The following is a 52440-nucleotide window of genomic DNA, read 5'->3' as shown; positions in this document are numbered from 1 at the left end:
ACTCGGCCAGACCGTCGTCATGGTCACCCACGACCCCGTCGCCGCCTCCTACGCCGACCGCGTCGTCTTCCTCGCCGACGGCCGCATCGTCGACGAACTGCTCAACCCCACCGCCGACACCGTCCTGGACCGCATGCGCCGCTTCGACGCCAAGGGCCGCACCAGCTGAGCCCGTTCGAAAGCCAGCCCGCAGCTTCCCGAACTACCCCCCAGGACTGACACTCCCCCATGTTCCGCACCGCACTGCGCAACGTCCTGGCCCACAAGGGCCGACTGCTGATGACGACGCTCGCCGTCATGCTCGGCACCGCCTTCGTGGCCGGCACGCTCGTCTTCTCCGACACCTTCGGCAACGCCCTCAGGACCCAGAACTCCAAGAGCTACACCGACATCGCCGTCACGGTCAGCGACAACGGGGCGGTCGGCCCCGGCTACGACCACGGCGCCCGGGCCGACGACGGCCCGCACCTCACCGAGGAGACCCGGACGAAGGTCGCCGCGCTGCCCGGCGCCGCCGAGGCGCGCGGCGTGGTCAGCGGCTTCGCCGGCATCGCCGACCGCAAGGGCGCGCTGATCGGCAACGGCTTCTCCACCACCGGCACCAACTACGTGCCGGGCGCGGACGGCACCGACCCGCGCTACCCGCTGGTCGAGGGCCGCGGCCCGAAGAACGCCGGCGAGATCGCGCTGGACACCCGGACCGCCGACAAGGGCGGCTTCAAGGTCGGCGACACCGTGCGGGTGGCCGTCAACGGTCCGGTGATGGAGCTCCGGCTCACCGGCACCCTGCACACCAACGACCCGCGCGTGCAGGCCGGCGGCTCGCTGGCCGCCTTCGACACCGCCACCGCCCAGCGGCTCTACCTGAGCCCGGGCCGGTTCGCCGAGCTGGACGTCAAGGCGAAGCCGGGGACCGACGACGCCGCACTGCTCGCCGCCGTCCGGCAGGCCGTCCCGCAGGGCGACAGCATCGAGGCCAGGACCGGCCGCGAGCTCGCCGCCGAGCAGGAGCGGATGATCGAGCAGGGCACCAAGTTCCTCACCACCTTCCTGCTGGGCTTCGCGGGCATCGCGCTGTTCGTCGGGATCTTCATCATCGCCAACACCTTCTCGATGCTGGTCGCCCAGCGCACCAGGGAGCTGGCCCTGCTGCGGGCGGTCGGCGCCACCCGCCGCCAGATCACCCGCTCGGTGCTGGTCGAGGCGCTGCTGGTCGGCCTGACGGCGTCGGTCGCCGGCCTGCTGGCCGGCATCGGGATCGCCATCGGGCTGAAGGCGGTGCTCAACGGCCCGATGGAGGCCAACCTGCCGGACGGCCCGCTGATCGTCGCCCCGGCCACCGTCGTCACCGCGATCGCGGTCGGCGTGCTGGTGACGGTGCTGGCCGCCTGGCTGCCCGCCCGCCGGGCCTCCCGGATCGCCCCGGTCGCGGCGATGAGCTCGGCCGAGCAGCCCGCCACCCAGAAGAGCCTGCTGGTCCGCAACACCATCGGCCTGCTGTGCTCGCTGGCCGGCGCGGGCGCGCTGGCGGCCGGCGTGGGCGGCAAGCAGGTCAAGCTGGTCGGCCTGGGCGCGGGCGCGCTGCTGATCGGCGTGTTCGTCCTCACCCCGCTGCTGTCGCGGCCGCTGATCGCCCTGATCGCCCCGCTGCTGCGCACCCTGTACGGGACGCCCGGCAAGCTGGCGAAGGAGAACGCGGTGCGCAACCCGCGCCGCACCGCCGCCACGGCCTCGGCGCTGACCATCGGCGTCACCCTGATCACCTCGCTGACGGTGATCGGAGCCTCGGTGAACCAGGCCCTGGACAAGGAGAACGCGAGCGACCTGAGGGCCGACTACACGGTCGCGATGAGCAACGGTTCGATGCTCTCCGCCGAGCTCGCCCCCGCGATCGCCAAGGCCCCGGGCGTCACCGCGACCAGCGTGGTGCGCGGCGTCCCGGTCAAGACGGCCGGCGCTGGCCAGGACAACGAGTGGCTGACCTCGGTCGACGGCGCGACCATCGACCGGGTGTACAAGCTCACCGTCAAGGAGGGCGCGGCCGACGCGCTCCAGCAGGGCAAGCTGCTGGTCGGCCCGTACGCCGTCGAGCACGACGGCTACCGGCTCGGCCAGACGCTGGCCGTCACCTACCCGGACGGCACCAGGGGCTCACTCACCGTCGGCGGCATCCTCGCCGAGAACAGCGCGCTGGGCAACGTCCTCGTCCCGGACGCCCTGGCCGGCCCGCACGCCACGCCCGGCAGCGGGGTGGACAAGGTCCTCGTCAAGGGCAGCGGCGGCGCGACCGCGGAGCTCAAGCAGGCCCTGCGCGACGCGACCGGCGGCAACCCGCTGATCTCCGTCAAGGGCGACGCGGACGTCAAGGCGGAGAGCCGCTCGATGGTCACCGGGCTCCTGAACATGATGTACGGGCTGCTCGGCATGTCCGTGGTCATCGCGGTGCTCGGCGTGGTGAACACCATGGCCATGTCGGTGTTCGAGCGCCGCCGGGAGATCGGCATGCTGCGGGCGATCGGCCTGGACCGGCTCGGCATCCGCCGGATGGTCCGGCTGGAGTCGCTGCTGATCGCGCTGTTCGGCGGTCTGGTCGGGGTCGGCCTCGGCATCCTGGTCGCCTGGGCGGGCCTGCGGACGCTCCGCGACTCCTTCAAGGGCCTCACCACCGTGGTGCCGCCGGTGCAGACCCTCGGCTTCCTGCTCGCGGCGGCCGCGATCGGCCTGCTGGCCGCGCTCTGGCCGGCCCGCCGGGCCTCCAGGCTCGACATCCTGGAGAGCATCAAGAGCGAGTAGCACCCGCGACGCCGCGAGGGAGCCCCGTACGGTCCCGACCGTACGGGGCTCCCGCGTCCCCGGAACCGTCCGGGGCAGCCGCCCCGAACACCACGACTAGGGCTGGAAGACCACTTCCGGATGGTCCGGCGAGGGGCCGTCCAGCAGCGGGCTGTGGATCCCCTTCAGCGTCTGGTCGAAGAACGCCGTCACGTACTCGCGGGTGATCACCACGCCGCGGGCCGGGGAGAGCGGCGGCGTCGGGAACCCGGCCTGCTCCTCGAGCAGGTCCACGTCGGTGAAGCTGGGGTGGTCGGCGCCGGTGACCGTCAGCCACCTCTTGTAGCCGCCGAGGGCGGCCCAGGCCTTCCCCCACGAGGTGTCGTGACTGCCGGGCGAGCTGTTCTCGGCCGCGCCCAGCATGAGGAACGGCCGGTTGATCCGGCCGGGCGCCGGGGCCGGGTGGAAGGTGCCGTCCATGTTCACTCCGGCCCGTACGCGCGGGTCGGCGATCATCGTGGTGGCGGCCGACGCTCCGCCGATGGAGTGTCCGGCCATGCCGATCTCGTGCTTGTCGATGAGGTGGGCCAGGGGCCACGCGGTGGTGCCGTGCGTCAACCGGTCGATCACGAAGGACACGTCCAGCGCGCGGCTGGCGGTGACCCTGTCCATGTCGAACTTCGGGTCGTCGCAGATCGCGCACGACGGCGTCCGGCCGTTGTCCAGCGTTTCGCCGCTGTCCTCGTAGGTCGGGCCGACGAGCGCGACGACGTAGCCGTGACTGGCCAGCTCGGTCGCGAGCGAGGTGAGCACCACGCGCGGGTCCCCGAACCCGGGTGAGAGGACCACCAGCGGATGCTTGCCGCGCTGCGGCCGCGCGCCGTCGAAGGCGTGCGTGGTGACGCCGGCAAGGTTCTGCGGAGTGATGCCGGTGCTCGCCGGTACCTTCGCTCGCTCGATGTGTCCGGCTGCCTCGGCGAGGGTCATGTACGGGGCCGGGGTCCCGGTCCCGGGGACGGCCGGGTAGAACATCGTGACGGTCAGTCGGCGGGGGCCGGACGACGGCACCCACGGGTCGGGGCGGTTCGCGTCGGTGAGGTGGATGACGTCCTCGCCGGCGGCGTAGGGGCCGGTCGGCGCGGGGAGCGTGCCCTGGAAGGACCGCGTGGGCGCGGTGGCCGCGGCCGAGGCCGACTGCGTGGTCGGCGGTGTGGTCGTGGCGGCGAACCCGGCGCCGGTTCCGGTGACGAGGGCGGCGAGCGTCAGGGCCGCGACAGCGCTGATACGGCGATTGCGTTTCATGGGACAGACGCTAGATTCCGCGGCGCCGGATCGAGTCGGCCCGCGGAGGTAAACGTTCCGACGCCGTTCGTACTCCCGGCGAGGTACCGGCGTCACCCACCGGGATGACGTCGACCGGACACGACCGCGCCCCGCCCGGCGGGTGCCGGGCGGGGCGCGGTGGTGAAGTGCCGTGTCAGGCGGCGGACTTGACTGCCGGAGTCTTGGCCGGCTTCGCCTTGCCGCCGCCGAGGACGTTGAAGAAGACGGCCAGCGTCGGCACCAGGTAGAGCAGCCAGACCACCAGCTGCAGCACGGTCGGGTCCGGCTGGAAGTTGAACACGCCCTTCAGCAGGGTGCCGTACCAGCTGTCCTTGGGGATGGTGCTGGAGATGTCGAAGGCGAGCTCGTGCAGGCCCGGCAGCCAGCCGGCCTCCTGCAGGTCGTGCACGCCGTAGGCGAGCACGCCGGCGGCCACGACGACCAGCATCGCGCCGGTCCAGGTGAAGAACTTCGCCAGGTTGATCTTCAGCGCGCCGCGGTAGAACAGCCAGCCGAGCACCACCGAGGTGAGCAGGCCGAGCGCGGCGCCGACCAGCGGGTTCCAGCCGTCCTCCGTCGCCTGCACGGCCGTCCAGATGAACAGCGCCGTCTCCAGGCCCTCGCGGCCGACCGCCAGGAAGGCGGTGACCACCAGCGCCGTCGTGCCCATCGCGATCGCCGCGTCCAGCTTGCCGTGCAGCTCGGTCTTCAGGTGCCGCGCGGTGCGGCGCATCCAGAACACCATCCAGGTCACCAGGCCGACCGAGATGATCGACAGCGAGCCGCCGAGCGCCTCCTGGGCCTCGAAGGTGAGCTGCGAGGAGCCGAACTGCAGCACGGCCCCGAAGGCCATGCTCAGCACCACGGCCGTCAGCACGCCGGTCCACACCGGCGGCAGCTTGTCCCGGCGGCCGGTCTTGACCAGGTAGGCGATCAGGATGCAGACGACCAGGCTGGCTTCGAGGCCTTCGCGCAGGCCGATCAGGTAGTTGCCGAACACGCGGGCTCCTGGAGGGGGTTGAGGTACGTGGGGGACGGGGGGTCAGCCGAACAGGGCCTGGCCCCACCACTCCCCCGGCTTGCGCACGCCCGCCGGGCAGGCGAAGTGGGCGGAGCCGACGTGCTGGATGTACTCGTTGAGCTTGTCGCTGCCCGCGAGCCGCTGCTGCAGCGGCACGAAGGCCTTGCGGCTGTCGCGCTGGTAGGCGAGGAAGAACAGGCCGGCGTCGAGGCGGCCGAGGCCGTCCGTGCCGTCGGTGAAGGAGAAGCCGCGGCGCAGGATCATCAGGCCGCCGTTGGCGTCCGGGTGCGCGAGGGCGACGTGCGAGTCGGCGGGCATCGCCTTCAGGTCGGGCGCGTCGTGCTCCTTGGCCTTGCCGTACGGGGCACCCTCGCCCTTGGTGCGGCCGAAGACGTCCTCCTGCTCCTTGAGCGAGGTGCGGTCCCAGGTCTCGATGTGCATCCGGATGCGCCGGGCGACGAGGTAGGAGCCGCCGGTCATCCAGTCGGCGCCGTCGCCGGGGGCGGCCCAGACGTGCTCGGCCAGCTTGTCGGTGTCGGTGCCCGCGATGTTGTGGGTGCCGTCCTTGAAGCCGAGCAGGTTGCGCGGGGTCTGCGCGTCCGGGGTGGTGGAGGAGGTCTTGCCGAAGCCGAGCTGCGACCAGCGGATGCTGACGGTGCCCATGCCGATCCGGGCCAGGTTGCGGATCGCGTGCACGGCGACCTGCGGGTCGTCGGCGCAGGCCTGGACGCAGATGTCGCCGCCGCTGCGCAGCGGGTCGAGCTTGTCGCCCTTGAAGCCCGGCAGGTCGATCAGCGCCTCGGGCCGCTTGGCCTTGAGGCCGAAGCGGTCGACGCCGTCCTTCTCGAACAGGGTGGGCCCGAAGCCGATGGTGAGGGTGAGCCGGGAGGCGGGCAGGCCGAGCGCCTCGCCGGTGTCGTCCGGCGGCGCCTCGGGCAGGCCGGTGGCGGCGCCGGTGCCGACCTCGCGGCCGCCGGTCATCGCGGCGGCGGCCTTCGTCCACTCCTTGAGCATCTTGACCAGGGAGTCCCGGGTGGCGCGCTCGGAGACGTCGAAGGCGGCGAAGTGCAGGCGGTCCTGGACGGGCGTGGCGATGCCGGCCTGGTGCTCGCCGTAGAACGGCACCTCGGCGGCGGGCTGCGCGGCCGCGGCGGGGGCCGGGTCGTCGTCCTGCCGGGTGGCGGCGGCCACCGAGCCGACCGCGGCGGCGCCGAGCGCGACGCCCGCGCCGGCCCAGCCGATCACCGCGCGACGGCTGACGGCGCTGCGGGGTGCGGTCGTGGCGGTGGCGGTGGCGGTGGCGTCGGTGCCGGCCGGCGTCTCGTTCTGCTGCTGGTTCTCGGCGTCCATCGGCGGCCGGGCCCTTCTCGTTCTCGCTGAACTGCTGTGCTGGACTGCTGTGCTGAACTGCTCGGTGCTGGTTCACCGGGGCCGAGCGGCCCCGGTGCGGGTGAACCGCTGCCGCTGGTCGGCTACTTCACGACCACGGCGGCGGCCAGCTTCGACAGCGGCTCGCCCAGCGAGTTGACCGCGTCGGAGAAGGCCTTGCGCTCGGCCTCGGTGACCTTGTCGTAGGACGTGAAGGTGCCGTCCGCCTGCTTGTACTTGGCGAGCAGGGCGTTGATGGCGGTGAACTCGGAGTCCAGGGTCTTGGACAGCTCCGGGTCCTTCTCGGCGGCGACCGGCTTCAGCAGCTCGTAGGCCTTCTGCGCGCCCTCGACGTTGGCCTGGAAGTCGGCCAGGTCGGTGTGGCTGTAGCGGTCCTCCTCGCCGGTGATCTTGTTGGTGGCGACCTCGTCCAGCAGTTCCTTGGCGCCGTTGGCCATGCTGGTGGCGGTGATCTCGGCGGAGGGGATCTTCTTCTGCCAGTCCTTCAGGTCGGCGACCAGCTGGTCGGCGAGGGTCTTCTCCTCGTCGCCGATCTTCGCGTCGGCCCAGAGCGCCTTCTCCAGCCGGTGCCAGCCGGTCCACTTCTGGCCCTGCTCGACCTTGTCCTCGCGGGTGTCGGTCTTCGGGTCGACGTCGCCGAAGCTCTCGGCGACCGGCTCGGTGCGCTCCCAGCCGGTGCGCGAGGGCGCGTACAGCGACTTGGCCTTCTCCAGGTCGCCGGCCTTGATCGCGCCCGCGAAGGCCTCGACGGCCGGGATGGTGGCGTCCGCCTGCTCCTGCGCGTACTTCCGGTAGGCGTCGACGGCGCCGGCCAGCCGCGGGTCGGCCGGGGCGGCGCTGCCGCTCGCGCCGGTGACGGTGATCTTCTGGCGGATGCCGTCGCCGACCATGCCGGGCTTGCAGGCGATCTCGTACGAGCCGGCCTTGATCTCGGCGTTGATGCTGGCCTTGGTGCCGGGGCCGATGTTCTCGCGCTCGGTGACGATCTTGTCGCCCTCGCCGTAGACGTAGACCTCGGTCGTCTTGGAGCCCTTGTTGCTGATGTCCAGCACGACGTGCCCGGCCGGGAAGGTCGTCTTCGAGACCTCGCAGGCGCTGTCGGTGGCGTTCACCTTGACCGCGTCCGCGTCGCCGGCCTTGTCGTCCTTCTTGGCGGCGCAGCCGGCCAGGGCGGCGGTGGCCACGGCGAGGGTGAGCAGCGCGGCTGCGGTGGAACGGCGGCGGGCGGACATACGGGCTCCAACGGAAAAGGGCATGGGGGTGCCAAGGCGGGGTAAAGCACCGGCCGGAACCGGAGCCTCCTCATTAGCTAAGGCATACCTTACGTAGGAATGCTTTACCTTCCACACCCACCCCCCTGACCGTTACCGTTCCGGTGCCCGGCGGGCGGCGGCCCGGGCCGTCCAGCGGCCCTCGTGGCGGGTGATCCGGATCGGGTGGCCGAAGGTCTCGCTGATCAGCTCCGTGGTCATCACCCGCTCCACCGGCCCGGCGGCCACGCGCTCCCCGCCGCGCAGCAGCAGGGCGTGGGTGGTGCTCTCCGGCAGCTCCTCCAGGTGGTGGGTGACCAGCACGCTGGCCAGCTCCGGGTGCTGGTGGCGCAGCAGGTCGAGGCTGTCCAGCAGCAGTTCGCGGGCGGTCAGGTCGAGGCCGGTGGCGGGCTCGTCGAGCAGCAGCAGGCGGGGGCTGGGCATCAGCGCGCGGGCGATCAGGGCCCGGCCGCGCTCGCCCTGGGAGAGGGTGGTCCACGGGGCATCGGCGAGCGCGGTCATGCCGAGGGTGGCGATCAGCAGCTCGGCCCGGTCGACCGTCTCGGGGGCGGGCTTGCGGTACAGGTCGGGCTCGATGGTGCCGGCGTGGCCGGTGAGCACCACCTCGCGCACGCTCAGCGGGGAGCGCAGCGGGTGGCGGGGGTCGACGTGGCCGAGGTGGGCGCGCAGCTCGCGGACGTCGACCCGGCCGAGCCGGCGGCCGAGCACGTCGACCTCGCCGCGGGTGGGGTGGGAGACGGCGCCGAGCAGGGCGAGCAGGGTGGACTTCCCGGCGCCGTTCGGGCCGAGCAGCGCCCAGTGCTCGCCGGGGCGGATGGTCAGGTCGATGCCGCGCAGCAGGTACCGGCCGTCGCGCACGACGTCCACGCCGCGGGTGCGCAGCAGCGGGGCGTCGGGGTCGGGGTCGGGGCCGGGCGGGCGCGTGGGCGGGTGTTCGATCGTCACGGCGACAGCCTAGGGGGGCGGTTGACGTCCGGTCATTTTGATTTGAACAGGACACAACTTGGCAAAGATATGACCTTCCCTCTAGCTGACCATGACCGGCCGCCGTCAATCTCGGTCCAGCTCTTTTCCCTGCCCCTACCCCCACAGGAGCCGGAGTGTTCCCCAACACCTCCTCCCGTCGTGCCCTCGCAGCGGGCGCGATAGCCGTCGTCGCGGCCCTGACCGCCGTGACCGTCCCCGCCACCACCGCCTCGGCCGCCCCCGGCATGCGCGAGGCCGCGATCGCCCAGGCCCGCGCCAACGTCGCCCGGAACTCCGGGGTGTTCGGCTTCGGCGCCGGCCAGGACCTCGTCCTCAAGGACGTCGTGCTCGACCAGGACGGCAGCTCGCACGTCCGCTTCGACCGCACCTACCAGGGCCTGCCGGTCGTCGGCGGCGACCTGGTCGTCCACCAGGACGCCCGCGGCAGACTGAAGGACTCCTCCCGCGCCGCCGCCCACGACGCCGCCGTCAAGTCCACCGTCCCCAAGGTGCCCGCGCAGTCCGGCGCCGCCAACGCGCTCTCCGCCGCACCCGGCGTCAAGGACGCCACCAGCACCCCCGAACTGGTCGTCTGGGCCGCCGACGGCACCCCGCGCCTGGCCTGGCGCACCACCGTCGAGGGCACCGGCGAACACGGCCAGCCGGCCGGGCGGATCGTCGTCACCGACGCCGCCACCGGCGAGCAGATCGAGGCCTACGACGCCGAGCACGAGGCCTCCGGCACCGGCAACTCCGAGTACACCGGCACCGTGACCATCGACACCACCGCCCAGTCGGGCGGCGGCTACACCCTCACGGACCCGGTCCGCGGCCACGTCACCAAGGACGCCAAGAACCTCAGCTCCAGCTCGATCAGCGCCGGCTCCGGCGTCGCCTTCACCAGCGCCACCAACGTCTGGGGCGACGGGAAGAAGTTCTCCACCGACCGCTCCACCGCGGCCGTCGACGCCCACGCCAACACCGCCTGGACGTACGACTACTACAAGAACGTGCACGGCCGCAGCGGCATCAAGAACGACGGCCGGGGCGCCACCGTGTTCGTCCACGTGGGCACCAACTGGGACAACGCCCAGTGGTCCGACAGCTGCTTCTGCATGATGACCGGCGACGGCAACGGCACCACCGACCCGGAGCAGGTCGACCTCGACACCATGGGCCACGAGATGACCCACGGCGTCACCAGCGCCACCGCCAACCTGCGCTACAGCGGCGAGTCCGGCGGCCTCAACGAGTCCACCAGCGACATCTTCGGCACCATGGTGGAGTGGTACGCCAACAACAGCCTCGACACCGGCGACTACCTGTTCAGCGACCAGTCCACCCCGCCGTGGCTGCGCCGCTTCGACAAGCCCTCGCTGGACGGCAAGTCGGCGGACTGCTGGAGCAGTTCGGTCGGCAAGCTCAACGTGCACTACTCCTCGGGCGTCGGCAACCACTGGTTCTACCTGGCCAGCGAGGGCAGCGGCAGCAAGACCGTCAACGGCGTCCCGTACAACAGCCCGACCTGCAACGGCTCCACGGTCACCGGCATCGGCAACCAGAAGGTCGCCAAGATCTGGTACCGCGCGCTGACCGTCTACATGACCTCCACGACGAACTACAAGGGCGCCCGCGCCGCCTCCCTCAACGCCGCCCGCGACCTGTACGGCGCCGGCAGCACCGAGTACAACGCGATCGCGGCGGCCTGGAGCGGGGTCAACGTCAACTAGCCTCCTGTGGCTAGGAGTTGAACCCGACGTGGACGTGGTCGTGGTGGGTGTCGTCGGTGAAGAACTGGTTGCCGGCCCCCGCGATCGCCACCGGCCCGCCCACGTTGTACGAGCCAGCGGCGGCCGCGTCCCGCATGAAGGACTCGACCAGCTGCCGGGGCGTCGCCGGATCCACCACGGCCCGGCCGTCGATCCGCCACACGTCGAAGGCCCGGCCCAGCGGATGGTCGCTGGGCCGGGTCGTCCCGAACACGTCCACGGGGTGGCCGGTCCGCACCACGCTCACCGACAGCGTGTACGGGCCGGCCAGCCGCAGCATCGCCTCCAGCACGCTGTCGTGGACGTTGCCGCTGCGCAGGTCGGCCGCCGCCTCGGGCGGCAGCTCGATCCGCGGCTCGGCCAGCACCCGGGCCACCGCCGGGGCGGGCGGGGCGACGGCCGGGCCGGGATCGCCCGGGCGCAGGTCGGTGACCGTCCAGCGCGGCTCGGCCCGGCTCAGCCGGACGTCCACCGTGGTGCCGCCCTCGGCCACCGAACCGTCCGCCTGCCGGCGCCACTGGCGGCACACCACCAGCACGCTGGCCGAGTCGGCGAGCAGCCCGCCGTACTGGGCGTCGATCACCTCCAGGCTCGCCTCCGGCGCGGCCGGGGCCAACGGGCCCGCCCGGTCCGCCAGGGCGGGCGGCAGGCCCAGCGCCGCCACCCGGGCCCGCGCCGCCCCGGCACCCTGCCCGCCGGTCGGCCACCCGCCGAGGGCGGCCACCAGCTCGACGGCGCGGCGCTTCACGTCCGGCTGCAGCTCGCCCGGGCCGGGCTGCCACAGCGGCGGGTTCGGCAGCGGCGGGTTCGGCAGCGGCGGGTTCGGCGGCGCGGACGGGCTCCCGGCGGGGCTGCCGGACGGGCTCCCGGCGGGACTGCTGGACGGACTCCCGGACGGGCTCCCGGACGGCGCCGGGGTCACGGCGCCCGGCGAACCGGTGGACGCCGGGCCGGCCGAGGCCGTCGCACCGCCCGCCCGCCGGGCGGCCCCGCTCCCGCACCCCGCCACGCCCAGCAGCACCGCCGCCGCCCCGACCCGCAACACCTCGCGCCGGCCCGCAGCGCCGTCTCGGCTCACCATGCGGTCAGTATCCGACCGGCCGGCCGCGACGGCTGCCGCGCCGAGCCCGGATGGCGGATCGGCCCGGAGGGCGCCGAGCCCCCCCTCACGCCACCCCGAAGCCGTCCGCCACCAGCCGCGTCGCCCAGCGCTGGAGCGCGGGCAGCACGGGCGGGTGGGTGAGGCCGACGGTGGCGGCCAGGCGCTCGGCGGAGGCCGTGTCGTACTGCTCCTCCGACAGGAACGCGAAGCTCTTCGGCGCGCTCCCGGTCAGCACTCGCGGGAGCCTGCGCACCAGGGCGGGCGGGACGGTGGCCCGGGGCGGGCGCACATCGAGGTGGGCGGCGAGCATCCCGATCAGGTCGGGGAGGAACGGGGTACTGGGGTCGAGCACGGTGTGCACCTGGACCGGCTCCCGGTCGAACTCGGGGACGGCGGCGAGGAACCGGGCCAGGTGGTCGACCGTCACGACCGGCACGAAGGTCCGCTTGCTGCTGGGCAGCAGCGCCAGCCGCCCGGTGTGCAGGTGCCGGACCATCTCGGCGAGGCCGATGTGCTGCCCGGCCTCGCCGGTGCGCGAGTGCCCGATGACGCTGGCCGGGTTGACGGTGGTGAGCGGCACCCCGAGCCCGGGGGCGGTGACCCGGACGGCGGCGTCGGCGAGCCGCTTGGAGGCCAGGTACCCGTCGAGGCCGCGGTACAGCGCCTCGACGGCCGGCTGGTCGAGCGGGTAGCGCGGCTGCGGGTCGTTGCCGGTGCGGTACCCGGACACGTGGACCATCCGCCGCAGCATCGGCCGGCCCGCCGCCCACTGCAGGACGTTCAGCGCGCCGTACAGGTTGACGGGCTCGGCCTCGGCGCGGGTGAGGCCGAAGCGGTAGCGGGCGGCGAGGTTGTACACGTCCCTGACCTCCCCGAGCCGGGCGTCGTCCGCGGGCGAGAGGCCGAGGACGGGCCGGGTGAGGTCGGCGGGGACGGTGGTGAGTTCGGCGCTGTCGGCGCCGTGGTCGCGCAGCCATCTGCGCAGCCAGGCGGCGGCTCCGACGCCGCGGACGGCGGCGGCCACCGGCACGCCCTGGGTGAGGAGTTCGAGGGCCAGCCAGCGTCCGAGGAAGCCGGTGGAGCCGAGGATCAGCACTCGGGGCGGCAGGGTGGGTGACATGACGGACACTCCGTAATCTGGATACCGGTCTGCGACAACTCTGGTCTGGCGCGCGGAGGTTACCGGCTGCTGACGGGCATGCGGAAGAGCCGCCCCCGCCCCGGGCCTCGGGGACCGGGAGCGGGGGCGGCCAGGGCGCGCCGATCAGCCGCAGGGCGGCCGGGCCCGGGTATCCGCCCCCTTGGATCCCATGCGGGAAACCATAGACCGGTCGACATATTCCTGTCGCCGGATCAACAACACCGCCCAGCGGAGGAGTTCGGCGCCGTCAGACCTTGAGCGCGGGCGGGAACCCGGTCCAGCACAGCTCCTCGGGCAGATGGCGCAGGTCGTTGTAGAGCAGCACGGACGGCGGCCGGCCGGGCGCGTAGCGCAGCACGGTGAGCGCGGTGTTGCCCGGGTTGAGGCCGAGCCAGCGCCACGCCGGGGCGTCCATGGCCTGCCGGACCAGCCAGCCGATCAGGAAGGCGTGGGTGACGACCAGTTCGTGCCGTTCCGCGCCGCCCGCCACCGGCCCGGTGAACCGCTCGACGGCCTGCCGGGCGAGCTCCCGGCCCTGGTCGCGTTCCTCCGCCGAGGTGCTGGACAGGAAGTCGAGCAGGAACTCCGCGCTGTCGTCCGGAAGTTCGCCCCGCTCGGGTACGTGCGGGACGTAGTCGCCGGCCTCGGCGCAGGCCGCCGCCCGGACGCCGCCGAGCTGTTCGGCGACGAGCCGGGCGGTTTCCGCGGCGCGCGGCAGCGGCCCGTGGTGGACGGCGGTGATCGGCCGCTCGGCGAGGCGGCGTCCGAGCAGGACGGCCTGCCGGCGCCCGATGTCGGTGAGTTCGCCGTCCGGGGTCGCCTCGCCGTGCCGGGCCAGGTAGAGGTAGCGGGTGGCGGTGTCGCTCATGCGGGTCCTTGCTGCAGGTGGGGCGGTGGGGGTCGTTCCCGGAGCGACGCGGCCGGACCGCCGCCCGGTTCCGTCCCCCTGCCGCTACCCGGCCCGTTCGAGGAGCAGCAGCGACCAGTGCACGTCCGTCCGCCCGTGCAGGTCGGCCCGTTCGGCGCGGTGGCGCAGCCGCAGGCCGCGGGCGGCGGCGAGGTCGACGGCCTCCTCGGCGCCGGCGTCGTACATCCGGCGGTCGGCGGGGACGGGCCCGTGGCGCAGCGTGAGGGAGAGCCGGCCGCCGGGGGCGAGCAGGGCGGCGAGCGCGTCCATCGCGGCCGGGCGTTCCTCGGGGGCGAGGTGCATCCAGACGGCGGTGAGCAGGACGAGGTCGTAGCGTGCGGTCTCGGCGCGGAGCAGCGGCAGCTCGGGCAGCGCGTCCGGGACCCAGCGGATGCCGGCGCCGGCGTGCAACCGTTCGCCGATGGCGCGGAGTTCGGGGGTCGGTTCGGCGGCGGTCACCCGGTGCCCGAGGCGGGCGAGCGCGGCGGCGTCGCGCCCGGTGCCGGCGCCGACGTCGAGGACGGCGGCGGGCGGCGCCGGGTAGTGCGGCCGCAGCTCGCGGTGGACGTCGGCGAAGTCGACGGCCTCGTACTGTTCGGCGAGCCGCGCGGCCGCCGGGCCGTAACCGGTCGTGCCCGCAGGCCGGTTCATGATCGTGCTCCCCCGCTGTTGCCCTGGACGGCCCGTTCGGCGTCGCCGACGAGTACGGCGTCGCCCGCCGCGGCCGCGTCGGCGAAGAAGTCCCGCAGGTCGCGCAGGTCGGCGACGATGCGGGCGGCCCACGCCTCGGACCACGGCGTGGGGAAGCCCTGGGTGGCGACGGTGCGGGCGAGCACGGCGGCCTGCTGACGGACGAGTTCACCGAGCGCGGAGCCGCGCAGGAACGCGGCCGCGGCCGCGACCTGTTCGGGCCGCAGGACCAGCGGCACGCCCGCCGCGGCGCCGTCCGGGCCGTCCGGGCCGGGCGGACCGGGCGGGCCGGGCGGGCCGCCGTAGACGGGCAGCCGGGCGGCCGGGTCCGGGTGCAACCCGTTCTCGGTGAGCGCGAGCTCCATCAGCAGGGCGGTGCGGCGCACGCCGAGGGCGAGCCCGGCGGCGGCCAGCCGGTCGTACCGGACGTCGCGGTGCCGGGGCACCAGCTCGCCGAGCTCCTGCGGCGAGCAGCCGTCCACCGCCCGCCCGGGCAGGCGGCGCCAGAAGTGATCCACACTCACCCGGACAGCGTAACGAACGGCGGGTCAGGCCTCGCCGGGGTGCCAGGTGGGCCACTCCCAGGGGTGGTCGGCCCAGTGGACCCGGACCGGGTCGTGCGGGTCGAGGTCGGGGAAGAGCTGGTGGCAGCGGGGCTCGAACTCCTCGGGGCCCAGCGGCTCCCAGCCCTGCCCTTCGAAGTGGACCAGCCGGTAGCGGCTGTCGGTGCCGAATTCGGCCACCTCAACCAGGTGCGCGGACGTGCTGTCGTTTCCCATGCCCCCCAGCATGTGGTCCGGCGGCAACCCGCGCCCGTCCAGACCCCTCTTCCGGGTCATGTCCCCGCGTCCGCGCGCTCGTTGAGCACGGAAAGGTACGGCGGGGGCTCGGCGGCTGGAGGACGAGGACATGACGAGGACCAGGACGTGACCGGGCGGCCCTCCGAGGCGCAGCCGTGGCAGTGGCCGCCGAACGCCTGGCAGCCGCCCCCGGTGCCCGCCCCGCCCCCGCCGGGCGCGCCGCCCGCCGCCCCGGCGCCCTCGCCCGGGCCGCGTCGCTCGCCCCGGGCCCGGACGGCCTGGGTGCTGGCGGCGGTCGGCACGGGCGCGGTGCTGGCGGCCGTCCTGGCGACCTGCGGCGGGCCGGGCGCGGGCGACGACCCCCGGCTGGTGGCCCTGCCCTCCGGCCCGGCCACCCCTTCGGCCGGGCCGCCGCCCGGCCCGCCCGCGCCCTCCCCGCTGCCGGCGCCCACCCCGGAGGCCGGCCTGGGCACGACCGTCGAGCCCGAACCCTCGGCCGCCGACGCACAGCACCCCACGAGCGCCCCCCGCCCGAAGCCGAGCCACCCCGTGCGCGCCACCGCCTCCCCCCACGCCGCCGCGCCCCCGGGCACCGCCCCGACACCGCCGTCCCTGGGCCCGGGCAACGTCTGCGACCAGGCCGAACGCACCGCCCGCTGGGCCCCCGGCTCCGAACAGGCCCGCCTGTGCCGCAGCGTCTACGGCTGACGCACGCACGACCCGGCGGCCCCGTTGTGGCCGGGGGCGGGGCCGTGGCTATCCGTGCAGGTTGGCGAGCATGCTCAGGGCGTAGTCCAGCTGGGTGCCCTCGGCGACGTGGTCCTTGTTGGTGGTGATGTCGACGGCGCCGTTGGCGTAGATCTTGACGACGATCATGGTCTCCTCTGCGGTGAGGACCCGGCTCTTGGGCCCCACCACGGTCGGGCCGCGGGTGCCGAGCACGTCGAGTTCGAGGGTCGGGGGTGCGGCCGCACCGGGCGGCACCGGGAAGGGGACGGTGACCAACTGGTTGTCGGGTGCCGCGAAGGCGAGCGTGAGGGGGCCCGCCAGTACCGGATGGTTGTACGCCATCCGCAGCGTCACGACGTCGGTCGGGCCCTGGGCCGCCTGGACCTGGTTCTGTGCGTCGAGGAACAGGGCCAGCAGGCTGAACTCGACCAGCCAGGAGTCGGGTTTGATCCACAGGTTCCAGTCCGCCTTCGCGAAGTCGAGGGTGCCCTTCTGGGGGATCAGCGGCCAGCCGGCCTGGGTGAAGCGGACCGACGCGTCGTAGCCGACCGTCACGGTCTCGATGTGCTGGGCCGTCACGGGAACCGGTGTCTGCCCGCCCTCCTTGGTGAAGGTGAGCGACGCCGGTGGGGCGCCCTGGCTGGGCAGCAGGTCGACGGTGACGCTGTCGACGAGCTGGTTCGGGGTGACGATCACCTGGCTCACCACGGTGACCTGCGGGTCGACGGTGGTGACGTCGCCGGGGCCGGCGCCGGCCAGCAGTGTCCCCAGGGCGCAGGCGAGCGTGCTGTCCTGGGCGACGACGGTGTCGCCGAGCTTGGCGGCGTACTTGGCCTTGAGGGTGCACGCCCCGACGATCCGGCTGCCGCTGCTGCTGTTGAGGAGCGAGGACCAGCCCAGCGCGCCGGTCTCGGAGAGCGGCACGGAGAACACGACCGTCCCGGCGTCGCGAGCCGTCGCGACGGTGACCGGGCCGGCCAGGTCGGTCGCCGGGATGTCCAGCAGGCCGTCCAGCGCCTGCAGGCTCAGCGGCGCGTACTGCCAGCTGCCCGCGCCGGCGTAGCCGCCGCCGATCAGTGCCGTGGCCCAGCCCGCGCGGAGCGCCGGGAGTCGGGTGGGGTCGTCGTCCGCGTACGCGCTCACGGTGACCACGGCATTGCCGCCGGTGATCTTGGTGGTGGTTCCCCCGGCGGCCGGGACGTCGGCCCGGTCGACCACCAGCGAGACCGTGCGCAGTCGGGGGGCGGCGAGGCTGAAGTAGGCCTGGCTGTGCGCCTGGTCCGGCCACAGGACGAAGTCGCCGACGGCGACGGGCGCGCCGAGCGTCGGTACCGGCACGGGCAGCACCTGGGCCGGGCCGTGCCAGACCGGGCGCAGCACGACCGGGCTCCGGTGCGGCGGTGACACGGGGAAGTGCCGCAGCTGGGGCGGGCGGTCGTCCAGGGTGCTGAAGTCCTGGGCGTCGTTCTGGATGTCGTCCGCGAGCAGGACGGTTCTCGCCACCCGGACGTCCTCCACGGCGGGGGCGCCGCCGGCCGGGGGCTGGGCGACGGCGGAGCCCGGCCGGATCCCGTCCAGTCCCCGGACCACGGCGACGAGGTCGGATCCGCGCACGGCGAAGATGAGGTGACGATCCGTCAGGTCGAGGTCGGCGATCCTGCGGCGCAGTGCCGGGTCCGGCACGGCGATCCGCCGCCGCCGGGGGCCGCGGCAGAGCGTGAGCGCGCTGACGCCGTCGGCGCCGCGGGCGACGTCGACGACCTCGGTGGCGGCCGTGGTGATCACCGGAGCGGGCGGCAGCGAGGCGCGCCAGACCGAGCGCGGTTCCAGCTCCACGACGCCGGTGCGCACCTTCCGGGAGAACCGGTGCCCGGTCGCGACGGCCCCGGAGGCCGTGCCGATCAGGTCGATCACCCTGGCGCCCCGGCCGACCTGCTGCGTGCGGACGACCGTGCCGAGCGATCGGACCAGGACCTCCTTGGGTGCCTCCTGGACCGGGCCGCGCTGGTCGAGCCGACTGGTGGTGGAGACGAGATCGATGCCTCGGTCGGTCTCCAGGCCCCGGACCTGCCCGGTCGCGCCCGCGACGCGCGGCGGCTCGAAGTGGAGCCGTCCGAGCCGCCCCGAACTCCCGCCGTGCACCGCGACCAGCGGCCCCGCCCCGGTGTCCGTGCGGGTCGCCCCGGGAGCGAACCGGCTGCGGGCGTAGACGTCGACGACCGGAGGGGGGCTGCCCGCCGGGAAGGTGACCGAGAGCGTCCAGGGACCGGCCCTGCCCGGCAGGACGGGTGTCCGCACCTCGACCAGGCCGTCGCTCACCGTCACCGAGACGCCCGCGGGCAGCGCGCCGGGGGTGAGCTGCACCGGCGCCGCGCCCGACCCCTCGGCCAGCCGCAGCACGAGGGCATGGGCCTGCGGCGACTGCACCCGCAGCAGCAGGGCCTCGTCGGCCGGCAGCACGTCGAACTCGCAGTCCGTCGCGGGCGGGAGCACCCTGGTCCGGACCTCCAGGCGCTGGAACCCGGCGGCCTCGGCGAGCGCGTCGCGCACGGACTGGGCGAGCCCGTTGGCGTCGAGGCTCAGCCGGTAGTGCACGCCGGTGCGGCGGTGCACCCGCTGGGCCAGGAAGCCGAGGACGGACCGGGTGGAGCTGAGCACCCACAGCTCACCCCGGAAGGCGAGCCGGCGCAGCGTCGCCACGTCGGCGAGGGACACCCGGGTCGCGTCGCCGACGACCAGCACGGCCGCGCGGCGGCGGGTGCCGTCGTGGGTGGCCCAGCTCGCGTCGATCCGGGCGAGGGCGGCACCGAGGTCGTCGACGGGCCGGGCGGCCGCGTCGGGGGTGCTGACGGCCGCCGCGCCCCTGGCGATCCCCAGCCCCGCGGCCGCGCCGGCGAGGACGGCGGGCGGCACGGGCGGCAGGGCCCGGGTGGTCTCGGTGGCCGCGCCGGGCTCGTTCCACCAGCTGTCGGTGGTCGGCGAATCCGTGCCGCTGCCGTCCGATCCGGCACCGCTGCCGTTCGATCCGGCGCTACTGCCGTCCGAGCCGGGCGTCGTCGTGGCGGCGGTTGTGGGCCGGGCGGTCTGGGTCGAGACCGGCGGGGAGCCGACCGCGGCGCTGTCCGAACTGCCGGGCGCCCAGTTGCTCGTGGTGTCGATGGAGGCCGATCCGGCGGCCGGGTCGATGACCAGGAAGACGTCGGCGGGGGTGGCCCCCTGGTCGAGGAAGCCGCCGCGGATCACCAGCGCGAAGTCCTGCTGGGGCGTGTCGGCCGTGTTGGTCAGGCAGTTCATCGCCAGGTCGAGGGCGGTGACGCTCACCTCGACGGTGTCGTCCAGGTCCTCCGGGCGGAGGAACACGCACTGGGTGTTGTCCCAGCCCTCGTGCTGCTCGCCCTGGTCGGGGACGGACCACCCGGAGCCGAACTGGTTCGCGCGGTAGAGCAGGCCCTTGCTCCTCGCCCGCAGCGCGAGCTTGTTGACCACCGCCGGGGCGGTGGCGGTGCCGGTGCCGGGCGCGCCCGGTGGGTCGGTCCAGGCCAGGGTGACCCGCAGCGGGCGGGTCGGATCGGTCGGGCGGATCGTCCAGGTCCGGCTGTCACCACGGGAGGTGAGCAGGATCGTCTGGTCGACGTAGCAGCGGTGGACGGTGTCGGAGACGACGTTGTCGAGGTCGAGCCGGCCCCAGCCCTGGGTGGTGTTGGGTACCGTGCCTCCGGAGTCGATCGGCTCGGCGCCGTTGACGACGAGCGCGCGGAGCATGGCGGGCGAGGGGCTCGCCCCGCCGTCGTGGGCGCGCCACCACTGGGTGAGCAGCGCGCAGGCACCCGCCGTCTTGGGGCTGGCTCCCGAGGAGCCGCCGCCCCAGGTGATCCTGTCGTCGACGTACTCCTTCTCCCCCGGGTGGGAGTCGTAGTTGGCCGAGGCCGTCCACTCGCCCGGTGCCACCACGTGCGGGCGGATCCGGCCGTCGCCGCAGTTGCCGATGCTGGAGGCGTGCGCACCGCTGTAGACCTCGCGGACGTTGTCGGCGTCGGTGCCGCCGAAGTCCGGGCGGTAGTTCTCGGAGTTGCCGGTGACGATGAGGTTCTTGGCGCCGTGGGGTCTGGTGATGCCCGCCGTGCCGTCGTTGCCGACCGAGAAGCAGATGGTGAGCGGGACGGCCTCGGCCGCGCCCGTGGCGTTGCGCACCAGGCCGTCGTAGGTGGCCTCCAGCGAGAGGTAGTCCATCGGGTCGTGGGTGCCGGCGCCCCAGGAGTTGTTCTGGATCGAGCCGGCCACCCCCGCCGGGCTGGATGAGGACACCGTCTCGGAGCAGAGCGTGCCGGCGTTCTTCGTCATGTCCTGCGCGAGCAGCCCGGCGCACGGGGCCACGCCCAGGCCGTAGACGAAGCCGTCCTTGTCCTTGGAGTCCAGGTACGAGCCGGCCGCGTGCCCGGCCACGAAGGTGGCGTGCCAGGCCTTCTGCCCGGCGGCGAGGTCGGTGATCCGGCCGGTGAAGGCCGGGTGCGAGACGTCCACGCCGCCGTCGACGATGCCGATGGTGACGCCCGTGCCGTTCACCGCGTGGTCGTCCAGCCAGGTCGTGTACGAGCCCTCGGGGTGGTTCGCGGCGTCCAGGCCGGCGACCAGGACGAGGTCGGCGACCTCGTCCTCGGGCACCTTCGCGGCGCGTGGCTCCACCGCCACGATCCGCCGGTCCGCCAGCAGCGCCTCCTGACCGGCGGTGGTGACCTTCGCCGGTACCCGGACCCACGCCCCGGCGGCCTCCGCCGGGCCCTCGACGGTGACCCCGGGGACGGCCGCGAGCTGCTCGGCGAAGGAACCCGCCTCGACCAGGGCCGCCGAGGCGACCACCTCGACGTCGACCGGCGCGTTCGCGTCCTCGCTGGTGGGGACGCGCGCCTTCAGGTCGGCGCCGACCGGTATCACCGAGCGGACGAACGGCAGCGCGCGGACGGCCCGCAGGGCCGCCCCGGTGCCGGTGCACAGGTAGCTGGCGGCCGGGACGAACTGCTGCGGGTGGACGCCGGCCCGCTCGATCGCGGCGAGCATGTCGCCGTCGGCCGGACCGCGCAGTTCGACGTACGCCGTGGCCGGCGCGTTGCCGGGGACGGCGTCGAGCCCGGACCGGGCCGCCGCCAGCTGATGGGGCGTGCCGATGGCCAGACCGGTCGTCACCGGGATCTCGCCGTCCTGTCCACCGCCCCCACCCCCGCCGTCGCCGCCACCGTCGCCCCCGCCCCGGGCGTCCTCGACCGTCGCGGCGTCCGTCTCGACCAGGAGCTCGCCGTTGGCGTAGTGGAACAGCACGTGGGTGCTGGCGTCCCGCAGCACCGGCGACGTCTGCGGGACGATCACGGTCCGGCTCATCACGTTCTCCCTGCGCTCTCGAACCTGCGGCTCGCGGCGTGCGGTCCTCGGAGGTCTGCCGCTCAGGCGGGCAGCTCGACGGTCACCCTGGCGACGGCGCCCGCCGGGTCGAGCGCCACGTCGACCGCCTCGCGCTCGGTGAAGCGGGCGGCCTGCCGGTCCGAGTGCAGGGCCAGCCGGTGCCGCCCGTCCGGGGAGTCGATCAGCAGCCAGGCGCCGGTGTCGTCGTACTCGACGCCCACCAACGTGCCCTTGAGGTGGCCGGCGCCGTTGCCGGCGGCGGCCTTCGTGGTCTCGCCCTGCTTCCCGTCGCCGGTGCCTCCGGTGACGACGACGTTGTCCTTCTTGCGCAGCAGGTCCTGGGCGGTGGCGTCGTCCTCGGCGAGCACCGCCGCGTCGGAGATCAGCTGCACCCCGGTGTCGCTGACCAGCACGAACACCGCCGACTCGTTGATCCCCAGCGGCTGTTCGGCCGCGTGCACCAGCTTGCCGCCGATGATCCCGAAGGCGCTGAAGGTCGCCGTGCCGGGCTGGCCACCGGGGCTGATCGGATAGCTGAAGGTGACCGGTGTGTCCATGGTGAGCTTGGTGGACGCCTTGATCGGCTGGGTGAGGCCGGGCGAGGTGTAGGTGACGTTGACCACCAGGTAGTCGTTGCCCATGGTCGGGTTGATCAGCTGGATGCCCTTGGCGGCGGCGTTCTTGACGTACAGGTAGATCGTGGTCGAGCCGACCCACTGCGAGGGCTTGATGAGGATGTTGCCGAACCCCTGCTTGACCGTCCCGCTGGCCGCGTCGTCCACGATCGGCCAGCTGCCCGGCGCATAGTTGATCTTCGCGTCGTAGTGGACCGTGACGTTGTCCGGGGCCGCGCTGGTGACGACGTAGCTCTTGCTGCCGCCGTCCGCCAGGAAGACCGGCGACTGCGGGGCCTGGCCCTCCGAGTAGTCCAACGCCACCGCGGTGCTCGCCACCTGCGGGTTGCCGACCACCGTGATGGTGCTCGGGAACTGGAGCTCGGTGTTCACCGTGGTGACGTAACTGTCGTCCAGCGCGGCGAAGATGCTCAGGTCGACGTCCGCCCGTTCGGTCAGCCAGGTGAACCCGCCGAACTCCAGCTTGGTTGTGATGTCCGCGGCCTGCTCCGCCCGCTGCCACTTGAGGGCCAGGTTCGCCCCGCCGAAGATGCCGCCGGAACTGCCCGCCACCGCCGGCTTCACGTCCGGCTTGGGCTGGAAGAGCATGCCGAGCAGCGCCTTGAGCCCCTGGTCGATGATGGTGTTGGTGACGCTCTCCTTGATCTTCTCCATCCCGCCCGGCAGGTCGTCCAGACCGTAGAACTTCATCTCGATGCTGCTGTCCGCCCGCAGCGATTCGAGCTGCGCCTGGATGTCGACGCTCCCGCCGTACAGCCAGCCGTCGTAACTCGCCTTCAGCTCACCGGAGAAGTGCTGGAAGACCCGGTCCCCGTGCATCAGGATCTCGACCGAGCACTGCGGCATGTAGCGCAGGTACTCGTAGCTGAGCATGACCTGCGCGACCGGCGAGCGCCCGTTCCTGATCGCATCGGCCCACTCCTGGGCGCCGTACGCCGTCAGGTCGGCCAGGTAGGTGACCGTGCCGCCGGGTGTGCCGGCGTCGTTGGCCTTGGCGGTGAGGTCGGAGACCGTCCCCGAGACGGCGGGGATCGCCAGTGCGGTCTGCCCCTTGCGGGTGTTCAGCGGCACGAAGATCGGGTTCTGGGGCGCGTCCTGGGCTCCGGCGAGGGTCTGCCGCCACTGGTCCTTGAGGGCCGCGAGCTGGCTGTCGTCGGCCTGGATCGCGCTCGTCGCCGTGAACGAGGCCGCCCCGCCGATGATCTGGTAGGTGTTGTCCTTCTGGGCGCGGAACTCCGTGCAGGCCGCTTCGTAGCGCCCGGTCGTGGCACTCCGGGCGAGCATCGGCTGCTTCGGACTGAACAGGATCACGTCCGCGGCCTGGCCGCCCCACAACTTGAAGTTCCCCGAGTCCCATGCCACCCCGGACATGGCCACTCCGTAGCGTTCCTCCAACACACCGGACATCGCTCGTCTCCTCGCCGGTCGGGTCAGCGGGAGCCGGTCGACCGGATCGGTCGCGGTCTCCCGGTCGGTCACCCGTCACGCTTGCCGCCGGACGCGGACTCCGCCTCACCCCCGAGGGGTGATTCCGGGCGGGGTGATTCCGGGCGGCGTGTTCCCGGGCGGGGTGGGGCCGGTGGGCCGTCCGTCCACGGTGAGCAGGCCCGCCGCCCGCGCCGCCCGGACCGCGTCGCGCCGGTTGCCGACGCCGAGCTTGCCGTACAGGCCCCGGGCCTGCGTCTTGATGGTGTTCACCGAGACGCTCAGCGCGGCGGCGACCTGGGAGAGCGTCTGCACCGTGTCCAACTGCTCCAGCAGTGCGTACTCGCGCGGGGTCAGCGGTGCCCGCACCGCCTGCTGCGAGAACAGCGCCAGCGTGCGCAGCGCGAACCCGCGGTACGGGCCGAGCCCCGGCCCGTACCGGCTGAGCAGCTCGCGGGCCGGTTCGCCGGTGGCCTGGAACGGCCGGTGCAGCTCCTGCGGCGCGGCCGGCACGACGGCCTGGCGCAGCGCCGCCAGCGCAGGGGCGTGGTGCCCGTGCTCCATCGCGATCTGCGCCTCCAGCAGGGCCGCGCCCACCGCGTTCGTGGCCACCAGCGGAACCGCCGAGCCGTCCAGCAAGGGCCGCAGCGACCGCCGGGCGGCGGCGACGCGCCCCTGCGCCAGGTGCAGGTAGGCGGTGAGCAGACCGGTGTCCGGCGCGTCGGCGAGCCGGCGCCGGGCCAGCTGGGTGAGGTGGTGGGTGCCCTCCTGGTCCCCGACCGCCCAGGCCGTCCGGGCCGCTTCGGCCAGCACCACCGCGAGCACGGCCGGCGGCACCTGGCGGCCGTCCGAGCGGTGCAGCGCGGCGTGCAGCTCGTCGAGCGCCGCATGCCGCTGACCCCGGTCGTAGCGGACCATCGCGAGGACGGCGAGCGCCCAGAGCTCGACGCCGGGGTCGGACCGGCCCTCGGCCATCGCGAAGGCGTGCCCGGCCAGGTCCGCCGCCGCGTCGGGTCGGCAGCGCTGCACCTTCACCCAGGCCAGGGCCGCGTACGCCGTGGCGCAGGGCAGCCGCGGCGCGGCCCGGTGCCGGACGCTGTACCGCAGCGCCTCCTCGGCCCGGTCGGCCATCGCGACCAGGTCGCCGCCGGTGGCGGCCATCGAGGCGAGCTCGCTCAGGCACTCCACCGCGAGCCGGTCCCGGCGTCCTGATCCGGCCAGCGCGAGGGCGGCCTCCAGATCCGCCGTGCCCGGCCCGCGGCGGCCGGTCCAGCAGCGGGCGGCGCCCCGGCTGAACCGGACGGCGGCCTCCAGGTCGCGGTCGTCCAGGTGGTCGGGCAGCAGCGGTTCGGCAGCGCGCAGCGCGCGGTCGAGGCCGCCCGCCAGGCGCGCCTGGTCGAGCTCGACGACCGCGCGGAGCACCTCCTCCCGGCTCGCCTGGTCCTCCGGCTTCCGGTCCAGCGCGAGCAGCCGGTCGGCGGTCTCCAGGTCGGCCCGGTGGACGCAGGCGTACGCCATCGCCAGGAGCGCACCGGGCGGGTGGCGCAGCCGGTCCACCGGGACGCCGTCCAGCACCCGGCGCAGTACGGCGTCCTGCCCGGCGATCACCATCGAGACGCCGTGCCGGTCCAGCAGTCCGGCCGCCCCGTCGAGGTCGCCCGCGGCGACGGCGTGCTCCAGCGCCTCGGGCAGCAGCCCCTGCTCGGTGTGCCAGGCGGCAGCCCGCCGGTGCAGTTCGGGAAGCCGGGCCGAGCGGCGGCGGGCCAGCTCGGTGCGCAGGTAGTCGGTGAGCATCGAGTGGTAGCGCAGCCAGCGGTCGTCGGCGCCGAGCCCGGTGACCAGGATGTTGGAGCGTCGGAGTCCGGCCAGCACCTCCGCCGCGTCGGTGCGGCCGGTCAGGCGGTCGGCGAGGTCCGCCGTCAGGTACTGGCAGACGCTGGTGTCCATCAGGAACTCCTGCAGCGCCGCGGGCAGCCGGGTCATGATCTCGGCGAACAGGTAGTCGGCCACCGGGCGGTTGTCGCCCCGGAAGCCCGCCACGAACCCGCTGGGGTCCGGGTGACCGCGCAGCGACAGGGCCGCCAGCCGGAGCGCCGCCGCCCACCCCTCGGTGCGCTCCAGCAGGCGCGCCAGGTCGTCCTCGGCGAGGGTGACGCCGTGCTGGGCGAGCAGCGCGCGGGCCTCCTCGTGGGTGATCCGCAGCGCGTCCGCGTCGAGCTCGCCGAGCCGTCCCTCGACCCGCAGCCGGGGCAGCGCCAGGTCGGGGTGCGGGTCGTGGCGGGAGCTGAGCACCACGTGCAGCTGGTCCGGTTGGTAGCGCATCAGCTCGCGCAGGCCCCACCGCGTCCCCGGGTCGACCACCTCGTGCACGTCGTCGAGCACCAGCCAGACCGGGCGCGGCAGTTCGGCGAGGGTGTTGGCCACCGTGGCGACGAACCCGGGCCGGATGTCCCGCCCGGCCTCGGCCGGACGCGGCAGCGTGCAGTGCTCGCCGACCGCCGACAGCTGGGCCAGCGCGCCCAGGATCGCCGTCCAGAGCCGGAAGCCGTCGTTGTCGTCCGCGTCCAGGCTCACCCAGGCGACGTCACCCTGCCGGTGGGACGTCCCGTTCGTCGCCCAGTCCGCCAGCAGCGAGGTCTTCCCGAACCCGGCCGGGGCGCAGACCAGCGCGACCGGCCGGGTGACCGCCGCGTCCAGCGAACGCAGCAGTGGCTCCCGTCTGATCAGCGGCACGTGGGACGTCGGGATGGTCGTCTTGAGGTCGGCGATACCGGCCTGCGTGTACGAACGTCGCGTTACCACCCGCTCACTGTAAGTGATGCGGCGGACGGTCGGATCGCGAGGTCCGCGCGGGCCCGGGAGCGAGGGCGGGGAGCGGCGGACGAGCGCTCGTAGGTGATCTCCTCGCCGGCCGAGGTCCGGACCCGGGCCCAGGTGCGGTCCGGCCGGAAGTCCGGTTCCAGGATCGCGAGCCGGCCGGGCGCGTGGCAGAACGTGCCCGGGCCGGGGCCGTGCTCCGGCCGTTCGACGAGGATGTGGTCGCCCGGGTCGATCACCACCTCCCAGGCGAGCGGTTCGAACCGCACGGTGAGCGGGGTCGGGCCGTCCGCGGCCACCTGGAACCTGAACACGGCTCGGAGCGTACGGGACGGGCCGCGGAGCAGCCCGCGGCCCGTCGCGCTCTCACGGTGGCTCAGGCCGCCCCGAGGAGGGCCTTGTCGAGGCGGGGGGCCAGCACCTTCGCCAGGGTGTCGGTGATGTGCCCGGTATCGCGGTACAGCACGACGCCTTCCAGGACGGCCGGGCAGGTCGGCCCGGTGCCGGGGCAGAGCAGCGGCCCGAGGTCCAGGGTGCGGACGCCGTAGCGCGCCGCGAGGCCGCCGTCGAGCATCGGGTCGGGTTCGAAGGCGGTGTCGCGCGCGAAGAAGCAGGCGTCGTCCCGCCCGTCCGAGGCGGCGAGGCAGGTGGGGATGTCCTTGCCGGGCATCGGGGTGTCGCCGAGGTAGGCGAGCGGGGCGCCGAGCGCGGTGAGCCGGTCCAGGGTGCGGGTCCAGCCCCGGGTGCGCTCCTCCTGGCTGCCGTAGCGGTTGAGGCCGGCCATCAGCACCAGGCGCGGCCTGGGTTCGTCGGCGAGCCGGGCGAGGGTGTTCTCCCGCCAGCGGTCGCACTCCTCGAAGGTGCGGCCGAGGACGTTGTTGCGGACGGTGAGGGTGGCGAGCGGGCAGCCGGGTTTGACCAGGACTTCCAGCGCCCAGTGCCGTTGTTCGGCCATCTTCTTGGCCGCCGAGATCCACTGCCCGGCGTGCGAGTCGCCGAGCAGGACGAGGCGGTCGGGGCTGCGGTCGTCGCCGAAGAGGCAGCGGGGGCTGCGGTCGGCGTTGAGGGCGATCTCGCAGCCCTGGCCGGGCGGGAAGTCCTCGCGGGCGCGGGCGAGCGAGGGGGTGAGGGCGGCGAGCCGGGCGCCGGGGGCGAGCAGGGCGGGCCCGTCGACGGCTCCGGCGGGCGCGGCAGCGTCGGCGGTGGCGGTGCCGAGGGCGCGGACGGTGCCGCCGCCGAGGGTGAGCGCGGCGATCAGCGGGATGACGAGGGCGCTGGCGCCGACCGCGAGGCCGCGTCGGGGCGCCGGGCTGCTGCCGTACCGCAGGGGCTGTTCGACGAGCCGCAGGGTGAGCCAGGCGGGCAGCGCGCTGAGGGCCGTGAGGGCGAGCAGGACGGGCCAGGGCAGGGCGCCGTAGCGGGCCTGGGCGATGGTGAGCACGGGCCAGTGCCAGAGGTACCAGGCGTAGGAGAGGCGTCCGGCGGCGCGCAGCGGCCGGGTGGCGAGGAGCCGCCCGGCGTCGGCGGCGCCGAGCGGGCGCGGGGTGGCGCCGGCGAGGAGCAGGGCGGCGGTGCCGAGGACGGGCAGCAGCGCGGCGGCGCCGGGGAAGGGGGTGGTGCGGTCGTAGAGGAAGACCGGGCCGGTCAGGGCGGCGAGGCCGAGCCAGCCGAGCGGCCGCAGGGCGGGGGTGGCGTCGCGGGCGGCGAGTGCCCGCCCGGCCAGGGCCGCGCAGGCGCCGGCGGCGAACTCCCAGAGCCGGCTGGCGGTGGAGAAGTAGGCGAGCGGTGCGGAGGTGGCCGTCCAGCGCAGGCAGAGCAGCAGCGAGGCGGCGCCGACGCCGAGGGTGGCGAGGGTGATCGCGGCGGTGCGGCGGCGTCCGTGCAGGTACCGGGCGAGGCCGAGCAGCAGGACGCCCCAGAGCAGGTAGAACTGGTTCTCCACGCCGAGGGACCAGAAGTGCTGGAGCGGGCTGGGGTCGCGTTCGGCGGCCAGGTAGTCGGTCTGCTGGCCGGCGAAGCGCCAGTTGGCGACCTGGCCGGCGGCGGCGATGAGGTCGCGGGCGAGGTCGGTGCCGCGCAGCGGGTCGAGCAGGGCGCCGCCGGCGGCGGCGGTGGCGACGAGGACGGTGGCGGCGGCGGGCAGGATGCGGCGGGCGCGGCGGGCGGCGAAGTCCCACAGGCCGAGCGGGCGGCCGATGAGCAGGCCGGTGATGAGGAAGCCGGAGATGACGAAGAAGATGTCGACGCCGACGTAGCCGCCGGTCGGGCCGGGGACGGCCGCGTGGAAGGCGAGGACGGCCAGGACGGCGATGCCGCGCAGGCCTTCGATGTCGGGCCGGAAGGCGGTGCGCCGGGGTGGCGCCGTCTCGACGGCGGCGGTGGTGGCGGTGGCGGTTCCGGCGAGGGCGGCGACGGCGTTCGGCCGCGACGCCCGGACGACGCCGGGCAGTTCGGCAGCGGTGGCGGCGGAGTGGCTGGAGGAAGGTGGTACGGCCGTTGACACGGCGGTGCTCCTTGCAGGGCTGGCAGGGCGGGCGGTGGCGGTGGTCCGGGCCGCCGGCCGATGGGGCGGCCGGGCGGCGGAGTCCGCGCCGGTGGGGCGACGCGCAAGGAAACGGCTGGGCGGTGCTTCTGGCGGTTCCGTCAGAACAGCAGCGGGTCGGCCCACCCGGAGGCGAGCAGCCCGCAGAGCAGCAGCGCGGCGGTGACGGCGACGGCTTCGGCCCGTCCGAACCCGAGGTCGGAGCGGCCGCGGGCGGGCGGCGCGATCTCGCCGACGGCGGCGCCCTTGTCGCCGTCGGCGGGGCGCAGCAGCGGCCACAGGGCCCGGATCAGCGGCACCATGGTGTACGCGCCGAGGCCGAGCAGCGCGGTGAGCGCCCAGTAGGGCTGCCAGCCGTACCGCAGGGCGGCCCGGGCGAGCCCGGCGGCGCCGGCCACGACCACGAACCCGAGCCAGCCGACGCCGATCCGGGCGACGGTGCGGGCGAGTGAACTGCCGCCGGAGACGGCGCCGGTGGGCACCCAGTCGGCGGAGCGGCGGCGCAGCGCGTGCGCGATGGCGACGATGTGGCAGAGCCCGCCGAGGAGTTGGACGCGGGTGACCTCGAAGCGCCAGCGGGTGCGGGACATCGCGGGCAGCAGGACGAGGGCGACCCAGATCGGCGGCAGGAAGGGCAGGACCTGCCAGGGCTGGATCTGTTCGGGCCGGAAGTACAGCATGATCAGGGCGGGCAGCGGCACGGCGAGGACGTTGACCGCGCTGGTGACGTAGCCGAGGATGCCGTTCCAGAAGCAGAGCCGGGCGGAGCGGGGCAGCGGGCCGCGCCGGAAGTCGGGGTCACCGACGAGCGCGAGCGAGCCGAGGCACCAGCGGTACTGCTGGCTGATGAAGGCGGGCAGGCCGGTGGGCGACATGCCCTTGGCGACGAGCGCGGGCACGTACCGGGTGGTCCATCCGGCGCGGGCGAGGGAGAGGCCGGTGTACAGGTCCTCGCTGTGGTCGATCTCGGCGAAGCCGCCGACGCGCTGGAGGGCCGCGCGGCGGTAGAGGGCGTTGGTGCCGCAGCAGACGGTGCCGTCCTGCGCGTCCCGGGAGGGCTGGATCCAGCGGTAGAAGATCTCCTGGGTGGCTCCGGCGGCGCGTTCGAGCCAGGACATGTCGGCGTCGGTGTCGAAGCACTGGGGGCTCTGCACGATGCCGACCTCGGGGTTGTCGAGGTAGGGCACCAGGTGGTGCAGGAAGTCGGGGCGGGGGCAGAAGTCGGCGTCGAGGACGGCGATGATCTCGCCGTCGCCCTCGGCGAGGCCGTGGTTGAGGTTGCCGGCCTTCTTGAAGCGGCCGCGGTCGGGGCGGGCGCGGTACTGGAAGCCGTAGGAGCGGGCGAGTTCGCGCACCTCGGGGCGGTCGGCGTCGTCGAGGACGAGGACGGTGAGCTCGCCGGGCCAGCGGACGGCGGCGGTGTGCCGGTAGGCGTTGTCGAGGACGGCGAGGGGTTCGCCGGCGGTGGGCAGCAGCAGGTCGACGCTAGGGTGGCGCTCGGGGTTCCAGGCGCGCAGCAGCAGGTCGTGGGAGTCGCGGGTGTAGCGGCGGGCGCGCTGCCCGTCCGCGACGGAGAGCAGCCAGGTGGCGGCGTTGAGCAGGGTGAGGGCCAGGAACGGCCAGAGCAGCGGGGCGCTGAGGGCGAACAGGCCGAGGGTGGCGGTGGCGCCGGCGTAGGAGAGGGTGGCGCAGAGCAGCACCCAGCGGCGCTGCGGGCCGAAGTACCAGTACAGCTCCTCGTCGTCGGGTGGGCGGGGCAGGCGGTGGTCGGGGCGGGCGGCGGCCGGGCGGCGCGGGCCGGCGTCGGGTGCGGGCATGGCGGTGCCATGGAGTACGGGCATGCGGAAATGGCCCCCCTGGGCATGGGACGGTACGTGGCCGTTCGCCCTCAGCCTCTCACATTGGCCTAGACCAATCGTGAATTCGGCGTGACATCTCCGCATCGCTCCTGGTCAGCGACTTGACGTGGAGTCAGGTCGCCGAACGGGCCCCGACGAAACGTCAAATGATCAACGTTCGGACGTCCGACCACGCGCCGCCCCGCCCGCCCCTGAGAGCCCTTGGAGTCCTCGGAGCGCTCGGAGCACTCAGCAACCTCAGAGCTCCCCCAGCTCCTTCGTCAACTGCTCGAACCGCAGGTCCGCCCGGCGCGGCAGGCCGAAGCGCTCGTCGCCGTACGGGAACGGGCTGAACACCCCGGTCCGGCGGTAGCCGCGCCGCTCGTACCAGGCGATCAGGTCGGCGCGCTGCTCGATCACCTTCATCTCCAGCACCCGCACGCCCCACTCCTCGCGGGCCACCCGCTCCGCCTCGGCCAGCATCACCCGGCCGATGCCGCCGCCCTGCAGCGTCGGGCGCACCGAGAACATGCCGAAGTAGGCGCTGGCCGCCCGCCGTTCCAGCTGGCAGCAGGCGATCAGCGCGCCGTCGCGCTCGGCCACCAGGACCACGCCGTCCCGGTCCTGGACGGCCGCGGCGACGCCCTCGGCGTCCGCGCGCTGCCCGTCCAGCAGGTCGGCCTCGGTGGTCCAGCCGGCCCGGCTGGCCTCGCCGCGGTAGGCGGACTCGACGAGCGCCACCAGGGCCGGCACGTCGGCGAGCGTGGCGGTCCGGAGAGTGGGCTCCCCGGTGAAGCCGGCGGAACCTGCGGTGGTCTCGGACATGGCGAATCCCTTCGTCTGACGGCGGCACCGGCCGCGCCGGGCGGCGGCCGGTCCGGGCATCGTGCCACAGCGCCCGAACGCCCCTTCGGGCCGGGGACCAGCACGAACGCCCCGCCCGGCCGCCCCCGCCGGGCGCCGCCCGCGCGGGCGAGGGCGCCCGCCGCCGCGTGACGTCCGTTCAAGAAGTGGCCGAGGATATCTGGCGGCACCGGCGGGTGCCTGGCTACTGTGCTCCCCTGCCGGATCAACTCCCGGCACCCGTAGGCCCCTTGGGCCACCGCACCGGAACAGAGGAGTGCTCATGACCCGCTCTTCCCGCTCCGCCCGCACCGCCGCCACCGCGCCGAGACGGACCGGCCACCGCCGACTGCCCGTCCTCGCCGCCCTCGCCGCCGCCACCGCCCTGGTCACCGGCCTCGCCGCCCCCGCGTACGCGGCCGGGCCGACCACGGCCGACGCAGCCCCCGTCGCCGAGGGCCGGCCCGGCTTCCACCCCGAGCGCGACTTCGCCGGCTCCACCGTCGCCGCCCACGAGGGCCGCGGCGCCGCGCCGTACGCCTCCCTGGCCGTCGCCCAGACCCCCGGGATGGACGTCGCCAGCTACCAGGGCAACGTCGACTGGAGCACCGCGGCCGCCAACGGCGCCCGGTTCGCCTACGTCAAGGCCACCGAGGGCACCGGCTACACCAACCCGTACTTCGCCCAGCAGTACAACGGCTCCTACAACGCGGGCATGATCCGCGGCGCCTACCACTTCGCGCTGCCGAACTCCTCCTCCGGCGCCACCCAGGCCAACTACTTCGTCAGCCACGGCGGCGGCTGGTCCGCGGACGGCCAGACCCTCCCGCCCGCGCTCGACATCGAGTACAACCCGTACGGCGCGACCTGCTACGGCCTGAGCCAGAGCGCCATGGTCAGCTGGATCCGCGACTTCAGCAACACCGTCCAGTACCGCACCGGCCGCTACCCGACCATCTACACCACCACCAACTGGTGGACCCAGTGCACCGGGAACTACGGCGGCTTCGGCTCCACCAACCCGCTCTGGATCGCCCGCTACTCCTCCAGCCCCGGCACCCTCCCGAACGGCTGGGGCTACCAGACCTTCTGGCAGTACGCCGACTCCGGCACCTTCCCCGGCGACCAGAACCTCTTCAACGGCGCCGCCGACCGCCTGAGCGCCCTCGCCCTCGGCTGAGGCCGGAGGCCGAGGCCTGGAGCTCCAGGCCTGCAGCTCCAGGTCTGCAGCTCCAGGCCCGAGGCCCATCGCTCGGATCCCTGCCGGACACCGGGGCGCCGCCCGGTGTCCGGCTCCGGCTCAGCGCGGGTCGACCAGCTCCGGGGCGAAGACCGTACCCAGCGGCTCGGGGCCGACGTACTGCTGGCAGGTGCAGGCGCGCAGTTCGTGGCGCAGCGGGCGCAGCTCGGCGTCCCACTCGACGGCGGTCCGCTGCTCCTCGCGGCAGCGGCCCTGCCGGTCGTGCTTGGCGAGGTGGTGGGTGCAGCCGCAGACCGGCTCGGGCGGGCGGTTGGCCGCCTCCAGGGCGACGCGCCGGCGGTGCGTGAGGTCGAGGAGTTCGAGCTTGCGCTCGTGCCGGGCCGTCGCCGCCTTGCGGGCGCGCTTGGCGAGCGATCCGGCGCCGTAGCAGGCAGCGGGCACCAGCCACAGCAGGCCGATCAACGAACTCACTGACTTCCCCCCGGAGGCGACGTCTCCGCCCGATCATACGTCTGACCTGCTCGAACCCCGCCGGCGGGCCCCAAGGATCAGCGGATGACCGGCAGCACCGGCGCCGCGCTGCGGCCCGTCGCGGCCTCGATGAACGCGACCGGGTCGGCGACCTCGGCCAGCAGCGCCCGGGTGAAGTCCAGCGCCCCCGGGGCGGGCGGCGGGCCGCCGATGGCCGCGATCAGGTCGAGGAGGTGGACGGTGGCCTCCATCAGCGCCACCTCGCCGAGCGCGCCGACCGTCACGCTGCCCAGCAGCGGGTGCGCGACGACGGCCTCCGGCGGCAGGTCGGCCAGTCCGGCCAGGGCCGCCGGGCCCTCCACCCCGAACCGGGCCAGCAGCACGGCCGGTTCGGCCGTCTCCGCCGTCTGCTTCGCCGCCTCGGCGACCTGGTCGGCCGCGGTGTGCGCGATCCCGCCCGGCCGGTTGTACGCGCGCAGGATCCCGGCCCCGCCGGTCACCGCCGCCGGCCCGTCCAGGACGGCCGCGCGCAGCCCGGTGAACATCTCCGGCACCGGCGCCACGTGCGCGTACAGCTCCCGCACCGTCCACCCGGGCAGCCTGGTCGGCCGGCTCCAGCCCTCGGCGTCCAGCGCCGCGCCGCGCTCCGCCCAGGACGCCCACGCCTCGGCCAACAGGGCACGCACAGGATCGGTCTGACGACTCATCGGCACTCCTCCGAAGCGGCGGTCACGGCCCCGCCCACGCTACCGGCCGCCTCCGGAAAACCGCTTGCCGCCCCCGGCCCCGGGCGGCCAGCATCGACGCATGGACCACACCACCGACCTGTCGTCGCCCCTCGCCGCCGCCCGCCCGGTGCCGAGCGGCCGACAGCAGCGTCCCGGCCGCCCCCGGAGGCCCGACCGCCCGCTCGCGTGAGCGCCGCGCTGGTGGCCGGCCTGCTCGCCGGGTACGGCGTCGCCGTGCCGGTCGGAGCGGTCGGCGCCTACCTGGTGGCGCTCACCGCCCGCACCTCGCTGCGGACCGGCGCCTGCGCCGCGCTCGGCGTGGCCACCGCGGACGGGCTGTACGCGCTGCTCGCCGTCCTCGGCGGCGCCGGGCTCGCCCCGCTGATCGCCCCCGTCGCCACGCCGCTGCGGATCGGCGCGGCCCTCGTCCTGCTGACCCTCGCCGTCCGCACCGCCCGTACCGCGCTGCGCGCCCGCCGCGCGGACGGCGGGCCGCTGCGCGCGCAGGCGCCGCCCTCGCCCGCCCGGGCCTTCCTCACCCTGCTCGGCATCACCCTGCTCAACCCGCTGACGGTGCTCTACTTCGCCGCCCTCGTCCTCGGCGACGGCCCGCACCCGCCGGCCGGCCCCGACCGGGCAGTATTCACGGCCGCCGTGTTCGCCGCCTCCGCGAGCTGGCAGCTGCTGCTGGCCGCGAGCGGCGCCCTCCTCGGCCGCGCCCTCACCGGACCGCGCGGCCGCCTGTTCACCGCGCTGGCCTCCGCCGCCCTGGTCGGCGGGCTGGCGGTGCGGCTGCTCCTGACCGGCTGAGGCCCCTCGGCTCAGAGCTCCGCGCCGAGCATCCGCAGCACCAACTCGCCGTACCGGCGGCCCAGTTCCTCGGGCGTCTCGGTCGAGCGGTCGGTGTACCAGCGCGACACGTCGATGCCCAGCGAGGTGACCGCGCGGGCCGCCGTCCGCACCTCCGCCACCTGGAACGCGCCCGCCGCCACGCCCGCCTCGATCAGCGCGCTGACCTCGCGCTCGATGTCCAGGCGCAGCGCGGCGACGACGGCGTAGGCGTCCTCGGGCAGCGCGTGCAGCTCGTAGTTGACCACCCGGCCGACCGTGCGCGCCCGGGCGTGCCAGGCGGTGAACTGCTCGACCAGGCCGCGCATCCGCTGCGCCGGGTCGCCCTCGCCGGCCGCCGCCCGGCACACCAGGGCGAGGGTGGCGGCGTGCCCGGCCTGGCTGATCTCGGCGAGCAGCGCGGCCTTCGACTGGTAGTGGATGTAGAGGGCGGCGGGGCTCATCCCGGCGGCGGTGGCGATGTCCCGGGTGGTGGTGGCGTGGAAGCCGCGTTCGGCGAACGACGCGACGGCGGCCTGGAGCAGCCGGTGCGCCGCCTCGGGGCGGGCGTCGCCGGGCAGGGTGGGCCAGAGGTCGGCGATGGGCGTGCTGGGCGTTCTGGTCATTCCGCCATCCTCCCAGGGAGCTCGGACACGTATTCGCCCCGGCGGTGCCGGAGGGCTGTTGACAGGCTCCCCCACCGACACCATGCTGAGCAAGCGCTTAGTCAGGCCGGCGGGCCGACCGGCCCGGTCAGCACCGAGAAGGACCGGGCCCGCGAGAAGGACCGGGCCCGCGAGAAGGGCCCGGCCGGCGAAAGAGCCCCGTCAGCGAAAGAGCCCCGTCAGCGAAAGAGCCCCGTCAGCGAAAGAGCCCCGTCAGCGAAAGGCAGGACCGTCCGTGGTGCACTCCCTCAAGGGCCGGGTGGCCGTCGTCACCGGATCGAGCCGGGGCATCGGCCTCGGGATCGCGCGCGAGCTGGTGGCCCGCGGCGCGAAGGTCTGCCTCACCGCGCGGGGCGCCGAGCCGCTGGCCGAGGCCGTCCGGGACCTCGGCGGCCCGGACAACGCGATCGCCGTCGCGGGCAAGGCCGACGACCCGGCGCACCAGGAGGAGGCGGTGGTCCGCACCCTGGAGGCCTTCGGCCGGCTGGACCACCTGGTGAACAACACCGGCATCAACCCCGTCTACGGCCCGGTGCTGGACACCGACGACGCCGCGGCCGCCAAGATCCTCGCCGTCAACGTGCTGGCCCCGCTGGCCTGGACGCGCCGCGCGCACGCCGCCTGGATGGGCGAGCACGGCGGCTCCGTCGTCAACGTCGCCTCGGTGGCCGGCATCCGGTCCTCGCTCGGCATCGGCATGTACGGGGTCAGCAAGGCGGCGCTGATCCGCCTGACCACCGAGCTGGCCGCCGAGCTCGGCCCGCAGGGGATCCGGGTGAACGCCGTCGCACCCGCCGTGGTGAAGACGAAGTTCGCCGAGGCACTGTACGAGGGCCGGGAGGACGAGGTCGCGGCCGCGTACCCGCTGCGCCGGCTCGGCGTGCCGGAGGACGTGGCGGGCGCGGTGGCGTTCCTGCTGTCGCCGGACGCGGGCTGGATCACCGGCCAGACCCTGGTGGTCGACGGCGGCGTCACCCTCGGCGGTGGCCTGTGACCGGCCCGACCGGCCACGCCGACCAGGGCGTGGTGGTGACCGGCGCGGGCCGGGGCATCGGCGCCGCCCTGGCCCGGGCGTTCGCCGCGGCCGGCGCCCGCGTGGTGGTCAACGACCTGGACGCCGAGGCGGCCGCGGCCGTCGCGGCGGACTGCGGCGGCACCGCCCTCCCCGGCGACGCCGCCTCCGCCGAGGGCGTCGCCGCCCTGGTCGGGCGGGCCCGCGCGGAGCTCGGCGAGATCGACGTCTGGTGCGCCAACGCGGGCGTCGCCCCGACCGGCGGCGCCGACGCGCCCGCCGGCGCCTGGGCGGCCGCCTGGGAGGTCAACGTCATGGCCCACGTCCGGGCGGCCGAGCTGCTGCTCCCGCGCTGGCTGGAGCGCGGCGAGGGGCGCTTCCTCTCCACCGTCTCCGCCGCCGGCCTGCTCACCATGCTGGGCTCGGCCCCGTACGCGGTCAGCAAGCACGGCGCGCTGGCCTTCGCCGAGTGGCTGGCCGCCACCTACCGCCACCGCGGCGTACGGGTGCACGCGCTCTGCCCGCAGGGCGTGCGCACCGACATGCTGGCCTCGACCGGCGCGGTCGGCGAGGCGCTGCTGGCGCCCACCGCGATCGCCCCGGAGGACGTCGCCGCGGCGGCGCTGGCGGGCATGCGCGAGGAGCGCTTCCTGCTCCTCCCGCACCCCGAGGTCGCCGAGTACTACCGGCACCGGGCCACCGACCCGGACCGCTGGATCGGCGGGATGAACCGGATGCAGCGGGAACTGGAGAAGGGCGGCGCGCTGTGAGGGCCTGGCAGGTGGGCGAGCTCGGCGAGCCGGCCGCGGTGATGCGGCTGGCCGAGGACGTGCCGCGGCCGGTGCCCGGCCCGGGGCAGCTGCTGGTCCGGGTGCGGGCGGCGGCGGTGAACTTCCCGGACGCGCTGATGGTGCGCGGCCACTACCAGGTGCGCCCGCCGCTGCCGTTCACGCCGGGCGTGGAGCTGTGCGGCGAGGTAGCGGACGGCGCGCGGCGCGGCGAGCGGCTGATCGGCACCCCGGTGCTGCCGCACGGCGCCTTCGCCGAGTACGCGCTGCTGGACGCCGCGGCCGCCTTCCCGGCGCCCGAGGTGCTGGACGACGCGGAGGCGGCGGCGCTGCACATCGGCTACCAGACGGCCTGGTTCGCGCTGCACCGCCGGGCGCGGCTGCGGTCGGACGAGACCCTGCTGGTGCACGCGGCGTCGGGCGGGGTCGGCAGCGCGGCGGTGCAGTTGGGCAAGGCCGCCGGGGCGCGGGTGATCGCGGTGGTCGGCGGCGCGGCGAAGGCGGAGACGGCCCGGGCGCTGGGCGCCGACGTGGTGGTGGACCGGACGGCGGAGGACTTCGTCGCCGCCGTGAAGCTGGCCACCGGCGGGCGCGGCGCGGACGTGGTCTTCGACCCGGTCGGCGGCGACGCCTACACCGGCTCCACCCGGTGCATCGCCTTCGAGGGCCGGATCGTGGTGGTCGGCTTCGCCGCCGGGCAGATCCCGACCGCGGCGCTCAACCACGCCCTGGTGAAGAACTACGCGATCCTCGGCCTGCACTGGGGCCTGTACAACACCCACGACCCGCGCGCCGTCCGCACCGCGCACGACGAGCTGACCAAGCTCGCCGAGCAGGGCGTGGTCCGCCCGCTGGTCAGCGACCGGGTGCCGCTGGCGGGCGCGGCGGAGGCCGTCCAGCGGGTCGCGGACGGCCGCACGACGGGGCGGATCGCCGTCCTCGGGGAGCGACTCGGGGAGCGACTCGGGGAGTGACCCGGGAAGTGACCCGGGAAGTGACCCGGGAAGTGATCGAAAACCCGCTGCACGGGCACGGCGGCGGCTGACAGGATGCCCGGATGACATCCTTCGCCGCCGCTCGTGACTCTGTGGAGGGCCTGGCCCTCGGGGACGGATTCGGGGAGCGCTGGTTCCCCCTGTTCCGCTCGCCCCGAGAGGCGTTCGACCAGATCAGGGCCCGGCGCACGCCCGAGGAGGGCCCCTGGCACTGGACCGACGACACCGCGATGGCGCTGTCCGTCTTCGGCATCCTGACCGCCTTCGACGCCGTGCACCAGGAACGGCTCGCCCAGGCCTTCGGCGCCGCCTACCGCGCCGACTCCGGGCGCGGCTACGGCTACGGCATGCACGAGCTGCTGCCCAAGCTCTGGGCCGATCCCGCGAGTTGGCGCACCGAGGCGCACGCGCTGTTCGACGGCCGGGGCAGCCTCGGCAACGGCGCGGCGATGCGGGTGGCGCCGCTGGGCGCCTGGTTCCACGAGGACCTGGACGAGGCCGCCGAGCAGGCGGCACTGTCCGCCGAGGTCACCCACGCGCACCCGGAGGGCGTCGCCGGGGCGGTCGCCGTCGCCCTGGCGGCGGCCCTGGCCGCGCGCGGCCGCAGCACGTCCGGGATCGCCGGCGCCGCCCTGCTCACCGAGGTCGCCGACCGTACGCCCCCGGGCGCCGTCCGGGACGGGCTGCGCCGCGCCGCCGACCTGTCCGCCGCCACCGAACCCTGGCGGGCCGCCGACCTGCTCGGCAACGGGCAGCGGATCTCGGCGGCCGACACCGTGCCGTTCGCGCTCTGGTCCGCCGCGCACCACCTCGACAGCCTGACCGACGCCCTGTGGACGACCGCCGAGGGCCTGGGCGACGTGGACACCACCTGCGCCATCACCGGCGGCGTGGTCGCCGCCCGCACCGGCCTGGCCGCCGTACCGCCGCAGTGGCTGGCCTGCCGCGAGTCGCTGCCGGCCTGGGTCGCCGAGGCGGCGGCGGAGGCCGGCCTCGATCCTGCGTGAGAGTTCGTCAGCATCGCTGACGGGCTCTCACGCGACCGGGCTCCGGGCTGCGGCCGCCCGCGTTGCGGCCCCGGACGGCGCCGCACAGACTGGATGTACAGGTATGTGCCCGAGTTCTACTCCGATGGGCGGCAGATCATGGCCCTCGAATCAGGCGACCACATCTGGTACTACGACGGCCAGGGCAACGAGTTCGCGATATCCGGGGAGCAAACCTCGACGGACCTCAACATCCCGCGGTTGCAGTGGTTCTCCGGTGCCGATCCCAACGATCCGAACGACTACCGCAACAACGGCATCCACATCTTCAACTTCGTGATCTACGACAGCGAGATCCGCAGGGGCCAGCCGCATCTCCGCACCGGCGCCGGAAGCCACGCGTGGCTCAACAACAATCCCGGCAACCTCACAGGCGTTCCCGGCGGACCGGACTTCGGACAGTTCCCCAACAAGTTCAACTGGCACCACTTCCTGATCTTCCCCGATCACGACACCGGCTTCGCCGCGATCGCCTCCTTCCTCGGGCAAGGTCCGTACCCGACGCTGTCGATCCTGGAGGCCTTCCGCAAGTACGCTCCCGCGTCCGACGGCAACACGCCCGATCAGTACGCGGCAGACGTCGCCGCCTCAGCCCAAGTCTCCACCGACACCCTCGTCGGCGATCTGACCAGTGACCAAATGCAGGCGATGCAGAGCAAGATCGAGGCGATCGAAGGCACGATTCCAGGAACCACGCTGCAGGCCAGTGAGGCACCGCAGGTCATCCAGGACCTCATCAACGGGGCCTAGCCGAGCCCGGTCTCGCGGACCGTCCCCGGCACGATGACCTCCAGGGCCGGGCGGGGCGGGCGGCCGAGCAGCGCCGCGAGGTCGCCCGGCCCGCCCGGCCCGGCCAGGAAGCCGTGCGCGATCGCCGAGCAGGTGCCCACCAGCATCGGCACCTGGAAGTCCAGCACGTCCGAGGCCGCCACCGCCGCCCGGGCCGCGCCCAGCGCGCCCGGGCGGTACTCGGCGCCCAGCGCCTCCGCCAGCTCCGCGCCACCCACCGCCCGCACCCCCACCAGCTCGTACGTCCGGCCCGCGTGCGCCTCGGGCGCCAGCGCGACGGCGGCCGCCACCTCGGCGAGGTCGGCCCGGGCCACCGCGGCCAGCCGGCCGTCGCCGAGCGGCGCGGTGATCACCCCGTCCGGGCCGGGCGCGGCGATCGCGGCCAGCAGCTCGGCGTAGAGGCCGTTGCGCAGCACCGTCCAGCGCAGGGTCGCCGACTCGCGCAGCCGCCGCTCGGTCCAGCGGTGCGCGAGCGCGTAGGGGAGGTGGTCGCCGTCGCCGGACAGGCTGGTGTAGACGACGTGCTCGACGCCCGCCGCCTCCGCCGCCGCGATCGCCGCGCCGTGCCGGGCGGTCACCACGTCGTCCTCGGCCGCGCCCGCGGAGATCAGCAGCAGCGTCCGCACCCCGGCGAACGCCTCCCCCAGGGTGTCCTCGCCGTCGTTGAACTCGCCCAGGGCGTACGGCGGTTCCGCGAACTGCAACGCGCCCTGCCGGGCATCTCCCAGCGCATGCTCACCCTGACGGTGCGCCGCCTGGAACGCGACGGCCTGCTCTCCCGGACCGTCCACCCCACCGTCCCGCCCCAGGTCGAGTACGAGCTGACACCGCTCGGCCACAGCCTCACCCACCTGGTCCGCGCGATGGCGGACTGGTCCTACGACCACCACGACGCCATCGTCACCGCCCGCCGCTCCTGGGACGAGGCCCACCCCGGCTCGGACATCCGCTGACGGCCCGAGCCGCCTGCCGGGTCCCGCCGTTCGAGGGGCAGGAACATGACCGAGGAGGAGCGCACGTACCACCGGCCGCCGGGCCGGCGCCCCGACGACCACCCGGGCCTCACCGACCTCGGACTGTAGCGGCCTCAGCCGAGGTCGAGGCGTTTGTTGAGGGCCTCGCCCGAGGGCAGGGGGTCGATGAACCGGTGGAGGAAGGTGAGCATCGCGTCGGTGTCCAGGCCCTCGCAGGCGGCGTCCATCCCGACGTAGAGGAGCTCCTCGATGCCGGCGACCTCGGTGGCCAGGCGCTCGCCCTCGGGGGTGAGGCTGAGGTGGAGGTAGCGGCGGTCCTCGGCGTCGGTGCGGCGCTCGACCAGTCCGGCCGCGACGACGCGTTCGACCAGCCGGCTGGGGTTGGTTCCGCTCTCGCACACCAGGAGCTGCCCGAGCCCGCTCAGGCTCAGGGTGCCGTGCTGCTGGAGCAGGCGCAGCACCTCGGCCTGGGACGGGGTGATGCCGTGGGGTTTGAGGGCCTGGATCAGCAGCCGGTTGCCTTCGCGCTGGGCTGCCAGGATGGCGAACCGCAGGTGTTCGGCCTTACGCATCAGCGTCCTTCGGGGTGGTCGGCAGGGCGGCGAGGAAGTCGTCGACCGCAGCCGCGTACGTTACCGGGTGGGAGAAGCGGAACATGTGGCCGGTGCGCGGCAGCACGACCTCCCGGGCGTCGGGGATGCCCGCGAGCATGACCTTGGAGGCGTCCTCGCCGATCAGCACGTCGTGCGAGGGGCTCAGGACCAGGGTCGGGACCTGGACGCGGCCGAGCGCGTCGACGTAGTCGGCGGTCAGGGAGGCCCGCACGCGGGCGCCGAAGGAGGCGGCCGGGGTGTTGTCGAGGAACAGGTCCCGGCTGCGCGCCTCGTTCCAGGGCACCTGCCCCTCGCCGTCGAAGGGGGAGGCGAGGCGGTGGGCGTGGGCCCGCAGGGTCAGCTGCCGGTAGAGCGGGCCGCGGGCCTTGCCGATGACCCGCATCAGGGCCTTCCAGGGCTTCGAGGTGACCGGGTTGGCCGCGAAGCCGCCGGACAGCACCAGGGCGCGCAGGCCCTTCGGGCGGCGGGTGGCGAGCGCGAGCGCGATGTTGGCGCCGAACGAGTCGCCGACCAGGACGTAGTCGTCCAGGTCCGCGACCGCGTTCTGGACGTGGTCGGCGTAGCGCTCCATGTCGTCGACGCCCTCGGGCAGCCGCAGCGTCCGCCGGGGCGCCTCGCCGTAGGGGGCGAGCTGCTCGGCGCTCCACGGAGCACCCGAGAAGCAGGGGATGAAGACCAGGGTCGGAAACTTCGCTGAAGTGTTCATATCGGACACATTACACGACACATGTGTCATGACATATGTGATCTGGGTCACATGTCGACTCGAAGCCGATCCCCGTTCCGGCCCGCCCCGGAGGCCGACCCCGGTTCGGCCCAACCCCTTGCGCTCCCAGGTCAGTTGGCCGACCATCCGGGCTATGACCATGCCTCCGCCGCCGGGCCACCCGCCGGGGCCGCCCGTGCCGCCCCCGTCATCCCCGTCCTCCCCGTACGCCGCGATCCGGACCAATGCCGTGGCGACGCTGCTGCTCGCCGCGCTCACCGTCGGCTCGCTGGCGATGCCCTGGGTCGGCTACAGCAGCGGCTGGAGCGGCGACGTGCGGTGGACCGGTTTCGACATCATCCGGAGCCCGTTCCGGGTGTTCGCGGACGTCGACGGCGCCGCCGTGTCGCTGCAGGCGATCCAGTGGATCGCCATCGGGCTCGCCGCCCTGGCCTTCCTCCGACTGCTCGCACCCGAGATCGGTCTCGTCTGGCTGTCGGTCACCGGCGCCCTGGCGCTGTGCCTGCTCACCGGCGTCACGCTCTTCCGGTTCTACAAGGCCCTGGAGGACGGCAGGCACATGGCACCCTCGCTGCAGTACGGCGCGGCGGTCGCGATGGTCGCGGCCCTGCTGTGCCTGATCGTCGCGGCCCGCGCCCCGGGCGCAGACCGGCGCACGCGCCGGTAGGACACGGCCAGGGCGCGCCCCCCGGGCGCATCGACCGCCCCCGGTGCACAGGAAGTCGGCCGGGCCGACTTCCTGCGGCCGCGACCAGCTAGGATTCCCCGGATTTCGATCGATGTGGGGATGGCTCGTGAGTGATGGTCTGCGCCTGGTGGGCGCCGTGGCGGCGGTACGGATCCAGGGGGCCCTGCTGCTCGGCGTGAGCCTGGCGAGCTGCGTGCCCGCGTTCCTGGACGGCCCGAACCGCCTCGACCCGGTGGCGGGGATCGGTACGGCCGCGCTGCTCTTCGTGTCGACGTTCTGCGCGCTGCTGAAGCTCCGCCGTCCCTGGTACGAGACCCGGCTGGCGCGGCTGACCCCGCCGCCGGCGACCGCCGAGCCGGTCGCCCCGGACCGGACCTTCGACCTGCTCTCCCGCACCCTCACCGTCCCGCTGCTGCTGGTCCTGGCGATCGGCATCGGGATCGGCGCCGCGACCGGGGTGCCGGCGGGCATGTTCCTGGCGGGCCTCGCGGCCGCAATGCTCTGGCAGTCCCGCTGGCTGGCCGCCGAGGAGAAGCGGCACGGCGGCCGGCTGCTCTGCCCGTACGCCCCGTTCCGCGTCGCGCCCGACGACCCTCACGCCGCCGCCTACCGCGAGTCCCGCTTCTGGATCGTCCGCGAGCCGTCCGCCGACCTGACGCCGGCGAGCTGACGACGGCGAGCTGAGCCCCCTGACCCCGCCTCGGGGTTGTCCCCCAACTCCCCTGGGGGACAACCCTGTTCCATCCCTGATCAGCGCCCCGATCGCCCCGCCGGGCCGGGCCGGACTCGTTAGCGTCCGGACCATGATCTTGCGCAAGCACCTCGCCACGGCGGCCGTCACCGCCGCGCTCCTCGGTACGACCGCGACCACCGCCGTCGCCCAGCCCGCCGAATCCGCCTCCGCCGCACAGCAACTACGCCGGGACACCGAGGCGATCCACGACCTCGGCATCAGCGGCGTGCAGGCCCGCGCGATCGGCCCGGACGGACGGCAGGCGGTCGCCACCAGCGGCACCGCCGACCTGACCACCGGCCGCCCGGTCGATCCCGACGGCTACTTCCGGATGGCCAGCACGTCCAAGGCGCTGGTCGCGACCGTCGTGCTCCAGCTGGAGGCGGAGGGCCGGCTGTCCCTGGACGACACGGTCGACCACTGGCTGCCGGGCCTGGTGCACACCGACGGCAAGGGCAACGGCAAGGACGGCCGGGACGTCCGCATCCGCGACCTGCTCCAGCACACCAGCGGCATCACCGACGACGGCCTGCCCGGGTACGACTCGCCGGCGTCGTACTACGCGAAGCGCCACGACGTCTACGAGCCCGAGCAGTTGGTGGGCTTCGCGATGGCCCACCCGGCCTCCGGGACGTGGACGTACTCCAACACCGGCTACGTCCTGCTCGACCTGATCATCCAGAAGGCCACCGGCCGCCCCGCCCACCGGGAGGTCCAGGACCGCATCGTCCGCCCGCTCGGCCTCGACCGGACCAGGTGGACGGGCACCTCCCCCACCCTGCCCCGGCCGCACGCCCGGGCGTACCAGTACTACGGCCCCGACTTCGGCCCGGACGCCCGCCTGGACGTCACCGACCAGGTCCCGGTGGACCACGAGAACCTCGCCTGGGTCACCACCACGCGGGACGAGAACCTCTTCCTCCGCGCGCTCCTCGGCGGCCGCCTGCTCCCGGCACGCCAGTTGGCCGAGATGAAGCAGACCGTCGCGGTGAGCCCGGCGCTCAAGGAGCTGTGGGGCGACGCCGGGTACGGGCTCGGCCTGGTCAAGCGCGGCCTGACCTGCGGGGGCGACTACTGGGGCCACGAGGGCGGGGACGGCGGCTTCATCACCCTCAACGGCGTCACCGAGGACGGTCGGCGCAGTGCCGTCGTCTCCATGTCCGAGGCGCGCGGCGACACCCTGGACCACATCAAGGACCAGGAGAAGGCGGCGAGCGCCCTGATCGACCACGCGCTGTGCGCGGGAGCCCCCGGCACCCGGTGACCCGGCGCTCGGGCCGACCAAAGGCCGAGCAAAAGGCCGAGCAAAAAGGCCGGGCCGACGCACAGTGTGCGTCGGCCCGGCCTTCGTAGTAGCGGGGACAGGATTTGAACCTGCGACCTCTGGGTTATGAGCCCAGCGAGCTACCGAGCTGCTCCACCCCGCGTCGGTGAACCCGACTGTACGCCATCAGGGCGACGCAGGGGAAATCCATTGCCGCAGGCGGCGGGCCCCGCCCCCGCTCAGCGCTCGTACACCACCTCGGGGAACCGCGCCGAGGGCCCGTCCAGCAGGTGGTCGTCGTGCCCGCGCAGCCAGCGGTCGAGGAAGCTGGCGACGTACGTGCGGGTGGCGAGCACCGCCCGCCCGGGGTCGACGTCCCCGGTGTCGGCGCGCAGCTGGTCAGGGGTGATCGCGCCCTGGCGGGCGAGCTGCGGGAGCAGGGATTCGGCGTCGGTGTACGAGCCGTGCCGGGAGCCGTCGAGGGTGACGTCGGCGCGCCAGCCGGTGCTGTGCTGCCACAGGGCGTCCCAGCCGGGCTGCGCGTGGTAGCTGCCGGAGTCGTCGCTGCGGGTGCCCATCAGCAGGAACGGGCGGTCCAGGCCGTCCTGGGCCACGCCGGACAGGTACGTGCCGGTGCGTCCGTCCCGGCCGGGGAAGTGCAGCTGCCCGTCCAGGTCCACGGCGGCGGCGATCCGCCGGTCGTCGTGCATGGCCTGCAGGGCGGTGAAGCCGCCGGCGGAGTGGCCGACCATGCCGATCCGGTCGAGGTCGAGGGCGGCGCCGAGGCCGGTCGGCAGGCCGCGGGAGTGCTTGAGGTGCTCCAGCTCGTCGAGCACGAACCTGGTGTCGTCGACCCGGGTGGCCATCGACTTGCGCAGCAGCGCGCCCACGTCCAGGTCCGGCCCGAGCATGCCGGGGAGCACCGAGGCGGCCAACTCGCCGTTCGGGAAGGCGACTTCGGAGGCCTCCCAGGTGTGGTCGACGGTGACGACGACGTACCCGCGGGAGGCCAGGTCCTCGACCAGCGCGGTGCCCCAGGTGCGCGGGTCGCCGAGGCCGGGCGAGTACAGCACGACCGGGCGCCGGCCGCCGGGCGACGCGGAGGCGTCGACGCGGGCGTGGGTGCGGACGGCGGCCCAGTCGGTGCGGCCGGGCGCGAAGCCGTAGTTCATCACACCGGCGTTCCCGTCGCCGTCGAAGTGCTCGGCGGCGGCGGGCACCATGTAGGCGGCGCGGTCGGCGCCGGTGACGGGGCGGGCGGCCGGGTACCAGATGCTGATCATCAGCTCGCGCTGCCGGTCGGGCTTCCACGGGTCGACCCGGTTCCGGTCGGTCAGGTGCACGGCGGTGGTGCCGACCGGGTACGGCCCGGTGGGGCGCGGCAGCGCGGCCGTCGCCCGGGCGCTCACGCCGTCCGCCGTCACGCCGTCCGCCGCGGCTGCCACGACCACCGGCGCCGCCGTCGCGCCGGGCGCCGTCCCCAGCGTCACCATCGCCGTCGCCGCCGCCAGCACCACCGCCGCCACCGTCCGTCCCCGCCTGCTCATCGCCGTCGTCCCCTCGTCGTCCTTGATCCGGCACGACGGACACTACGCGCGGGGCGGGGTGGTGGCCGTCATACCGGGGAGCCAACTCCCCCGGGCATACCCCGGTATGACACCCGGCCGGGCCGCGGATCTCCCGGTCGTCTAGAGGGTGGACCAGGAGGACCAGGAGCTGCCCGGCGAGACCTGCCAGATGTGGTGGATGGCGGAGTGGAGGACGAGGCCGAAGGCTTCGAGCCGGCCGTCCGCGTTCCGGCCGATCCCCGGATCGCCGACCAGTCCGCCGCCCAGGCTGGCGAAGCCGGTCCAGCTGTCGGGGTCGTTGGGCGCGGTCTGCCAGGCGTGCTGGAGGTCGTTGCTGCGGCCGATCGAGAACGCCTCCAGGCGGCCGTCCTGGTTGACCGCGGCCCCCGCGCAGCCGATCGGGAAGTCACCGCCGAGCGAGTGCAGCGGGGTCCAGCCGCCGACCGCGTGGGGCGAGCTCGGCGGGAACTGGTAGCAGGTCTGCATGTCGGCGGAGTTCGCGCCGAGGACGAAGGCCTGCAGCAGGCCGTCCTGGTTCCGGGCGGCCGCCGGGCTGCCGGCCAGCGGACTGCCGAGGGACTGCCAACCGGTCCACTCCCCTTCGGCCGTCACCCAGATGGTGTCCACACTGCCGTCGACCCCCTGCGCGAAGACCTGCACGCCCCCGTCCGGGCGTGCCACCGCGCAGGGGTTGGCGTGGACGTACAGGCCTCCAGACGGGCCGCCGCCGAGGGACTGCCAGCCGGACCAGCCGCCGCCGGGCGAGGTCGTGTTGGTCGTCCGCAGGTCGGCCTTGCTGCCGATGGCGAAGACGTACAGGTTGCCGTCCGGCTTCAGGACGGCCGCCGGATCGCTGACCAGCGGGTCGCGGTTGATGTTCCCGCCGATGTTCTGCCAGCCGGACCAGCCGTTGCTCGGGGCGGTCTGCGCGTCGGTCGACACGGTCCCGTCCGTGTTGACGAACACCTGGAGGCGGCCGTCCTGGTTGCTGACGACGGCGGGACGCTGATTGGCCATGGGTGGTGACCCCGATTCTGTGGTTCGTCGCGGACTCCGCTGGGAGCGGGTGCCACACACCCTTCGCCCGTCCGGTCGGAACAACCGGGTTGCCACGCGGCCCGGTCACTCGGAGAGCGGGCGCCCCCGGCGGCGGATCACCGGCCGGGGGCACCCGCCCGCTGCCCTACGCGTGGCGGCGCAGCTCGCGGCGGGCGAGCGAGCGCTTGTGCGCCTCGTCCGGGCCGTCCGCCAGGCGCAGGCTGCGCATGCCCGCCCACAGTTCGGCGAGCGGGGTGTCCTGGCCGAGCCCGGCGCCGCCGTGCGCCTGGACGGCCTTGTCGAGGATCCACTCGACGGTGAGCGGGGCGGCGATCTTGATCGCCTGGATCTCGGTGTGGGCGCCCTTGTTGCCGACGGTGTCCATCAGCCAGGCGGTCTTGAGGCCCAGCAGGCGCAACTGCTCGATGCGGATGCGGGATTCGGCCACCCAGTCCTGGACGACGCCCTGCTCGGAGAGCGGACGGCCGAACGCGACGCGGGCGTTCACCCGGCGGCACATCAGCTCCAGCGCCCGCTCGGCGATGCCGACCGCGCGCATGCAGTGGTGGATCCGGCCGGGGCCGAGGCGGGCCTGGGCGATGGCGAAGCCGGAGCCCTCCTCGCCGATCAGGTTGCCGACCGGCACCCGGACGTTCTCGAACACCAACTCCGCGTGGCCGCCGTGGTCGTTGTCGTCGTAGCCGAAGACGGTCATGCCGCGCTTCGCGGTGACGCCCGGGGTGTCGCGCGGGACGAGGATCATGCTCTGCTGGCGGTGCCGCTCGGCGGACGGGTCGGTCTTGCCCATCACGACGAAGATCTTGCAGTCCGGGTTCATCGCGCCGGTGATGTAGAACTTGCGGCCGTTGACGACGTACTCGTCGCCGTCCCGCTCGATCCGGGTCTCGATGTTGGTGGCGTCCGAGGAGGCGACCTCGGGCTCGGTCATGGCGAAGCCGGAGCGGATCTCCCCGTCCAGGAGGGGGCGCAGCCAGCGCTCGTGCTGCTCGGGGGTGCCGAAGTCGGCGAGGAGTTCCATGTTGCCGGTGTCGGGGGCCGCGCAGTTGAGCGCGATCGGGGCCAACTTGGGGCTGCGACCGGTGATTTCGGCGAGCGGCGCGTACTGGAGGTTGGTCAGGCCGGCGCCGTGGGAGCCGGGGATGAAGAGGTTCCAGAGGCCCTGCTTGCGGGCTTCGGTCTTCAGCTCGGCGACGATCGGCGGGGCGGTCCAGGGGGTGCGGGCCGGGTCGGCGAGCTGGTCGGCGAAGACCGGTTCGGCGGGGTAGACGTGCTCGTCCATGAAGGTGAGGAGCCGGTCCCGGAGTTCGTTCGTCCGGGCGTCGTAGGCGAAGTCCATCGGTCAGTTCTCCTTGAGGGTGCGCAGGCCGTGCCGGGCGAGGATCGGGGCCATCTCGCCGGCGCGGTCGAAGCCCGCGCCGAGGGTGCGGCCCTGCTGGAAGCGGAAGTGGATGCCCTCGGCGACGACGGCGAGCTTGAAGGACGCGAAGGCCACGTACCAGTCGAGGTCCTTGGCGTCGCGGCCGGTCAATTCGGCGTACTGGGCGACGAGTTCGTCCGGCTTGGGGAAGCCGGGGGCGGTGGCGGCGGAGGGGATGATGCCGCCGCCGACGCCGGCGAGCTCGGTGTACATCACCAGGAGGCCGATGTCGGTGAGCGGGTCGCCGAGGGTGGACATCTCCCAGTCGAGGACGGCGGCGAGGGCGTCGCGGTCGTCGACGAGGACGTTGTCGAGACGGTAGTCGCCGTGGACGAGCGCGGGGGCGGGTGAGACGGGGAGACGCTCGGCGAGGAGGGCGTGCAGGCGGTCGACGTCGGGGAGGTCGCGGCTGCGGGAGGCGGCGAGCTGCTTGGACCAGCGGCGCAGCTGGCGTTCCAGGTAGCCGTCCGGGTGGCCGAAGTCGGCGAGGCCGATGGCGGCGGGGTCGATCCGGTGGAGGGCGGCGAGGGTTTCGACGAGCCGGCCGCCGAGGGCGTGGACGCGCTCGGCGCCCAGGGCGGCGAGCGGGGCGACGTCGCGGTGGGCGGTCCCGGCGACGAACTCCATGAGGTACCAGGGCGCGCCGAGGGTGTCCGTTTCCTGGTCGAGCAGCAGTGTTTCCGGGACAGGGACGGGGGTGTCGCGCAGCGCGGTCATCACGCGGTACTCGCGGACCATGTCGTGGGCGGTGGCGAGGACGTGCCCGAGGGGCGGTCGGCGCAGGACCCAGCGCGAGAGGCCGTCCGTGAGGACGTACGTGAGGTTCGAGCGGCCGCCCTCGATGAGCTCCGCCCGCAGCTCGCCGTCGACGCCCCCGGGCAGCTCCCGGTCCAGGTGAGCGCGGAGTTTCGGGAGGTCCAGGCCGGGCGGATGGTTCTCGATCATCGAGCGGCTCCTCTGGGTACGTGACTAAGCGCTTGCTTAGCATTGATCCGAGCGAGGCCAGCTGTCAATGGCCCAAGGGCGGAGTAGAAAGGAGGGATGGGAAGACAGGCGGTGGTCGCGGTCTACGTGGTCGCGCTGGTGGCGGTGATCGTCGGCGTGGACGTGCTGTTCTTCAGGGACAGGCTCTGGGAACGGCTGCTGGTGAACGTCGGCATCGTGTTGGTGTTCACGGCGTTCTACCTGAGGTTCGGCAAGAGGTGAAAACGATCGGCGGCCGGATAGCAGGAAGCTATCCGGCCGCCGACATGCGGAAGGTCAGAGGTCGCCGAACTCCCCGGCGGCAGCTGCGGCGACGAAGGATCGCCAAGCCGCGGCAGGGAAGACGAGGACCGGCCCCTCAGGGTCCTTCGAGTCGCGGACGGGCATCACGCCGGTGAAGTCCGGTGCCACCTCGACGCAAGTGCCGCCGTTACCACTATGGCGGCTCTTCACCCACCGCGCACCGACCAGGTCAACGGTCATCATGGAGCTCCTTCCGGTAACCCCCGAGGTCAGAAGCTGCCGAAGTCACCGGCAGCGGTCGCGGCGACGAAAGACCGCCAGGCCTCAGCTCGGAACACCAGCACCGGCCCCTCGGGATCCTTCGAATCACGAACAGGCATCACACCGGGGAAGCCCGGCGCCACCTCGACGCAAGTGCCGCCATTACTGCTGTGGCGACTCTTCACCCACCGAGCGCCAGCCAGATCAAGGACCATCGTTGAGTTCCTTCCTTCTTGCGCGAATAGCGGCGGGTACCTGGGGTCAGCTACCGCCGAACTCCCCGGCGGCCGTCGCGGCGACGAACGATCGCCACGCCTCGGCCGAGAAGACGAGAGCGGGCCCTTCCGGGTCCTTCGAGTCGCGGACGGGCGCGACACCGGGGAAGTCCGCCGAGACCTCCACGCAGGTACCGCCGTTATCGGAGTACGACGACTTGAACCAGGAAGCGCGGGACAGATCTGGACGGGTCGTCATGTGTCAAAGTTCCTTTCGGGCCTTGTGGATCAGGTCGAGGGTCGCGGCACTGGTCAGCGCTTCCACCTGCAACCGATCGTAGGCCCTTTCCCACGTTCTGACTGTCCTGTCTTCCCGCACCACGTAGCCGTGATCCGCAGATTCCGTGTAGCCGACCACAGAGCGGTCCGCGAACGTCAACAAGGTGACCACGGACCGGAATGGGGCCTTCTCCGCCAAACTGAACGGGGCCACCTGGAAGATCACGTAAGGCCTGGTCGCCAGCTCCGCCAGGTGATCGAGCTGCGCACGCATCGTCGCAGCGCCGCCCACAGGGCGCCGAATGCCGCTCTCGTCTATCACCGCGTGGATGACCGGCGGTTCGGGACGCTTGAGCAGCCGCTGTCGCGCGGTCAGCAGCTTCATTCGCTCCTCGGCCCGGTCCGGCGTGCTGCTTCCGCGCTGCACGGCCGCCGCCTCTCGCGCAGAAGCGTAGGCCTTGGTCTGGAAGAGCCCAGGGACGAGGTTCGGCTCAAAGATTCTGATCTCCAACGCACGGGCCTCCTGCGCGGCATGCTCGGGGAAGCCCTCCAGGAACCCCTTCTTCCGCATCCCGACCCACATGATCTCCAGCGTCTGCCCCGTCCCCAAGGCCTTGTCGGCCGCCCTGACGAAGTCCCGGCTGGTGGATTTGCGTCCGGTTTCGACGGCGGAGATGTAGCTGTCCGAGTACCCCATCACCTCGGCCAGCTTCTGCTGGGTCCACCCCCGCGCCTCACGCGATCTGCGGAGCAGCGCGCCGAAGGATTCGCGGGGAGATGACGTCGGGTCAAGTTCCTTGCGGTTCACGGCTTCACTTCCAATTCCACTTGAGCCGTAGACAAGTTGAACGGCTTCCCAGCTTAGTCGAGAGTGTGCACCGCCGGTAGTCGCATTACTACGGAGAGGAGCGAACCGTGCACATCCCCACGCCCCCTGAGTCCCTGCACGCCCCCCGAGTTGAGGTCGTCACCGATCGCCTCCAGGTGGTCATCTACCTGGCCAGGAACGGCTCCACCTTCCCCGAGCGCGAGATGCGCAGCTGCGAGTCCTACGCGCTCGCGTTCCGCTGGAACGTCTCCCTGATCGTGGTCGACGACTCCATCCACACCACCGCGCCCGAGCGCCGGCCCATGCTCCAGGCCGCCCTTCACCGCGTCCGGAGCCGCGACGCCGACGCGATCCTCGTCCCCGCCAGGTCCGCCATCTCCCCGATCGTCGGCGAGTTCGACGAGTTCTCCCGGCAGGTCGAGAAGGCCGGCGGCTTCGTCCAGGTGGCCACCCGATGACCGCCGCCAGCCGCAGCCGCTACGGGATCATCCCCGCCGACCCGCCGGCCGGCGTCTCCTTCTCCGTCTGGGTCGTCCGCGACCACCGCACCGGCGACCTCGTCAAGGCCCTCCCGCCGCGCCCCGAACCACTCCGCTTCTACTCCTACGCCCACGCCCAGGCCTGGGTCCACAAGAACGAGCGGCCCACCCCGTGAACCCCCGCCCCCGCTACGAAGCCCGCTTCATCG

The 52440-nt window shown here is 73.9% G+C and carries 48 protein-coding genes, 1 tRNA gene and 2 pseudogenes; 18 read left to right on the top strand and 33 right to left on the bottom strand.

Features of this window, described 5'->3' with window-relative positions; all coding sequences use genetic code 11:
* Together VM95_RS39720 and VM95_RS24040 are read left to right on the top strand one after the other, a co-directional pair.
* Positions 1–169 (top strand): annotated as a pseudogene (locus VM95_RS39720) (ABC transporter ATP-binding protein); the annotation flags it as partial.
* Positions 170–228: 59 nt separating this feature from the next.
* Positions 229–2793: an ABC transporter permease gene (locus VM95_RS24040; RefSeq protein WP_045700141.1), complete on the top strand. Its 2565-nt coding sequence runs from the start codon at positions 229–231 to the stop codon at positions 2791–2793.
* Positions 2794–2889: 96 nt separating this feature from the next.
* On the opposite strand, the gene VM95_RS24035 is transcribed toward VM95_RS24040, so the two are convergent.
* The 5 genes from VM95_RS24035 to VM95_RS24015 form a co-directional block, all read right to left on the bottom strand.
* Positions 2890–4074: an alpha/beta hydrolase family protein gene (locus VM95_RS24035; RefSeq protein ID WP_045700140.1), complete on the bottom strand. Its 1185-nt coding sequence runs from the start codon at positions 4072–4074 to the stop codon at positions 2890–2892.
* Between the two features lie 175 nt (positions 4075–4249).
* Positions 4250–5095 carry an iron uptake transporter permease EfeU gene (gene efeU, locus VM95_RS24030; protein WP_045700139.1) on the bottom strand — a complete coding sequence of 282 codons (846 nt, stop codon included), beginning with the start codon at positions 5093–5095 and terminating at the stop codon, positions 4250–4252.
* A gap of 42 nt (positions 5096–5137) precedes the next feature.
* Positions 5138–6466 carry an iron uptake transporter deferrochelatase/peroxidase subunit gene (efeB, locus tag VM95_RS24025; RefSeq protein ID WP_078860446.1) on the bottom strand — a complete coding sequence of 443 codons (1329 nt, stop codon included), beginning with the start codon at positions 6464–6466 and terminating at the stop codon, positions 5138–5140.
* Positions 6467–6588: 122 nt separating this feature from the next.
* Positions 6589–7737: an iron uptake system protein EfeO gene (gene efeO, locus VM95_RS24020; RefSeq protein WP_045700138.1), complete on the bottom strand. Its 1149-nt coding sequence runs from the start codon at positions 7735–7737 to the stop codon at positions 6589–6591.
* Between the two features lie 132 nt (positions 7738–7869).
* Entirely contained in the window at positions 7870–8721 is an 852-nt protein-coding gene (locus tag VM95_RS24015) for an ABC transporter ATP-binding protein (protein WP_244178922.1), read from the bottom strand.
* Positions 8722–8876: 155 nt separating this feature from the next.
* Between VM95_RS24015 and VM95_RS24010 the strand changes: the two genes are divergently transcribed.
* Positions 8877–10472, top strand: coding sequence for a M4 family metallopeptidase (locus tag VM95_RS24010; RefSeq protein WP_045700137.1), 1596 nt, complete (start codon positions 8877–8879; stop codon positions 10470–10472).
* A gap of 10 nt (positions 10473–10482) precedes the next feature.
* Here VM95_RS24010 and VM95_RS24005 read toward each other — a convergent pair whose 3' ends face one another.
* From VM95_RS24005 to VM95_RS23980, 6 genes are all read right to left on the bottom strand, one after another.
* The gene (locus VM95_RS24005) at positions 10483–11592 is read right to left on the bottom strand and encodes a hypothetical protein (protein ID WP_244178921.1); all 1110 of its coding nucleotides are present in this window, start codon (positions 11590–11592) and stop codon (positions 10483–10485) included.
* Positions 11593–11677: 85 nt separating this feature from the next.
* Positions 11678–12733, bottom strand: a complete 1056-nt coding sequence (locus tag VM95_RS24000; protein WP_045700136.1) for an SDR family oxidoreductase — start codon at positions 12731–12733, stop codon at positions 11678–11680.
* A gap of 268 nt (positions 12734–13001) precedes the next feature.
* Positions 13002–13622 (bottom strand): histidine phosphatase family protein, encoded by a 621-nt coding sequence (locus VM95_RS23995; RefSeq protein WP_045700135.1) that lies wholly within the window; start codon positions 13620–13622, stop codon positions 13002–13004.
* Positions 13623–13706: 84 nt separating this feature from the next.
* Positions 13707–14312: a class I SAM-dependent methyltransferase gene (locus tag VM95_RS23990; RefSeq protein WP_045700134.1), complete on the bottom strand. Its 606-nt coding sequence runs from the start codon at positions 14310–14312 to the stop codon at positions 13707–13709.
* Positions 14309–14875, bottom strand: a complete 567-nt coding sequence (locus VM95_RS23985; RefSeq protein ID WP_157882181.1) for a hypothetical protein — start codon at positions 14873–14875, stop codon at positions 14309–14311. Before VM95_RS23985 ends, VM95_RS23990 begins: the two co-directional genes overlap by 4 nt.
* 24 nt (positions 14876–14899) lie before the next feature.
* On the bottom strand, positions 14900–15130 hold the full coding sequence (locus VM95_RS23980; RefSeq protein WP_045700152.1) for a hypothetical protein: 231 nt from the start codon (positions 15128–15130) through the stop codon (positions 14900–14902).
* Positions 15131–15277: 147 nt separating this feature from the next.
* On the opposite strand from VM95_RS23980, the gene VM95_RS23975 reads away from it, so the two are divergent.
* On the top strand, positions 15278–15859 hold the full coding sequence (locus tag VM95_RS23975) for a hypothetical protein (RefSeq protein WP_045700132.1): 582 nt from the start codon (positions 15278–15280) through the stop codon (positions 15857–15859).
* Positions 15860–15907: 48 nt separating this feature from the next.
* Here the strand turns inward: VM95_RS23975 and VM95_RS43785 are convergent, their stop codons facing one another.
* From VM95_RS43785 to VM95_RS23940, 7 genes are all read right to left on the bottom strand, one after another.
* Positions 15908–21253: a S8 family serine peptidase gene (locus VM95_RS43785; RefSeq protein WP_045700131.1), complete on the bottom strand. Its 5346-nt coding sequence runs from the start codon at positions 21251–21253 to the stop codon at positions 15908–15910.
* Positions 21254–21315: 62 nt separating this feature from the next.
* On the bottom strand, positions 21316–23316 hold the full coding sequence (locus tag VM95_RS23965; RefSeq protein WP_045700130.1) for a hypothetical protein: 2001 nt from the start codon (positions 23314–23316) through the stop codon (positions 21316–21318).
* Positions 23317–23421: 105 nt separating this feature from the next.
* The gene (locus VM95_RS23960) at positions 23422–26136 is read right to left on the bottom strand and encodes a winged helix-turn-helix domain-containing protein (RefSeq protein WP_157882180.1); all 2715 of its coding nucleotides are present in this window, start codon (positions 26134–26136) and stop codon (positions 23422–23424) included.
* The gene (locus tag VM95_RS23955; protein WP_045700128.1) at positions 26130–26465 is read right to left on the bottom strand and encodes a hypothetical protein; all 336 of its coding nucleotides are present in this window, start codon (positions 26463–26465) and stop codon (positions 26130–26132) included. The genes VM95_RS23960 and VM95_RS23955 overlap by 7 nt, the downstream gene beginning before the upstream one ends.
* Positions 26466–26527: 62 nt before the next feature.
* Positions 26528–28654 carry an acyltransferase family protein gene (locus VM95_RS23950; RefSeq protein WP_208615524.1) on the bottom strand — a complete coding sequence of 709 codons (2127 nt, stop codon included), beginning with the start codon at positions 28652–28654 and terminating at the stop codon, positions 26528–26530.
* 140 nt (positions 28655–28794) lie between these two features.
* Positions 28795–30534, bottom strand: a complete 1740-nt coding sequence (locus VM95_RS23945; RefSeq protein WP_341846028.1) for a glycosyltransferase family 2 protein — start codon at positions 30532–30534, stop codon at positions 28795–28797.
* 255 nt (positions 30535–30789) lie between these two features.
* The gene (locus VM95_RS23940; RefSeq protein WP_045700127.1) at positions 30790–31356 is read right to left on the bottom strand and encodes a GNAT family N-acetyltransferase; all 567 of its coding nucleotides are present in this window, start codon (positions 31354–31356) and stop codon (positions 30790–30792) included.
* Positions 31357–31657: 301 nt separating this feature from the next.
* On the opposite strand from VM95_RS23940, the gene VM95_RS23935 reads away from it, so the two are divergent.
* Positions 31658–32554 carry a lysozyme gene (locus VM95_RS23935; protein WP_078860442.1) on the top strand — a complete coding sequence of 299 codons (897 nt, stop codon included), beginning with the start codon at positions 31658–31660 and terminating at the stop codon, positions 32552–32554.
* A gap of 120 nt (positions 32555–32674) precedes the next feature.
* Here the strand turns inward: VM95_RS23935 and VM95_RS23930 are convergent, their stop codons facing one another.
* Together VM95_RS23930 and VM95_RS23925 are read right to left on the bottom strand one after the other, a co-directional pair.
* Positions 32675–33037, bottom strand: coding sequence for a hypothetical protein (locus tag VM95_RS23930; RefSeq protein WP_107073068.1), 363 nt, complete (start codon positions 33035–33037; stop codon positions 32675–32677).
* A gap of 86 nt (positions 33038–33123) precedes the next feature.
* Positions 33124–33753, bottom strand: coding sequence for a maleylpyruvate isomerase N-terminal domain-containing protein (locus VM95_RS23925; protein WP_045700126.1), 630 nt, complete (start codon positions 33751–33753; stop codon positions 33124–33126).
* A 207-nt stretch (positions 33754–33960) separates the two neighbouring features.
* On the opposite strand from VM95_RS23925, the gene VM95_RS23920 reads away from it, so the two are divergent.
* Positions 33961–34584 (top strand): LysE family transporter, encoded by a 624-nt coding sequence (locus tag VM95_RS23920; RefSeq protein ID WP_045700125.1) that lies wholly within the window; start codon positions 33961–33963, stop codon positions 34582–34584.
* A gap of 11 nt (positions 34585–34595) precedes the next feature.
* On the opposite strand, the gene VM95_RS23915 is transcribed toward VM95_RS23920, so the two are convergent.
* Positions 34596–35228 (bottom strand): TetR/AcrR family transcriptional regulator, encoded by a 633-nt coding sequence (locus VM95_RS23915; RefSeq protein WP_045700124.1) that lies wholly within the window; start codon positions 35226–35228, stop codon positions 34596–34598.
* A gap of 274 nt (positions 35229–35502) precedes the next feature.
* On the opposite strand from VM95_RS23915, the gene VM95_RS23910 reads away from it, so the two are divergent.
* The 5 genes from VM95_RS23910 to VM95_RS23890 all read left to right on the top strand — a co-directional run bounded on the left by VM95_RS23910 (position 35503) and on the right by VM95_RS23890 (position 39858).
* On the top strand, positions 35503–36261 hold the full coding sequence (locus tag VM95_RS23910) for an SDR family oxidoreductase (RefSeq protein WP_045700123.1): 759 nt from the start codon (positions 35503–35505) through the stop codon (positions 36259–36261).
* A complete protein-coding gene (locus VM95_RS23905) occupies positions 36258–37049 on the top strand; it encodes an SDR family NAD(P)-dependent oxidoreductase (protein WP_045700122.1) in 792 nt (263 codons plus the stop codon). The genes VM95_RS23910 and VM95_RS23905 overlap by 4 nt, the downstream gene beginning before the upstream one ends.
* The gene (locus tag VM95_RS23900) at positions 37046–38041 is read left to right on the top strand and encodes an NADPH:quinone oxidoreductase family protein (RefSeq protein WP_045700121.1); all 996 of its coding nucleotides are present in this window, start codon (positions 37046–37048) and stop codon (positions 38039–38041) included. Before VM95_RS23905 ends, VM95_RS23900 begins: the two co-directional genes overlap by 4 nt.
* 83 nt (positions 38042–38124) lie before the next feature.
* Positions 38125–39069: an ADP-ribosylglycohydrolase family protein gene (locus VM95_RS23895; RefSeq protein WP_045700120.1), complete on the top strand. Its 945-nt coding sequence runs from the start codon at positions 38125–38127 to the stop codon at positions 39067–39069.
* A gap of 105 nt (positions 39070–39174) precedes the next feature.
* Complete coding sequence (locus VM95_RS23890) at positions 39175–39858, top strand: hypothetical protein (RefSeq protein ID WP_045700119.1); 684 nt, start codon at positions 39175–39177, stop codon at positions 39856–39858.
* Here the strand turns inward: VM95_RS23890 and VM95_RS23885 are convergent.
* Entirely contained in the window at positions 39855–40601 is a 747-nt protein-coding gene (locus tag VM95_RS23885; RefSeq protein WP_244178920.1) for an NAD(P)H-binding protein, read from the bottom strand. The genes VM95_RS23890 and VM95_RS23885 overlap by 4 nt on opposite strands.
* On the opposite strand from VM95_RS23885, the pseudogene VM95_RS23880 reads away from it, so the two are divergent.
* Positions 40548–40850, top strand: a pseudogene (locus VM95_RS23880) (winged helix-turn-helix transcriptional regulator); the annotation flags it as partial. The gene VM95_RS23885 and the pseudogene VM95_RS23880 overlap by 54 nt on opposite strands.
* Before the next feature lie 134 nt (positions 40851–40984).
* Here the strand turns inward: VM95_RS23880 and VM95_RS23875 are convergent.
* Positions 40985–41443, bottom strand: a complete 459-nt coding sequence (locus VM95_RS23875) for a MarR family winged helix-turn-helix transcriptional regulator (RefSeq protein WP_052707531.1) — start codon at positions 41441–41443, stop codon at positions 40985–40987.
* Positions 41436–42191 carry an alpha/beta fold hydrolase gene (locus tag VM95_RS23870; protein WP_045700118.1) on the bottom strand — a complete coding sequence of 252 codons (756 nt, stop codon included), beginning with the start codon at positions 42189–42191 and terminating at the stop codon, positions 41436–41438. The genes VM95_RS23875 and VM95_RS23870 overlap by 8 nt, the downstream gene beginning before the upstream one ends.
* A gap of 154 nt (positions 42192–42345) precedes the next feature.
* Here VM95_RS23870 and VM95_RS23865 point away from each other — a divergent pair, with 154 nt between their 5' ends.
* From VM95_RS23865 to VM95_RS23855, 3 genes are all read left to right on the top strand, one after another.
* Positions 42346–42879 (top strand): hypothetical protein, encoded by a 534-nt coding sequence (locus VM95_RS23865; protein ID WP_157882179.1) that lies wholly within the window; start codon positions 42346–42348, stop codon positions 42877–42879.
* Positions 42880–43006: 127 nt separating this feature from the next.
* The gene (locus VM95_RS23860; RefSeq protein ID WP_157882178.1) at positions 43007–43570 is read left to right on the top strand and encodes a hypothetical protein; all 564 of its coding nucleotides are present in this window, start codon (positions 43007–43009) and stop codon (positions 43568–43570) included.
* Positions 43571–43703: 133 nt separating this feature from the next.
* Positions 43704–44897: a serine hydrolase domain-containing protein gene (locus VM95_RS23855; protein WP_045700115.1), complete on the top strand. Its 1194-nt coding sequence runs from the start codon at positions 43704–43706 to the stop codon at positions 44895–44897.
* A gap of 89 nt (positions 44898–44986) precedes the next feature.
* Here VM95_RS23855 and VM95_RS23850 read toward each other — a convergent pair.
* The 5 genes from VM95_RS23850 to VM95_RS23825 all read right to left on the bottom strand — a co-directional run bounded on the left by VM95_RS23850 (position 44987) and on the right by VM95_RS23825 (position 49886).
* A tRNA-Met gene (locus VM95_RS23850) sits at positions 44987–45060 on the bottom strand.
* Positions 45061–45136: 76 nt separating this feature from the next.
* Positions 45137–46444, bottom strand: a complete 1308-nt coding sequence (locus VM95_RS23845; RefSeq protein WP_052707530.1) for an alpha/beta hydrolase family protein — start codon at positions 46442–46444, stop codon at positions 45137–45139.
* Between the two features lie 141 nt (positions 46445–46585).
* On the bottom strand, positions 46586–47482 hold the full coding sequence (locus VM95_RS23835) for a PLL family lectin (RefSeq protein ID WP_052707529.1): 897 nt from the start codon (positions 47480–47482) through the stop codon (positions 46586–46588).
* 166 nt (positions 47483–47648) lie between these two features.
* Positions 47649–48860: an acyl-CoA dehydrogenase family protein gene (locus tag VM95_RS23830; RefSeq protein ID WP_045700112.1), complete on the bottom strand. Its 1212-nt coding sequence runs from the start codon at positions 48858–48860 to the stop codon at positions 47649–47651.
* A 3-nt stretch (positions 48861–48863) separates the two neighbouring features.
* Positions 48864–49886, bottom strand: coding sequence for a phosphotransferase family protein (locus VM95_RS23825; RefSeq protein WP_045700111.1), 1023 nt, complete (start codon positions 49884–49886; stop codon positions 48864–48866).
* 96 nt (positions 49887–49982) lie between these two features.
* On the opposite strand from VM95_RS23825, the gene VM95_RS43350 reads away from it, so the two are divergent.
* Complete coding sequence (locus VM95_RS43350; RefSeq protein WP_167352951.1) at positions 49983–50147, top strand: hypothetical protein; 165 nt, start codon at positions 49983–49985, stop codon at positions 50145–50147.
* Between the two features lie 54 nt (positions 50148–50201).
* On the opposite strand, the gene VM95_RS23820 is transcribed toward VM95_RS43350, so the two are convergent.
* Genes VM95_RS23820 through VM95_RS23810 form a run of 4 tightly spaced genes read right to left on the bottom strand, consistent with a single transcriptional unit; the run spans position 50202 to position 51731 of the window.
* Positions 50202–50408 carry a DUF397 domain-containing protein gene (locus tag VM95_RS23820; RefSeq protein WP_045700143.1) on the bottom strand — a complete coding sequence of 69 codons (207 nt, stop codon included), beginning with the start codon at positions 50406–50408 and terminating at the stop codon, positions 50202–50204.
* 29 nt (positions 50409–50437) lie between these two features.
* A complete protein-coding gene (locus tag VM95_RS40575) occupies positions 50438–50644 on the bottom strand; it encodes a DUF397 domain-containing protein (protein ID WP_078860440.1) in 207 nt (68 codons plus the stop codon).
* 46 nt (positions 50645–50690) lie between these two features.
* Positions 50691–50903, bottom strand: coding sequence for a DUF397 domain-containing protein (locus tag VM95_RS23815; protein ID WP_045700110.1), 213 nt, complete (start codon positions 50901–50903; stop codon positions 50691–50693).
* Positions 50904–50906: 3 nt separating this feature from the next.
* On the bottom strand, positions 50907–51731 hold the full coding sequence (locus VM95_RS23810) for a helix-turn-helix domain-containing protein (protein WP_045700109.1): 825 nt from the start codon (positions 51729–51731) through the stop codon (positions 50907–50909).
* 107 nt (positions 51732–51838) lie between these two features.
* Between VM95_RS23810 and VM95_RS23805 the strand changes: the two genes are divergently transcribed.
* Positions 51839–52210: a recombinase family protein gene (locus tag VM95_RS23805; protein WP_157882177.1), complete on the top strand. Its 372-nt coding sequence runs from the start codon at positions 51839–51841 to the stop codon at positions 52208–52210.
* Positions 52207–52407, top strand: a complete 201-nt coding sequence (locus tag VM95_RS23800; RefSeq protein WP_045700108.1) for a hypothetical protein — start codon at positions 52207–52209, stop codon at positions 52405–52407. Before VM95_RS23805 ends, VM95_RS23800 begins: the two co-directional genes overlap by 4 nt.
* Positions 52408–52440: the final 33 nt, after the last annotated feature.

Source organism: Streptomyces rubellomurinus (assembly GCF_000961885.1).
In the GTDB taxonomy this organism is placed as follows: Bacteria; Actinomycetota; Actinomycetes; order Streptomycetales; family Streptomycetaceae; genus Kitasatospora; species Kitasatospora rubellomurina.
This window is presented reverse-complemented; position numbering and strand designations above follow the sequence as displayed.

Excerpts from the sequence above, each read along its gene's own strand:
- VM95_RS24040 (WP_045700141.1), top strand. The coding sequence starts at position 229 with ATGTTCCGCACCGCACTGCGCAACGTCCTGGCCCACAAGGGCCGACTG.
- VM95_RS24035 (WP_045700140.1), bottom strand. The coding sequence starts at position 4,074 with ATGAAACGCAATCGCCGTATCAGCGCTGTCGCGGCCCTGACGCTCGCC.
- efeB (WP_078860446.1), bottom strand. The coding sequence starts at position 6,466 with ATGGACGCCGAGAACCAGCAGCAGAACGAGACGCCGGCCGGCACCGAC.
- efeO (WP_045700138.1), bottom strand. The coding sequence starts at position 7,737 with ATGTCCGCCCGCCGCCGTTCCACCGCAGCCGCGCTGCTCACCCTCGCC.
- VM95_RS24005 (WP_244178921.1), bottom strand. The coding sequence starts at position 11,592 with ATGGTGAGCCGAGACGGCGCTGCGGGCCGGCGCGAGGTGTTGCGGGTC.
- VM95_RS24000 (WP_045700136.1), bottom strand. The coding sequence starts at position 12,733 with ATGTCACCCACCCTGCCGCCCCGAGTGCTGATCCTCGGCTCCACCGGC.
- VM95_RS23995 (WP_045700135.1), bottom strand. The coding sequence starts at position 13,622 with ATGAGCGACACCGCCACCCGCTACCTCTACCTGGCCCGGCACGGCGAG.
- VM95_RS23990 (WP_045700134.1), bottom strand. The coding sequence starts at position 14,312 with ATGAACCGGCCTGCGGGCACGACCGGTTACGGCCCGGCGGCCGCGCGG.
- VM95_RS23980 (WP_045700152.1), bottom strand. The coding sequence starts at position 15,130 with ATGGGAAACGACAGCACGTCCGCGCACCTGGTTGAGGTGGCCGAATTC.
- VM95_RS43785 (WP_045700131.1), bottom strand. The coding sequence starts at position 21,253 with ATGAGCCGGACCGTGATCGTCCCGCAGACGTCGCCGGTGCTGCGGGAC.
- VM95_RS23965 (WP_045700130.1), bottom strand. The coding sequence starts at position 23,316 with ATGTCCGGTGTGTTGGAGGAACGCTACGGAGTGGCCATGTCCGGGGTG.
- VM95_RS23945 (WP_341846028.1), bottom strand. The coding sequence starts at position 30,534 with ATGCCCGTACTCCATGGCACCGCCATGCCCGCACCCGACGCCGGCCCG.
- VM95_RS23940 (WP_045700127.1), bottom strand. The coding sequence starts at position 31,356 with ATGTCCGAGACCACCGCAGGTTCCGCCGGCTTCACCGGGGAGCCCACT.
- VM95_RS23935 (WP_078860442.1), top strand. The coding sequence starts at position 31,658 with ATGACCCGCTCTTCCCGCTCCGCCCGCACCGCCGCCACCGCGCCGAGA.
- VM95_RS23925 (WP_045700126.1), bottom strand. The coding sequence starts at position 33,753 with ATGAGTCGTCAGACCGATCCTGTGCGTGCCCTGTTGGCCGAGGCGTGG.
- VM95_RS23915 (WP_045700124.1), bottom strand. The coding sequence starts at position 35,228 with ATGACCAGAACGCCCAGCACGCCCATCGCCGACCTCTGGCCCACCCTG.
- VM95_RS23895 (WP_045700120.1), top strand. The coding sequence starts at position 38,125 with ATGACATCCTTCGCCGCCGCTCGTGACTCTGTGGAGGGCCTGGCCCTC.
- VM95_RS23875 (WP_052707531.1), bottom strand. The coding sequence starts at position 41,443 with ATGCGTAAGGCCGAACACCTGCGGTTCGCCATCCTGGCAGCCCAGCGC.
- VM95_RS23870 (WP_045700118.1), bottom strand. The coding sequence starts at position 42,191 with ATGAACACTTCAGCGAAGTTTCCGACCCTGGTCTTCATCCCCTGCTTC.
- VM95_RS23865 (WP_157882179.1), top strand. The coding sequence starts at position 42,346 with ATGACCATGCCTCCGCCGCCGGGCCACCCGCCGGGGCCGCCCGTGCCG.
- VM95_RS23855 (WP_045700115.1), top strand. The coding sequence starts at position 43,704 with ATGATCTTGCGCAAGCACCTCGCCACGGCGGCCGTCACCGCCGCGCTC.
- VM95_RS23845 (WP_052707530.1), bottom strand. The coding sequence starts at position 46,444 with ATGAGCAGGCGGGGACGGACGGTGGCGGCGGTGGTGCTGGCGGCGGCG.
- VM95_RS23835 (WP_052707529.1), bottom strand. The coding sequence starts at position 47,482 with ATGGCCAATCAGCGTCCCGCCGTCGTCAGCAACCAGGACGGCCGCCTC.
- VM95_RS23830 (WP_045700112.1), bottom strand. The coding sequence starts at position 48,860 with ATGGACTTCGCCTACGACGCCCGGACGAACGAACTCCGGGACCGGCTC.
- VM95_RS23825 (WP_045700111.1), bottom strand. The coding sequence starts at position 49,886 with ATGATCGAGAACCATCCGCCCGGCCTGGACCTCCCGAAACTCCGCGCT.
- VM95_RS43350 (WP_167352951.1), top strand. The coding sequence starts at position 49,983 with ATGGGAAGACAGGCGGTGGTCGCGGTCTACGTGGTCGCGCTGGTGGCG.
- VM95_RS23820 (WP_045700143.1), bottom strand. The coding sequence starts at position 50,408 with ATGACCGTTGACCTGGTCGGTGCGCGGTGGGTGAAGAGCCGCCATAGT.
- VM95_RS40575 (WP_078860440.1), bottom strand. The coding sequence starts at position 50,644 with ATGGTCCTTGATCTGGCTGGCGCTCGGTGGGTGAAGAGTCGCCACAGC.
- VM95_RS23815 (WP_045700110.1), bottom strand. The coding sequence starts at position 50,903 with ATGACGACCCGTCCAGATCTGTCCCGCGCTTCCTGGTTCAAGTCGTCG.
- VM95_RS23800 (WP_045700108.1), top strand. The coding sequence starts at position 52,207 with ATGACCGCCGCCAGCCGCAGCCGCTACGGGATCATCCCCGCCGACCCG.